Annotated in this window: 64 protein-coding genes, 1 riboswitch and 1 other annotated feature (2 of these 66 running past the window's edge); of the genes, 12 read left to right on the forward strand and 52 right to left on the reverse strand. The window is 38.0% G+C overall.

Annotated features, from left to right (window positions below; all coding sequences use genetic code 11):
• From ypeB to prsW, 3 genes are all read right to left on the reverse strand, one after another.
• Positions 1 to 122 carry the beginning of a germination protein YpeB gene (ypeB, locus tag U8D43_RS04210; RefSeq protein WP_335869742.1) on the reverse strand. Its footprint begins 1228 nt before the window's first position, so the window shows 122 of its 1350 coding nt (coding positions 1-122); its start codon is at positions 120 to 122; its stop codon lies beyond the left edge, outside the window.
• Positions 123 to 136: 14 nt separating this feature from the next.
• Entirely contained in the window at positions 137 to 940 is an 804-nt protein-coding gene (sleB, locus tag U8D43_RS04215; protein ID WP_335869853.1) for a spore cortex-lytic enzyme, read from the reverse strand.
• A 318-nt stretch (positions 941 to 1258) separates the two neighbouring features.
• The gene (gene prsW, locus U8D43_RS04220) at positions 1259 to 1945 is read right to left on the reverse strand and encodes a glutamic-type intramembrane protease PrsW (RefSeq protein ID WP_335869743.1); all 687 of its coding nucleotides are present in this window, start codon (positions 1943 to 1945) and stop codon (positions 1259 to 1261) included.
• Between the two features lie 98 nt (positions 1946 to 2043).
• On the opposite strand from prsW, the gene U8D43_RS04225 reads away from it, so the two are divergent.
• On the forward strand, positions 2044 to 3018 hold the full coding sequence (locus U8D43_RS04225; RefSeq protein WP_335869744.1) for an asparaginase: 975 nt from the start codon (positions 2044 to 2046) through the stop codon (positions 3016 to 3018).
• Between the two features lie 333 nt (positions 3019 to 3351).
• Here U8D43_RS04225 and U8D43_RS04230 read toward each other — a convergent pair whose 3' ends face one another.
• From U8D43_RS04230 to U8D43_RS04260, 7 genes are all read right to left on the reverse strand, one after another.
• Complete coding sequence (locus U8D43_RS04230; protein ID WP_335869745.1) at positions 3352 to 4317, reverse strand: YpdA family putative bacillithiol disulfide reductase; 966 nt, start codon at positions 4315 to 4317, stop codon at positions 3352 to 3354.
• 837 nt (positions 4318 to 5154) lie between these two features.
• Positions 5155 to 6429: a Glu/Leu/Phe/Val family dehydrogenase gene (locus U8D43_RS04235; RefSeq protein ID WP_335869746.1), complete on the reverse strand. Its 1275-nt coding sequence runs from the start codon at positions 6427 to 6429 to the stop codon at positions 5155 to 5157.
• Positions 6430 to 6714: 285 nt separating this feature from the next.
• Positions 6715 to 7296, reverse strand: a complete 582-nt coding sequence (locus tag U8D43_RS04240) for an adaptor protein MecA (protein WP_335869747.1) — start codon at positions 7294 to 7296, stop codon at positions 6715 to 6717.
• Between the two features lie 65 nt (positions 7297 to 7361).
• Positions 7362 to 8276: a MerR family transcriptional regulator gene (locus tag U8D43_RS04245; protein WP_335869748.1), complete on the reverse strand. Its 915-nt coding sequence runs from the start codon at positions 8274 to 8276 to the stop codon at positions 7362 to 7364.
• A gap of 99 nt (positions 8277 to 8375) precedes the next feature.
• Positions 8376 to 9086, reverse strand: a complete 711-nt coding sequence (locus U8D43_RS04250) for a metallophosphoesterase (protein ID WP_335869854.1) — start codon at positions 9084 to 9086, stop codon at positions 8376 to 8378.
• 64 nt (positions 9087 to 9150) lie between these two features.
• Positions 9151 to 9516 carry a 6TM ABC transporter family protein gene (locus U8D43_RS04255; RefSeq protein ID WP_335869749.1) on the reverse strand — a complete coding sequence of 122 codons (366 nt, stop codon included), beginning with the start codon at positions 9514 to 9516 and terminating at the stop codon, positions 9151 to 9153.
• Between the two features lie 55 nt (positions 9517 to 9571).
• Entirely contained in the window at positions 9572 to 10207 is a 636-nt protein-coding gene (locus U8D43_RS04260) for a CBS domain-containing protein (RefSeq protein ID WP_335869750.1), read from the reverse strand.
• Positions 10208 to 10342: 135 nt separating this feature from the next.
• Here U8D43_RS04260 and U8D43_RS04265 point away from each other — a divergent pair, with 135 nt between their 5' ends.
• Genes U8D43_RS04265 through U8D43_RS04275 form a run of 3 tightly spaced genes read left to right on the forward strand, consistent with a single transcriptional unit; the run spans position 10343 to position 11418 of the window.
• A complete protein-coding gene (locus U8D43_RS04265; protein WP_335869751.1) occupies positions 10343 to 10564 on the forward strand; it encodes a spore coat associated protein CotJA in 222 nt (73 codons plus the stop codon).
• On the forward strand, positions 10564 to 10827 hold the full coding sequence (locus tag U8D43_RS04270; RefSeq protein ID WP_335869752.1) for a spore coat protein CotJB: 264 nt from the start codon (positions 10564 to 10566) through the stop codon (positions 10825 to 10827). Before U8D43_RS04265 ends, U8D43_RS04270 begins: the two co-directional genes overlap by 1 nt.
• Positions 10828 to 10848: 21 nt before the next feature.
• Complete coding sequence (locus U8D43_RS04275; RefSeq protein WP_335869753.1) at positions 10849 to 11418, forward strand: manganese catalase family protein; 570 nt, start codon at positions 10849 to 10851, stop codon at positions 11416 to 11418.
• A gap of 377 nt (positions 11419 to 11795) precedes the next feature.
• Here U8D43_RS04275 and U8D43_RS04280 read toward each other — a convergent pair whose 3' ends face one another.
• The 7 genes from U8D43_RS04280 to U8D43_RS04310 all read right to left on the reverse strand — a co-directional run bounded on the left by U8D43_RS04280 (position 11796) and on the right by U8D43_RS04310 (position 18286).
• Complete coding sequence (locus U8D43_RS04280) at positions 11796 to 12251, reverse strand: DUF2663 family protein (protein ID WP_335869754.1); 456 nt, start codon at positions 12249 to 12251, stop codon at positions 11796 to 11798.
• Between the two features lie 769 nt (positions 12252 to 13020).
• The gene (locus U8D43_RS04285; protein WP_335869855.1) at positions 13021 to 13587 is read right to left on the reverse strand and encodes a glycosyltransferase; all 567 of its coding nucleotides are present in this window, start codon (positions 13585 to 13587) and stop codon (positions 13021 to 13023) included.
• Between the two features lie 15 nt (positions 13588 to 13602).
• Positions 13603 to 14169 carry a glycosyltransferase gene (locus U8D43_RS04290; RefSeq protein WP_335869755.1) on the reverse strand — a complete coding sequence of 189 codons (567 nt, stop codon included), beginning with the start codon at positions 14167 to 14169 and terminating at the stop codon, positions 13603 to 13605.
• Positions 14170 to 14493: 324 nt separating this feature from the next.
• Complete coding sequence (locus U8D43_RS04295) at positions 14494 to 15159, reverse strand: LysM peptidoglycan-binding domain-containing protein (protein ID WP_335869756.1); 666 nt, start codon at positions 15157 to 15159, stop codon at positions 14494 to 14496.
• A 14-nt stretch (positions 15160 to 15173) separates the two neighbouring features.
• Positions 15174 to 15770 carry a CPBP family intramembrane glutamic endopeptidase gene (locus tag U8D43_RS04300; RefSeq protein ID WP_335869757.1) on the reverse strand — a complete coding sequence of 199 codons (597 nt, stop codon included), beginning with the start codon at positions 15768 to 15770 and terminating at the stop codon, positions 15174 to 15176.
• Between the two features lie 4 nt (positions 15771 to 15774).
• The gene (locus U8D43_RS04305) at positions 15775 to 17247 is read right to left on the reverse strand and encodes a RecQ family ATP-dependent DNA helicase (RefSeq protein ID WP_335869758.1); all 1473 of its coding nucleotides are present in this window, start codon (positions 17245 to 17247) and stop codon (positions 15775 to 15777) included.
• The gene (locus U8D43_RS04310) at positions 17231 to 18286 is read right to left on the reverse strand and encodes a YpbB family protein (protein ID WP_335869759.1); all 1056 of its coding nucleotides are present in this window, start codon (positions 18284 to 18286) and stop codon (positions 17231 to 17233) included. The genes U8D43_RS04305 and U8D43_RS04310 overlap by 17 nt, the downstream gene beginning before the upstream one ends.
• Positions 18287 to 18564: 278 nt before the next feature.
• Between U8D43_RS04310 and U8D43_RS04315 the strand changes: the two genes are divergently transcribed.
• Entirely contained in the window at positions 18565 to 18813 is a 249-nt protein-coding gene (locus tag U8D43_RS04315) for a ferredoxin (RefSeq protein WP_335869760.1), read from the forward strand.
• Positions 18814 to 18878: 65 nt separating this feature from the next.
• Here the strand turns inward: U8D43_RS04315 and U8D43_RS04320 are convergent, their stop codons facing one another.
• On the reverse strand, positions 18879 to 19460 hold the full coding sequence (locus tag U8D43_RS04320) for an ECF transporter S component (RefSeq protein ID WP_335869761.1): 582 nt from the start codon (positions 19458 to 19460) through the stop codon (positions 18879 to 18881).
• A 152-nt stretch (positions 19461 to 19612) separates the two neighbouring features.
• Positions 19613 to 19752, reverse strand: a riboswitch (FMN riboswitch).
• A 127-nt stretch (positions 19753 to 19879) separates the two neighbouring features.
• On the opposite strand from U8D43_RS04320, the gene U8D43_RS04325 reads away from it, so the two are divergent.
• The gene (locus U8D43_RS04325; RefSeq protein ID WP_335869762.1) at positions 19880 to 20122 is read left to right on the forward strand and encodes a hypothetical protein; all 243 of its coding nucleotides are present in this window, start codon (positions 19880 to 19882) and stop codon (positions 20120 to 20122) included.
• Here the strand turns inward: U8D43_RS04325 and U8D43_RS04330 are convergent.
• The 16 genes from U8D43_RS04330 to U8D43_RS04405 form a co-directional block, all read right to left on the reverse strand.
• Positions 20116 to 20853, reverse strand: coding sequence for a peptidoglycan DD-metalloendopeptidase family protein (locus tag U8D43_RS04330; RefSeq protein WP_335869763.1), 738 nt, complete (start codon positions 20851 to 20853; stop codon positions 20116 to 20118). The two genes, U8D43_RS04325 and U8D43_RS04330, sit on opposite strands and share 7 nt — an antisense overlap.
• A 188-nt stretch (positions 20854 to 21041) precedes the next feature.
• Positions 21042 to 22268 (reverse strand): hypothetical protein, encoded by a 1227-nt coding sequence (locus tag U8D43_RS04335; protein ID WP_335869764.1) that lies wholly within the window; start codon positions 22266 to 22268, stop codon positions 21042 to 21044.
• Positions 22246 to 22797 carry an RNA polymerase sigma factor SigX gene (gene sigX / locus U8D43_RS04340; RefSeq protein WP_335869765.1) on the reverse strand — a complete coding sequence of 184 codons (552 nt, stop codon included), beginning with the start codon at positions 22795 to 22797 and terminating at the stop codon, positions 22246 to 22248. Before sigX ends, U8D43_RS04335 begins: the two co-directional genes overlap by 23 nt.
• A gap of 814 nt (positions 22798 to 23611) precedes the next feature.
• Complete coding sequence (locus U8D43_RS04345; protein WP_335869766.1) at positions 23612 to 25381, reverse strand: ATP-binding protein; 1770 nt, start codon at positions 25379 to 25381, stop codon at positions 23612 to 23614.
• Positions 25378 to 26094: a response regulator transcription factor gene (locus U8D43_RS04350; RefSeq protein WP_335869767.1), complete on the reverse strand. Its 717-nt coding sequence runs from the start codon at positions 26092 to 26094 to the stop codon at positions 25378 to 25380. Before U8D43_RS04350 ends, U8D43_RS04345 begins: the two co-directional genes overlap by 4 nt.
• A gap of 90 nt (positions 26095 to 26184) precedes the next feature.
• Positions 26185 to 27372, reverse strand: a complete 1188-nt coding sequence (ccsA, locus tag U8D43_RS04355) for a cytochrome c biogenesis protein CcsA (protein ID WP_335869768.1) — start codon at positions 27370 to 27372, stop codon at positions 26185 to 26187.
• 12 nt (positions 27373 to 27384) lie between these two features.
• The gene (resB, locus tag U8D43_RS04360; RefSeq protein WP_335869769.1) at positions 27385 to 28995 is read right to left on the reverse strand and encodes a cytochrome c biogenesis protein ResB; all 1611 of its coding nucleotides are present in this window, start codon (positions 28993 to 28995) and stop codon (positions 27385 to 27387) included.
• 16 nt (positions 28996 to 29011) lie between these two features.
• Positions 29012 to 29542, reverse strand: a complete 531-nt coding sequence (gene resA / locus U8D43_RS04365) for a thiol-disulfide oxidoreductase ResA (protein WP_335869770.1) — start codon at positions 29540 to 29542, stop codon at positions 29012 to 29014.
• 185 nt (positions 29543 to 29727) lie between these two features.
• Positions 29728 to 30453: a 23S rRNA pseudouridine(2605) synthase RluB gene (gene rluB, locus U8D43_RS04370; RefSeq protein ID WP_335869771.1), complete on the reverse strand. Its 726-nt coding sequence runs from the start codon at positions 30451 to 30453 to the stop codon at positions 29728 to 29730.
• 420 nt (positions 30454 to 30873) lie between these two features.
• Entirely contained in the window at positions 30874 to 31404 is a 531-nt protein-coding gene (locus U8D43_RS04375; RefSeq protein ID WP_335869772.1) for a spore maturation protein, read from the reverse strand.
• Positions 31404 to 31997, reverse strand: coding sequence for a nucleoside recognition domain-containing protein (locus tag U8D43_RS04380; RefSeq protein ID WP_335869773.1), 594 nt, complete (start codon positions 31995 to 31997; stop codon positions 31404 to 31406). The genes U8D43_RS04375 and U8D43_RS04380 overlap by 1 nt, the downstream gene beginning before the upstream one ends.
• The gene (locus tag U8D43_RS04385; RefSeq protein WP_442893550.1) at positions 31990 to 33126 is read right to left on the reverse strand and encodes a D-alanyl-D-alanine carboxypeptidase family protein; all 1137 of its coding nucleotides are present in this window, start codon (positions 33124 to 33126) and stop codon (positions 31990 to 31992) included. Before U8D43_RS04385 ends, U8D43_RS04380 begins: the two co-directional genes overlap by 8 nt.
• A 172-nt stretch (positions 33127 to 33298) precedes the next feature.
• Positions 33299 to 34186, reverse strand: coding sequence for a superoxide dismutase (locus tag U8D43_RS04390; RefSeq protein ID WP_335869774.1), 888 nt, complete (start codon positions 34184 to 34186; stop codon positions 33299 to 33301).
• Between the two features lie 62 nt (positions 34187 to 34248).
• Positions 34249 to 34740: a DUF3907 family protein gene (locus U8D43_RS04395; protein WP_335869775.1), complete on the reverse strand. Its 492-nt coding sequence runs from the start codon at positions 34738 to 34740 to the stop codon at positions 34249 to 34251.
• 116 nt (positions 34741 to 34856) lie between these two features.
• Positions 34857 to 35447, reverse strand: a complete 591-nt coding sequence (gene scpB / locus U8D43_RS04400; RefSeq protein WP_335869776.1) for an SMC-Scp complex subunit ScpB — start codon at positions 35445 to 35447, stop codon at positions 34857 to 34859.
• Positions 35434 to 36198, reverse strand: a complete 765-nt coding sequence (locus U8D43_RS04405) for a segregation/condensation protein A (RefSeq protein WP_335869777.1) — start codon at positions 36196 to 36198, stop codon at positions 35434 to 35436. Before U8D43_RS04405 ends, scpB begins: the two co-directional genes overlap by 14 nt.
• 232 nt (positions 36199 to 36430) lie before the next feature.
• On the opposite strand from U8D43_RS04405, the gene U8D43_RS04410 reads away from it, so the two are divergent.
• Positions 36431 to 36958, forward strand: a complete 528-nt coding sequence (locus U8D43_RS04410; protein ID WP_335869778.1) for a DUF309 domain-containing protein — start codon at positions 36431 to 36433, stop codon at positions 36956 to 36958.
• Between the two features lie 3 nt (positions 36959 to 36961).
• Here the strand turns inward: U8D43_RS04410 and U8D43_RS04415 are convergent, their stop codons facing one another.
• The 17 genes from U8D43_RS04415 to spoIIM all read right to left on the reverse strand — a co-directional run bounded on the left by U8D43_RS04415 (position 36962) and on the right by spoIIM (position 52129).
• Positions 36962 to 37312, reverse strand: a complete 351-nt coding sequence (locus U8D43_RS04415) for a GNAT family N-acetyltransferase (protein ID WP_335869779.1) — start codon at positions 37310 to 37312, stop codon at positions 36962 to 36964.
• 757 nt (positions 37313 to 38069) lie between these two features.
• On the reverse strand, positions 38070 to 39383 hold the full coding sequence (gene lysA / locus U8D43_RS04420) for a diaminopimelate decarboxylase (protein WP_335869780.1): 1314 nt from the start codon (positions 39381 to 39383) through the stop codon (positions 38070 to 38072).
• A gap of 85 nt (positions 39384 to 39468) precedes the next feature.
• A complete protein-coding gene (locus U8D43_RS04425) occupies positions 39469 to 40944 on the reverse strand; it encodes a spore germination protein (RefSeq protein WP_335869781.1) in 1476 nt (491 codons plus the stop codon).
• Positions 40931 to 41506 carry a stage V sporulation protein SpoVABEA gene (gene spoVAEA / locus U8D43_RS04430; protein WP_335869783.1) on the reverse strand — a complete coding sequence of 192 codons (576 nt, stop codon included), beginning with the start codon at positions 41504 to 41506 and terminating at the stop codon, positions 40931 to 40933. Before spoVAEA ends, U8D43_RS04425 begins: the two co-directional genes overlap by 14 nt.
• A 20-nt stretch (positions 41507 to 41526) precedes the next feature.
• Positions 41527 to 41949 carry a stage V sporulation protein AB gene (locus U8D43_RS04435; RefSeq protein ID WP_335869784.1) on the reverse strand — a complete coding sequence of 141 codons (423 nt, stop codon included), beginning with the start codon at positions 41947 to 41949 and terminating at the stop codon, positions 41527 to 41529.
• On the reverse strand, positions 41939 to 42559 hold the full coding sequence (locus U8D43_RS04440) for a stage V sporulation protein AA (RefSeq protein WP_335869785.1): 621 nt from the start codon (positions 42557 to 42559) through the stop codon (positions 41939 to 41941). Before U8D43_RS04440 ends, U8D43_RS04435 begins: the two co-directional genes overlap by 11 nt.
• A 124-nt stretch (positions 42560 to 42683) precedes the next feature.
• Complete coding sequence (sigF, locus tag U8D43_RS04445; RefSeq protein WP_335869786.1) at positions 42684 to 43442, reverse strand: RNA polymerase sporulation sigma factor SigF; 759 nt, start codon at positions 43440 to 43442, stop codon at positions 42684 to 42686.
• A 12-nt stretch (positions 43443 to 43454) separates the two neighbouring features.
• Entirely contained in the window at positions 43455 to 43895 is a 441-nt protein-coding gene (gene spoIIAB / locus U8D43_RS04450; RefSeq protein WP_335869787.1) for an anti-sigma F factor, read from the reverse strand.
• Complete coding sequence (gene spoIIAA / locus U8D43_RS04455) at positions 43896 to 44255, reverse strand: anti-sigma F factor antagonist (protein WP_335869788.1); 360 nt, start codon at positions 44253 to 44255, stop codon at positions 43896 to 43898.
• A 112-nt stretch (positions 44256 to 44367) separates the two neighbouring features.
• Positions 44368 to 45531, reverse strand: coding sequence for a D-alanyl-D-alanine carboxypeptidase family protein (locus U8D43_RS04460; RefSeq protein WP_335869789.1), 1164 nt, complete (start codon positions 45529 to 45531; stop codon positions 44368 to 44370).
• A 506-nt stretch (positions 45532 to 46037) separates the two neighbouring features.
• Positions 46038 to 47342 (reverse strand): pyrimidine-nucleoside phosphorylase, encoded by a 1305-nt coding sequence (locus U8D43_RS04465; RefSeq protein ID WP_335869790.1) that lies wholly within the window; start codon positions 47340 to 47342, stop codon positions 46038 to 46040.
• Between the two features lie 15 nt (positions 47343 to 47357).
• Positions 47358 to 48173, reverse strand: coding sequence for a purine-nucleoside phosphorylase (locus U8D43_RS04470; RefSeq protein ID WP_335869791.1), 816 nt, complete (start codon positions 48171 to 48173; stop codon positions 47358 to 47360).
• An 11-nt stretch (positions 48174 to 48184) separates the two neighbouring features.
• Entirely contained in the window at positions 48185 to 49369 is a 1185-nt protein-coding gene (deoB, locus tag U8D43_RS04475; protein WP_335869792.1) for a phosphopentomutase, read from the reverse strand.
• Between the two features lie 183 nt (positions 49370 to 49552).
• Entirely contained in the window at positions 49553 to 50446 is an 894-nt protein-coding gene (xerD, locus tag U8D43_RS04480) for a site-specific tyrosine recombinase XerD (protein ID WP_335869793.1), read from the reverse strand.
• 6 nt (positions 50447 to 50452) lie between these two features.
• The gene (locus U8D43_RS04485) at positions 50453 to 50680 is read right to left on the reverse strand and encodes a YqzK family protein (RefSeq protein WP_335869794.1); all 228 of its coding nucleotides are present in this window, start codon (positions 50678 to 50680) and stop codon (positions 50453 to 50455) included.
• A 230-nt stretch (positions 50681 to 50910) separates the two neighbouring features.
• The gene (gene fur / locus U8D43_RS04490; RefSeq protein ID WP_335869795.1) at positions 50911 to 51369 is read right to left on the reverse strand and encodes a ferric iron uptake transcriptional regulator; all 459 of its coding nucleotides are present in this window, start codon (positions 51367 to 51369) and stop codon (positions 50911 to 50913) included.
• Positions 51370 to 51478: 109 nt separating this feature from the next.
• On the reverse strand, positions 51479 to 52129 hold the full coding sequence (gene spoIIM / locus U8D43_RS04495) for a stage II sporulation protein M (protein WP_335869796.1): 651 nt from the start codon (positions 52127 to 52129) through the stop codon (positions 51479 to 51481).
• 151 nt (positions 52130 to 52280) lie between these two features.
• Here spoIIM and U8D43_RS04500 point away from each other — a divergent pair, with 151 nt between their 5' ends.
• A complete protein-coding gene (locus tag U8D43_RS04500) occupies positions 52281 to 52868 on the forward strand; it encodes a GNAT family N-acetyltransferase (protein ID WP_335869797.1) in 588 nt (195 codons plus the stop codon).
• Between the two features lie 260 nt (positions 52869 to 53128).
• Here the strand turns inward: U8D43_RS04500 and U8D43_RS04505 are convergent, their stop codons facing one another.
• Positions 53129 to 53683, reverse strand: a complete 555-nt coding sequence (locus U8D43_RS04505; protein WP_335869798.1) for an NUDIX domain-containing protein — start codon at positions 53681 to 53683, stop codon at positions 53129 to 53131.
• Between the two features lie 84 nt (positions 53684 to 53767).
• Here U8D43_RS04505 and mciZ point away from each other — a divergent pair, with 84 nt between their 5' ends.
• The 4 genes from mciZ to serA all read left to right on the forward strand — a co-directional run.
• Positions 53768 to 53887 carry a Z-ring formation inhibitor MciZ gene (gene mciZ, locus U8D43_RS04510; RefSeq protein ID WP_335869799.1) on the forward strand — a complete coding sequence of 40 codons (120 nt, stop codon included), beginning with the start codon at positions 53768 to 53770 and terminating at the stop codon, positions 53885 to 53887.
• A 74-nt stretch (positions 53888 to 53961) separates the two neighbouring features.
• Positions 53962 to 54885 carry an aldo/keto reductase gene (locus tag U8D43_RS04515; protein WP_335869800.1) on the forward strand — a complete coding sequence of 308 codons (924 nt, stop codon included), beginning with the start codon at positions 53962 to 53964 and terminating at the stop codon, positions 54883 to 54885.
• A 178-nt stretch (positions 54886 to 55063) separates the two neighbouring features.
• Positions 55064 to 55270 (forward strand) — a binding site (T-box leader).
• 232 nt (positions 55271 to 55502) lie between these two features.
• Positions 55503 to 56660: a pyridoxal-phosphate-dependent aminotransferase family protein gene (locus U8D43_RS04520; RefSeq protein WP_335869802.1), complete on the forward strand. Its 1158-nt coding sequence runs from the start codon at positions 55503 to 55505 to the stop codon at positions 56658 to 56660.
• On the forward strand, positions 56653 to 57671 hold the 5' portion of the coding sequence (gene serA / locus U8D43_RS04525) for a phosphoglycerate dehydrogenase (protein WP_335869857.1). Its footprint extends 568 nt past the window's final position; 1019 of the gene's 1587 nt are visible here — the first part of the coding sequence; it begins with the start codon at positions 56653 to 56655; its stop codon lies off the right edge, out of view. Before U8D43_RS04520 ends, serA begins: the two co-directional genes overlap by 8 nt.

Genomic DNA, 57671 nt, shown 5'->3' on the forward strand with positions numbered 1-57671 from the left:
CGTTGATAACTATTTTCTGCATTAATTAAGATAGCGTTTTTTTCTTGATGTTCTTGATAACCCCAATATGCTGTCCCAAGTACTCCAAGTGTTAATCCGGTTATCAGAATTACTCTAAGCATTTCGTCATCCCCTTCTAGTTACAAAATATATGTTTTCCGATTTGCTTAATTTGAGGTCTAGACCATATCCATTTGCTAGTTGCGGTTACTGGGTTAAAATAATAGATGGCATTTTCTGACGGATCCCACCCATTTAATGCGTCTACTACCGCTTTTTTAGCTTTATCATTAGGAGTTAACCAAATTTGTCCATCGGCGACAGCTGTGAACGCTCCTGGCTCAAAAATAACCCCTGCAACGGTATTAGGGAATGATTGACTTTCTACCCGGTTTAAAATTACAGCTGCTACCGCAACTTGTCCTTCATAGGACTCTCCGCGAGACTCACCATAGACAGCATTCGCCATTAATTCAATATCATTTTGTGAATACCCACTTGGTGTGTTCACAGCTGTACTTCCAACCGGACTTTCAGATCTCGCTTGCTCTTCCTTCGCTGGCTGTTTTTCTTTTTTTTCTGTTTGCTTTTCCTTATCTACTCCACCATAGTAGGTAAATTTATTGCCAGATTGAACCTGTTCTTGCACATATTGTTCGTCGTATTGAGACGATTTTTCCAACTTTGCTTTCGTACCTTCACCAACAAGACCATCAATTGGCAAACCAAACTCATATTGAAAATTCCTAACTGCCCAATATGTACCCCAACCAAACACACCGTCAATCTTGCCATTATAAAACCCTAAAAATTGCAATCGTGCTTGTAGTTCAATGACATCTTGACCTGTTGCACCTTGCTGAACAACTTGGTTAGAAAAAGCGCGAACCGGCAACTGTTGAGGTGTCCAAGATAAAGTTCCTATCCCTATTATCAACATGATCCAAAACGTAAATATTTTTATGCGCTTCTTTTTCATCTCTTTACCTCCAAATTCTTGTAATGGAATTGAAGATAGTTTTTGTATCATTGTTACTTTTATTCAATGTAAATAGAGAAGTTGAAATAAACGCCATTAATTTATTTCATAGAATACTTCCCCATCATCTAGGTTGATCCCAAATTCACTTTAAAAATTGAGATTGTATAGTTATATCACTGTTCTAATACAAAATTTGGTTGCTCCAACTAAATCTTTCGGGAATTAGTATAAAAAAAGATGACCTCAATAATAATTGAGGTCAAAATTCTTCTAAGTTCAAAAGGAAGAACTTTTTTTAATTAAATATGGCTCCTGTCCCTTGGCTAACAGATGAACCGTTTTGACTTTTTTGAGTCCTAACCACCATAAAAACATCATAAATGGGATCATGAAATATGGCCAATACGGAACGTTCCTTATCAAAATATAATCATAGGTTCCATGTAAAATAATTGGGATCACGAGAGAAAACAACACCCACTTAACATTTTGCGACAGAGAAAATTTACTCTTCCCAAGGTAATATCCCATAATCACACCAAAGAGTGCGTGACTTGATACTGGTAGAAGGGCCCTACCAAACGCAAAACTCACACCGTGAGCCAATAAATATAGAATATTTTCGGCGGTCGCAAACCCTAACGAAACACTCGCCCCAAAAACAATCCCGTCATATGGATCATCAAAATTTATAGACTGAATTACAATAAAAAACAAAACAAACCATTTGAAAAACTCTTCTAATAAACCCGCTGTTAAAAAGGCTTGACCCCATAACGGAAAAGTAATTCCTTCGATTTCAAACACAGATTGTATAAAGAGAATAGGAAAAGTAATTAACATACCATAAACAAATGTTTTTAACACATACCGAAACGGCTCTTGCTCATACTGATCTTTCAAGTACAAGTAGCTTAAAAAGGCTAAGCCAGGCGCAATTCCAGCTGATAAAATCACCAGCATTCGTTTGTCCCCTTTTCTTCTTGTTTCATTCATCGTATCATGTATATGATTGAATGAAAATAACTATCCGAAAAATTGAAGATTTTAGGAGGAAGAGCATGAAGAAAAAGATACTCATTTTACATACTGGTGGAACCATTTCGATGATGGAGGATGAAACTTCTGGAGCTGTAAGACCTGGAGAAAGAAATCCCTTAACATCTCAACTTCAAACATTAACAAGGATCGCAAACTTAATAGAAAGAGAACCTCTTCACGTTCCATCTCCTCATATGACCCCAAATGAGATGATACTTCTAAAGGAAATCATTGAAAAAAGCTATAAAGAAGACAAAATTGAAGGGGTTGTTATAACCCATGGTACCGATACATTAGAAGAGACTGCATATTTTCTTGACCTCACCGTGAGCCTCTCCCTCCCAATCGTAGTAACTGGAGCAATGAGGTCTAGTAATGAAATAGGATCAGACGGTCTCTACAACCTTATTTCTTCGCTGCGGGTAGCAATTAGTGATGACGCACAAGATAAAGGGGTGTTAGTCGTTCTAAATGACGAAATTCACACAGCAAAGAATGTGACGAAAACCCATACCAGCAACTTGGCAACATTTCAGAGTCCACAATATGGACCAATTGGAATAGTAACAAAGCAAAGCATTCTTTTTCACCATCATCCGGTAGTGAAAGAAAAGTACGAAAAGGTTTTGGTTCAACATAAAGTAGGATTATTGAAAGCCTATGCGGGCCTGGAATCGGACATCATTAAAGCCATGAAGGATTATGGCTATGAAGGAGTTATTGTAGAGGCACTTGGACAAGGAAATTTGCCTCCTACTTGTTTAGATGGTATTAGTTACTTAATTTCAGCTGGTATTCCAGTTGTTCTGGTTTCTCGTTGTTTTAATGGTATCGTTCAAGATGTATATGGCTATAGTGGTGGCGGAAAGCAATTGAAAGAGATGGGCGTTATTTTTTCAAATGGTTTAAACGGTCAAAAAGCTAGGATCAAATTATTAATTAGCTTATCTCAAACTAAAGACATCTCATCCATCAACGCTATTTTTCAAAAATGACCTAAGAAAATCATTTTCTAGAGTAAATCAAAGGTTATTTTTGCAGAGAATGTAGCTTTTCGAATAAAAGAAAAATCCAAACATTTTATGTCTTTGTACTCTTTTCGTATACATTGTGGTTATTTCATCTAACTTTAAATTAATCCACCATTTCACTGTTGATTTCCATCGAAAATAGACCAAAAGATGCCCGAAACAAAGCTATTTCACAGTTTATTAACTGGTCCGACTAGCAATAAACTTTGCGAAAACAGCCTTATTATTTCTAAAAAGATGTGCAGCCTAACTGACTGCACATCTTTTTCACGACAAATCAAAGAAATGTTTATTGTCTTATTTCAACTTCCCTTTCAGGTAATCAGCAATTTGTCCGCCGTGAAAGCGGCCATTCTCAATGAAAATTTCATTTGCATTATTACCCGCTGCAATAACACCTGCAATAAAAATTCCAGTTACATTGGTTTCCATTGTGTCCGCATCAAAAGTCGGCCTGCCAGTTTCAGAGTTAATCTCTACACCCATTTTTCTCAAAAAATGATGATCAGGATGATAGCCGGTCATTGCGAACACAAAGTCATTTTTTATCGTATAGTTTTCATTCTTCACAGCATATAAAACTTCATCTTGTTTTATTTCTTTAATCTCAGCATTAAATTCCATTTTCACTTCACCGCTACGAACAAGTGCTTCAAACTCAGGCAAAATCCACGGTTTTATGCTTTTGCTATATTCTTCACCTCGATAGAGCATCGTTACTCTTGCACCGGCTTTGTGAAGCTCTAGTGCTGCATCAACTGCAGAATTTTTCCCACCAACTACAACGACATCTGTGTCAAAATAAGGATGCCCTTCATGAAAATAATGAAAAACCTTATCCATCTTTTCACCAGAAATTTCCAAAAAGTTAGGCGAGTCATAATAGCCCGTTGCGATTACGACGTAGGGGGTAGTATAAGTGTCTTTAGAGGTTTTCACTTGAAAGACGTCTCTCATTTTTTGAACACTTGTCACTTCTTCAAATCGATGAATCGAGAGCTGTTTTATCTTAGCGACTTCCCGGTAGTACGCTAGTGCTTGATTGCGCTTTGGCTTTCTTTCTTCAATAATAAATGGCACTTCTCCAATCGATAACTTTTCACTGGAGCTAAAAAATGTTTGATGAGTTGGATAGTGATAAATTGCATTTACAATGTTCCCTTTTTCGATAATTAATGGGTTTAGTCCCGCTTCTTGCAATGAAATGGCCGCTGCCATTCCACAAGGACCGCCTCCGATGATGATACAGTCTTGGTTAGTCATACCTATCTTCACTCCTTGATATTTATAAACAATTGCTCACCTTGCTTAGTTCAATTACTTCCTCCAATATAATGATAGGAGATTTCTCTTCAAGTTTCAATTATGACCTCTATTCACCTAAAAAATTGCCACATCTTTTTTTCAAGCCTCATTCTATTTTTAGTTATTGGTGTTTTGGCGAAACTTATTGCTTTATAACCAGTCTTTAGATTCCGATGTCTATTGGTTTCGGTGCATCCTTTGATATTTATTTGAATATCTACAAAAGTATATGTTTACCGAAAATATTGAATCTATAGCTACAAAGTATAGGACACAACCTTTGTTAAATACGTTTGTTTAGATTAATCTAATCGAATAGTTCCTGTTTGAAACCAGTTTTTTTACAAAATAACACCTAATCATGAGTGTAATATCCAGCTAAATGACTATGTAGAATTAAATACATAAAAAAGCCAAGACCTCATTAACCTGATCTTGGCTTTCAGATTTCATTTTTATTAAAGGCTGTTACCGCAAAGTTTATTGTCTACCCTACCAGATTATCATCAATGATACAAGTTTGTTCCAGGCATCAATTCGTCTAATTTCGATGGAAATCAACTGAAGCGTGTATGCTTTAATCAAAAATCAGATGAGATAGCCACAATATATACGAAACCAGCCTTATTGAAAATAGTTGACCAGAAAAGAGGAAAATACATCTTCATTTCGAGCTGCTTCCTCTCTTGTTTGTCCAGCTTCAGTGGCTTGGGACTCGGGCATTTGCCTGCCCGCTGATTCACTTCGTGTTCTGGCAGATGCCTGCCGTCCCTGAACAGCCACTTCCGCTTTTTGTTAGATCCAGCCTCTGAATCTTGAGGCTTCAGCCATCTTTCTTACTCCGACCATGTAGGCTGCTAGTCTCATGTCTACTCGACGGTTTTTAGAAGTGGTGTAGACATTCTCAAAACCTTTACAGATGACTTTTTCTAACTTTTCTTCAACTTCTTCTTCCGTCCAATAATAGCCTTGATTATTTTGCACCCACTCAAAGTAGGAAACTGTTACTCCTCCAGCAGAAGCTAGGACGTCTGGGACGAGCAGGATTCCACGTTCTGAAAGGATTTTTGTACCTTCTAATGTTGTGGGACCATTTGCCGCTTCGACTACGATGCTTGCTCGAATATTATGAGCATTTTCATCAGTGATTTGATTTTCAATAGCAGCTGGTACCAAAATGTCACAATCTAATTCTAATAACTCCTTGTTCGAAATCGTATTATCAAAGAGTTTTGTAACCGTTCCAAAGCTATCACGACGATCTAAGAGATAATCAATATCTAATCCATTTTCATCGTAAAGTCCACCATAAGCATCTGAAATTCCAATCACTTTTGCACCGGCATCATGCATAAATTTGGCAAGAAAACTTCCTGCATTTCCAAAGCCCTGGACAACGACTCTTGCCCCTTCAATTTTAAAGCCTTTTCGCTTTGCGGCTTCGCGAATACAGATAGTAACTCCTTTTGCCGTAGCGGATTCCCGACCATGAGAGCCTCCTAAGACAAGTGGTTTGCCTGTAATAAATCCAGGTGAGTTAAATTCATCAATTCGGCTATACTCATCCATCATCCACGCCATTATTTGTGAGTTAGTGAAAACATCAGGTGCAGGAATATCTTTTGTAGGTCCTACAATCTGGCTAATAGAACGAACATATCCCCGACTTAAGCGTTCAAGTTCGCGAAATGACATATCACGGGGGTCACAAACAATCCCCCCTTTCCCACCACCATAAGGTAAATCAACAATTCCACATTTTAAACTCATCCATATTGATAATGCTTTAACTTCCGTTTCTGACACACTTGGATGAAAACGAATACCACCTTTAGTCGGACCAACAGCGTCATTATGTTGTGCACGATATCCTGTAAACACTTTTACGTTTCCATCGTCCATTCTAACTGGTATCTTGACCGTTAATAAACGTAATGGTTCTTTTAATAATTCATATACTTCGTTTGGATATCCTAATTTCTCTAGAGCGTTATGTATGACAGTTTGAGTTGACGTTAGCACATTATTTTTCTCATTTTTGTTTTGATGTGAATCTTTTTCGGATGACATTTAATGTAAACCTCCCAGTATCTTCACTCCTGGCGTTTCTTCGCCTTTCCTCACATAGTATACACCTTCTCAACTGAACTGCAAAGAGATATAAAATGAGATTATCGCTATTTTTGTAAGCGCTATCTTTTTATCTATTCATTTCCTATACCCTAATTAAAATTTAAAAACATGTCATTTTATGCAAGCCCCATTGGTAGCCTAAAAATAATTTCGATCACCATGTTAAAAATTTGTTTTCTCAACATGGTATTGAAAAAGAAGCCCACATAAGGCTCCTTTCGTTTAGAACCGTTGAAAATAGGTGCACACTGTTGCAGCAGCGTTCTCAGATATAATCTTATTTCCATACTCACTTAAATATTCTTTCGTGAGAGTTTCTAACTCACCATACTCTTTTAGAAGAGCTTCTGATCCTTCAAGCGAAATGTCCAAAAGAATGATAGCCAAGTAGAACAATCCTTCATGAGAATAAAGCTCACTTTTCATATTTTGAAAAACGTTCAGTCGATGGGCAACATTAACAACTTCTTCAAAGGAAAGCAATCTAACGATGATTTCAGGATGGTCTTTTCGCGTGGATGAGCCAATCTCTTCTATATTTTCTCTGAAATCAAAATCATCTAGTGATTCAACCGTAAAAAGGAGAATGAGTTCATCATTGGTCAGCGAAAGGATTTCAACGGTAACAACTTCTTTCCACTCACCGCCAAATTGTTCTGAAGCAGTTTCCATTAATTCCTCAAACAATTCATGCCAACCGACTGATTCACTCAAGAGCTCATCTTGCAGCAATCCTTTTTGTTCGAGTTCTTCCATTGAAATGGAAAAACGAATTTGATTTTGCTTAATACGCTCAAGTTTCATTGACCACCCTCCCAAACCATGATGCTTATGTTCATAGTATGTATCGACGGAAAGATGGTGCTTGCTTAGATTTTGGCTTGCACATTAGATGCAATCCATTTTTCCCAATCTGATATAGTTGTCCCTACGATGTTACGGTTAAATTTTTGTTTTTTCGGTGAAGGCAGTGCATCAATTGCAAAACCGCCAAGTCCTACAACCAGTTCACTTCTCTCCTCTTCCAATCGTTGAATCAATTGAAGGGCATTTACGGCATTATCGACCATTGTACAGGATAAGAATAATAGTTTGGGCTCAATTGTGTCCAAGACGACATCCAAATCTTCTTCTTTAATACTTGCCCCTAAATATATCACATCAAATCCTTTTCTTCTCATGAAAAGGGTAAAGATTAACAAACCTAATTCATGCCATTCTCCAGGTGCGCACACGGCTACAACTTTTGGCAAAATCCCATTATGAGGGAATGAATGCATCACGCTACCAATTCTAGAGCGAAGTATGGAAGTCGCAAAATGCTCGTGGGCGGTTGTAATCTTCCCATTTTCCCACAAATCTCCTATTTTCACTAAAAGAGACCCTAAAATATCTATCATGACTTTATCAATGGTATAAAGAGCAAAGGCACGATTAATGATTTCATGCGCTCGGCCTTCGTCAAACCCCATTAGTGCGTTCAATAATTCTTTTGATATTCCACTTGGATTATGGGTATTGGTTTGTTGAAATTCTTCTTCCATAACAATCTCATGCTTATCTAGTAAAGCGACTGCCTGGCTGATGGTGAATCCCTGATTAACCTTTTCAATTAACCACTTTAATATATTGAGATGTTTTTCTGTGTATAAACGGTGCCCTGAATCGTTTCGGACTGGCTCTAAAATATTATACCTACGTTCCCAGGCGCGAAGAGTCCCAGGCTGAACACCTAATATATTAGAAATGGCTTTAATATTATATTTCCCTTCTGTCTCACTCATCATAAGCCCTCCAATATCTACCTTAAACTACAAAAATTATACTGGATAGACTGAGTTGTGTAAAATTTGTACATGCTTTGAATGAACATTGTACACTATTTAATTGCCCTTAAGAGAGATAATATGTGTTTCTGATTTAGCTCCTAATCGAAGGGGGAGATGGCGAGTGCCATATCCATTGCTTACTAATAAGGTTGTTTGTTTTAACCGATGAACTCGTCCAACTTTATAAAGTCCCCACGAAAAAACCCGAATTTGTCCACCGTGTGTATGTCCGCTAAGAATTAAATCGATCCCCTGATTCTTATGAATATTTTCCACGATATCTGGATTATGACTAATCAGTACGTTACACTCATGAGGGTGAATTTTCTGGAGAGCTTTTTCTAAATCCAGTTGCCCCATCTGGAGATCATCTACTCCGATAAAGTTTATGTACCCATTCTTCAAAGGAACTCTTAAGGATTGATTCTTCAAAATAAAAACATCTTCTTGTCTCAATAATTTCTCAACTTCTTGATTATTTGCTTTATAGTCATTGTTCCCCCAAACAAAAAGCAGAGGACCTATTGTTTTCAAAGTTCGAATATTTTCAGCCACTCTTGTTAGAGGAACACCGCTTTCGGTAATGTCTCCACCTAGAACAATCCAATCAACCTTAGAATTTAAGTTTTTTATCAACTCCCTGGGAATTTTCCTGCGATGAATATCTGATATAAAAAAGAGCCGAAAGGAAGAGTTCCCTTCCGGAAATGATGGAAGCAAAAACTCTTGATGAAGAATATTATTTTTATGCGCCTGTGAAAACATATACAATAAAAGCGCGACAATGCTTGCTAAGAAGAGAAGAACAAAAAGTATGCACAAAACCCCCTTATATTATCTTTCGAGATGCTGTAATGCTAAACAACATGGAAGATAGAATTAAAAACAAGGTAAAAATAAAGGAAAGCTGACAAAGAGCCACGATAACAGTGATATAACCACCTAATGATAGATATAAACTTAGTTTTCTAAATTTCTTATCCTTCCAAAAGGAGATGATCCAGTTTTGAAGCAGGTCGGTATAAAAAAAGAAGCTTCCCATGAAAGCCAAAGAGGCGGCAAAAAACAGCACCGGATTTAAGACTAAGTTGGTGATCGTTGCTACCGGGTCCTTTTCGAATAAATCACCTACCCATTTTATGTATAAATATGCTAAGAAAGTCGCAATCGCAAGCTTAATAATCTGACTAAACAAAAACATCCCCTCCCATACACTGTATGAGAAGGAGATGTTTTACATACATAAAGCTTTATTCGTCTTCGTTAATATGAAGAATTCGAAATCCAGAGCGTTCTAGTTTTTGTGTGAATTTTTCAATATTATCCTTCTTCTCGATTTTCAATACGATTCTTCGAAGAAGTTTATCACTATCATCAAACGTTACTAACGAAATTACAGATTCATGGAATTGCTTGATTATTTCGGATAGTCTTGCGATTCGTCCTTCTGTTTCTACTGAAGTAAAGGTAATGCGAACTCCATTTTGTTGCATTCCAAAGGCACTTTGGAATTGATTCATCACATCAAAACGGGTTACCAAACCTAAGAAATGTCTCTCTTCATCCACAACGGCGATAATTGGCAACTCTTTTAATTCGACAAGTGTTCTTTCAAAAATCTCGTCGTGTTCAATGAACTTCTCTTGAAGAGTTGCGATATCTTCCACCTTCGTTTGTAAAAGGTAGTCCTCTTTGGCTTGACCAGAATCAAAATAATTTTGATACACATTATACCGCGTCAAGATGCCGAGGTAATATTCTCCATCTAGCACAGGAATACCATCTAAACTATTTGTTTCAAGGACTGCTAAGGCACTTTGGACACTTTCTCCTTTATTAATATTAAAGCATTTGTTTTTTGGAATCATTACACTTTTAACATACATATTATCCACCTCACTCGAATTTAACGCTATACCACTATATTTCTACAAAAAAGGTCAAATTCCTTCTTTTCCTCGTAGCATGAGAAATTATTTTTCCCATACAATGTATAGAATGCTATAGACAGGAGGTCTAGAATGGAATCTTTTTATAAAAGTTATCAACCTTATTGTAGCCCATTTGATCCTTGTACGCCAATTTCGGTAAAAACCTATTCTACCCCACCCAATCTATATTTAGGCTTTCAGCCCCCTAATCTCCCTCAGTATACACCTAAGGAAGCGCTGAAGACGGGAACACTTTGGAAAGTTTTTTATGATCCTTATTATAGTCCGTTCGAAAAAGGAGGGGCGACATAATGAACTCAGTCACTCCTGAATACTACGAATCCTTGCAGCAACTCCAAGAAATCGATTTCGTTATATTAGAGCTTACCCTATATTTAGATACGCATCCACAGGACGTTCATGCTATTATGCAATACAATCATTGTGTTCAACAACGAAAAAAAGCAAAGAAAACTTTTGAATCGTCATTTGGAAGCTTAACCAGTTTTGGATACAGCTATAACAAAGACAAACAATGGACATGGCAATCTGCCCCTTGGCCATGGCAAGTCTAGATAGACGTTGGAGGGAAATTAATGTGGGTTTATGAGAAAAAATTACAATATCCTGTTCGTGTTAGCTCCTGCAATCCTCGATTGGCGAAGTATTTGGTTGAACAATATGGAGGGGCAGATGGAGAACTAGCTGCTGCTCTACGGTATTTAAATCAAAGATATACCATCCCAGATAAAGTGATCGGTCTCTTAACAGATATCGGTACAGAGGAATTTGCTCACTTGGAAATGATCGCGACAATGATTTATAAATTAACAAAAGACGCTACTCCCCAGCAATTAAAAGATGCGGGATTAGCTGCCCATTATGTAAGTCATGATTCCGCTCTGTATTATGAAAGTGCTGGAGGTGTTCCGTTTACGGCCTCCTACATTCAGGCAAAGGGAGACCCTATCGCCGACCTATATGAAGATATTGCTGCAGAAGAAAAAGCACGAGCAACATACCAGTGGATCATAAATATGAGTGATGATCCTGATCTAAATGATGGACTCCGTTTTTTGCGTGAAAGGGAAATTATTCATTCGCAGCGATTTAGAGAAGCAGTCGAAATTTTGAAAGAAGAGAAAGACCGTAAAAAAATATTTTAATATATACATTTCCGAATTAATTTTGAAGACGTATTTAAAGCGCGATTGATATAGAATTTAGGGTATATTTTCGCCTTTTCTTGAACTACACCAAATAAATATGAAGCCTTCTACGGGATAATACATGACTAGCAAAGATCTATTGGAAGGGCTGTTTTCGTAAAGATTGTAGCTTTTCGAATAAGAATATATTCCCTGATTTGTATGACTTCGTGCTCATTCGCTAATGAAAAATATTCCATTTCTAGATAAATAGTAAGTAATCAGTCAAAAAATCTTACTGCCTGTTTTTTTGTGCCAATAGCAACAAAGTATACGAAATGGCCATTGGAAAAGAATCTCAAATAAAGTAAGAGAGCGGAAATTGAACCGCTCTCTTACTTACTTTGATGATACAGATTAATGTCAAATTCTTTTTTCATGAATTCGAAGATAATATGCCTCTGCTTCCAAGCTTGATCCTTCCATAAATCCTTGCTTCGGTCAATGATTTCACAACGTAAGGTTTGATACTCCTTCTCTGTTTTTTCTTTTTTGTCAAAATGAATTTTACTTGCACCAAATAAAAAGACAGCTACTAAAAAAGAGAGAAGCATTGGTCCACTCGTAAAAAATGCAGAAAACATAGCATAAAACGAATAATCATGCGGGGAGAGAATAAATGTATAACTGATATAACTAAATGCAAAGCCATAAAAAATACTAACCCAGAGATAAAAAAGGTGCTTTATTTTCGCTTTTTCATATTTCTCTTTCCGTTCAATAACATTTTCGAGCATTTTCTTCGTCGCCTCATCGGTGTTCGTATTTAAGGTTAGAATCGAGGTTCCCACCCTACCACCTCCCTATCGTCACTATATGTACAACCCCTAGTGGCTATGTCAGAAATGCAAACAATAAAAATGAAAAAGCGACTATGACAAGTTGCATCGATTAGGTTCGTGACATTTCGAAAAAGTAAACCGATTTCTCCTTGCTTGAGTTAGACACAAAATCCATTTTACAGCCTACAATTATTTCAAAAAAATGATTTTCTTAAGGTTCATTTCGAATAAATTATGGCTATTTCACCTGATTTTTGGTTACTCCCTCCATTTCACTGTTAATTCCATTAAAAACAGACGAAATGATGCAAGAGACAAAGCTGTATCATAGGTGATTAAGCAATATGAATGCCACACTTTTTTTGAAAACAGCCTTTTTTAAAGTTAATTGCAATTGCTAAGAAAAATTGATTTTTGCATTTTTTTGATCCAACTCTAATATTTCGTTTAAAGAAGAGCTTTGAATAGTTTAACTAAAATAGTGTGAAAAAAGATAATATAGGTGCTGATCCCTCTATTCAAAAGGCTGTTTTCGCAAAGTTGGTGGCTTTTCGAATAAGAAGGAATCCCTTGACTCGTATGACTTCGTGCTCATTTCCTAATGATAAATTTGTCATTTCTAGATAAAAAAGAAAAAATCAACCGAAAAAACCCTACTGCCTGATTTTCTTTGTGTCAAGAGCAACAAAATATACGAAAAGAGCCATTCAGAAACAACATAATTTGCAAAAACGACATTCAAAAAAAAAAAAAAAAAGATACAAACATAATCTAATGGCTATGCCTCGCGTAAAATGACTTCTCCAAGAGAGATTGCTTGCTTATATTCATCAAATAACTTATCAAAAATGTCTTCCCAAGATTGCTTTAAAGCAATATCTCTTGCTCTTTTGGACATGTTCGCTCGTAGTTTAGGTTCTCTCACTAACTGTTCAACCCTTTTTATAAACTGCTCATTATTTCCAGGTTCACATAAAAAACCTGTACGTTCATGCTGTACGATACTTTTCACTCCACCTGAATCTGCTACAATTGAAGGTAGCCCAGAGGCCATCGCTTCTAAGACGACATTTCCAAAGGTTTCTGTAGTCGAAGGAAAAATGAATTGATGAGCTGATGCATAGGCGTTGGAAAGTTCAGAACCACTTAAATAACCAGTAAAGGTCACACTCTCGCATTTTAACGCTTCTTTCATTTCTCCAAAAGAAGGACCGTCTCCAACAATAACCCAATGGAGATCCTTTTTGATTAAGGGGGATACTCCTTTAATTGTTTTTTCTAACGTCATTAAGTCTTTTTCAGGGGCGATCCGCCCTACATACAGAGCAATATATTTTTTAGAAATATTGTAACGTTTTTTTTAAAACTCATTCTTAGATAGTTCTGGTGAGAAATGTAGACAATCTACCCCTCTACTCCAGATTGATACCCGATTAAACCCACGTTCTTCTAAATGTATTTTAGTTTGTAGAGAGGGGACAAAGATTTTTTGACAGGAGGAATGAAACCATTTCATATATTTCCATAGAACGGGAGAGAGGAATGAAAGTTTATAATAGTCTAAATACGAATCGAAGTTAGTATGATAAGAAGCTACGGTCGGAATTTTTAATTTCCTAGCAGCTTTCCTTCCATATAATCCCATTGTTAATGGCGTGACAACGTGAATGAGGTCGGGATGAAAAGTTAATAATCTTTTTTCAATCACTCGAGGATTCGCAATGGCGGTTCTACATTCAGGATAAAAAATAAAAGGAAAACTAGTAAATTGATGAACATTTTGATAAAGGGGGCTGTTCTCTATTTCAGGTGAAAATACCTCATACTGAATATTCTTTTTTTCCAAATTAGACGTTAAGCGTTTTATCGTTTTTGCCACTCCGTTTATCTGGGGACAGTAGGTGTCTGTGAAAATCGCAATTTTCATTCTGTTTTCCTCCATTTTTAGAATATTGTATTAAGTGTAATAGCAGTCGCTGGTTTTCCTTCTCCTAAATCACTGGTCAGTTGAAAAAAGTGTATGCGATTTTCTCCTAAACGATTACACGCATAAAACATATGTTAATCTTGTTCCCGTAACCAATCTCTCACTCGCAACAAATGACACTCTTTTCTGTATTCTCTTTACTTCTTATAATAAAGTTCAATTGTAAGTATTATTGTTGGGTTTTGTTAAAAATTTGTAATGACCTATTTGAAAAGCTAAATAAAAAAATAAAAAAAAACCAAACAACTCATTTGTTTGGTTCTCTTATTGGTTCATTGGGATTTTAAGTGTTTCACCCTCTTTAATTTCGTTCCCCTGTAGATGATTGTGTTGACGTATTGAATCTACCTTTTCCCCATTCCCATAATAGGTCACAGAAATTCGATATAGCGTTTCATTAGGTTGAACAACATGATAAAGATAGCTCACTTGAACTTGTTTTGGTTGATCTGATTTGTCAGAAGAAGACGCTGAGATAGTCCCTTTGTCCGGTAAATTTTTATCACCACCGGCATTTCCTGTGGTACCTTCATTAGTTGTGGTTTTTTCATTATCTGTTTCTTGATTATTTTCTTCAACTGGAATTGAAGGTTTAGTTTTTTTGGGGATAGTGGTTCGCGATTTCCCTACTTCTTCAATACTAGGAAACTCTTTTTCTGTTTTTCCGCTAATAATCTGAACCTCAGCATTTCGAGTAGAGGGAATGCTTAAAGACTGAGCTCCAGAAAACCATTTCGAGTAGGCCACAAAGAAACCAATAGGTAATACGATAAACAGTATTAATAGCATGCGAAGCAGTGGATATTTTATTTTCACTTTTGTTTTTTGTTTCTTATCTTTATGAACCTCACTCCTAGGAGGAAGCTTTTCTGAACCGTCACCTTCCATCTTACCTCGCAATTTTTGTGCTTGGCTCTTATGTTCAGGCATTTCTTATCCCTTCTTTACCGATTAATTTTCTGTCGTATTGCATTTCTGCGAATATGTATTCCTAATAGAAAATCGATTAAAAAATGCATAACAATTGTCACGAGCAAACTACCAGTCACATGAAATATCCAACCAATTAAAAAGCTCAGTAACGTCACGTTCAATATTAGAAATCCACTACGCCAGTAACGAATATGAATGACTGCAAAAATTAAGCTGGCCCAAAACCAACCAATATTAAACTGAAGAACGCCTCGAAATAGCCATTCTTCACAAAAAGCAATCAAGAGTGCTAGAAATGCGATATATGGGTAGCTTCTGGTTGAAAAGATACGCTCATTAATACCGCCATCATCATAATAATGACTAGGCAATAGATTCATTAAGAACAAATCCAGCAACACAACAAGAAATCCTCCTGCTACTCCAATGGCTACATACTCTACATTCCATGATACAAGTTCTACATACTCGTGCCATTTTTTCCTGAACAAAAGAAAAAGTAAAAATGAAAGACCCAGCATAATTGCTTGAGTAATGAGAAGATGAATTGTTAGTTCTTTATCTGAAAGTTGTTTAACAAGCTCAGCTTGCCGATTTGAATTTTTCATTCTGTCATCTCGACTTCAGTAAATTTTGTAATAATTCGCTCCACCCTGGTAAAGGTTGGTGAGGTGGATTCATCCCACTACGAAAATAAAGAGAAAGATCTACCCCGCAAACATCACAGCAAGGATTGACATTTGACCGTAGATTCTCACCAAAATAAGTAAGGATGCTTTCTCTGCGACAGCTTTGTCCATGTGCCCATTGAATGACATATGACAAATCATCCTGTTTTTGTTTGAACCGATCTCTCATCACGTCTTCTACATTCTGAGAAAAGGATTTCAAGTCAAAATCATCTGTATTTCCTATCTTAAGTTCCGATTCGTAGTATTTAAGTAGGCGTTGATGAATCTCACTTAACCCAAGGAGCTGGGCTTTTTGATTTAGCGAATAAGAACTTTCCTCCATGTAAGCATAGATCTGTTCTTTGGACAGATACTCAAGCTCAATCAGGCGCTGAGGTAATTGTTCATCTCCTGCGAGATATAATAACAATGCAATACTGTTTTGTCCATCCCTACCCGCTCGACCGATTTCTTGTAGATAGGATTCAATGGAGGAAGGAAAATGAAAATGGATGACAAAGCGAACATCCTCTTTATTAATGCCCATACCAAAAGCGCTTGTTGCACAAATCACATTTAACTGATTTATTAAAAACTGCTGTTGAATTAATATTCTTTGTTCTTGATCAAGTCCTGCATGATACGAAGAGGCTTGAATCCCGTCTCTTTCATTTAACAACCTTGCCATCTCATCAGCGACTTTCTTACTTGAAAAGTAGACGATGCCAGGTTTTTCTAGTTCAGAAATCAATGATTTTAACCTATCCACCTTGGCGTCATATGTTTCAACCTTCTCAACAATTATTCCAATATTTGGTCGATCGACTGATGATATCCGTTCAGCTGCTTTTTCAATATCTAACGTCATCACGATGTCTTGTCTAACCTTCTCAGTGGCTGTAGCCGAAAGAGCCAGCGTCACAGGAGAATTCAACGTCTTGCGAACACGACCCAATTTTAAATAATCCGGTCGAAAATCTGGTCCCCACTGGGAAATACAATGCGCTTCGTCTATAACGAATAATGCAATGGACATTTCTTTTAATTTCGACAGTATTTCTTCATTTGTTAACATTTCTGGTGAAATATATATAAACTTATAAGAATGTAAATAACTAATCGCTCTCCTCTTTTCTTCAAATGATAAAAATGAGTTAATTGCGACTACATGTTTTTCACCACTTGCTTTCATTTGTTCTACTTGATCTTGCATAAGAGACAAAAGAGGAGAAATTACTAGAACAGAACCAGTCATTAAATATCCAGATAATTGATAGCAAATTGATTTTCCCGTACCAGTTGGCAAAACAGCCAGTGTGTCCTGCCCGTCAAGTACAGATTGTATTATCTCCTCTTGTCCCTTTCGAAAAGATGAATAGCCAAAATGCTTCTTTAGCTCATGATTTAAGTCCATACCCATTTACTCCTTTTGCTAAAGCTAGTCGAATTTGAAAATAAGATAGTTGTGGAAACAGCTCCTTTAATGGCTTTAATTTCTTATGGGGCAAAGTCTTAGATGCTTGTACTACTTTTTGGGCATCCTTCTCATGAATGAACATCTGCATATTAAAGGACTTATCATTTAAAGCAATTTCAATGATATGATCTTCAATTGTCGCGATTTTCAATCGTCTCTTTTCAGCAATCCGTTCTTTCGACCAACCTCTTTGGAGTTCTTGATATGTTTTCATAGTCGATTCCGTCAGAGAAATCGGCAGAAACAGATCAGAAATTATCTGATTAAGTACTGAAAAAGATTTCTTCTCGTTCATTACCCGATTTATTAAGTAATGAAGACCCTCTAAAGATAAAAAATAAAATTCCGTTTCCTCCACGCGAAAGGCATCTGCACATTGGGTAAGCGTATGTCCAATGTAGCCTGCACCACTTAAACGAGTTACTATAAATAGAGGATCTATTGGAAAGTTATCTTCTGAGAAAAGTGCATGTAGCTCGTGAAGAAGACATTCCGTCAAAATTTCACGGTTGCCTGATGAACGAAGAAACTGTTTGATCCATCGTTGAACTTCAACATCTCGCTGAATGGGAAAATAATGTGTCTCTTTTTTCAAAGAATGGGATAAAACTTGTATCAGTAATGTTAATCTTTTCCAAAACTGATCACTAATCTTTTGTAACTCCCATCCGTTAATATGGACAGGAAAAGCATGTTTTAGAAAATAGCGCTCTAGTGTAGTCTCTCCCCGATTTGATATCAAAAAGGTTTCTTCTTTTATTTCCATAATCCACCCTTTATGGTGAAAAAATTGAATTCTTGTTTGAAAATCTGCTCTCGATAGAAAAGAAGCCGTCTGAAAAAAAGAGGTGAGTCCATATAAATGGGCATCTTGAATTGTTTGTGAAGAACGCTTCCCATTTAACAAATGAAAAATTCCATAAACCGTGCGCTCCCCGTTCAATTGCTTGACACAGTGTAGTATAACAGCATCCAAAAACGTCAGTCTCCTCACTCCTCACTTCTTTGGCAATGTCAATATTTTACCACGACTTATCCAATAATCGCTTGTTTTCTTTTCGTTTATTGTGGGAAATCTTAATAAGAAGCACCTGAATCAAGAACAATTAAAGCTAATTTACAACATCTTTTTATTGAAATGTTCAGCAATCACGATTAATATTATTATTGAGACAAAAAACATATACATTTCTTCACATACACCAAAAATGTATATTTATTGACACATCACAAATAGTATTAGGAGGTTTATACATGGCGAAGTACACAATTGTAGATAAAGATACTTGTATTGCATGTGGAGCTTGCGGAGCAGCTGCACCAGATATTTATGATTACGATGATGAAGGCATTGCATTCGTAACATTAGACGACAATACTGGAACTGTTGAAGTCCCTGAAGTACTCGAAGAAGATATGATCGATGCATTTGAAGGATGCCCAACAGACTCCATTAAAATTGCCGATGAAACATTCGATGGAGACTCATTGAAATTTGAATAGTTTTCCCTCTATAGAGGAATGCTAAAAACGAGTGCTGAATATTCAGCACTCGTTTTATATTGGGATTAGACCCCTTTATATTGAGTTTGTTTTTCAATCCAAGATTGCAAACGAACAAACATTAGCATAAACACCACGCCGATTACGATACCTTTTACTGCGTTGAACGGTAATATTGCCGTAACAATCATTTGACGAGTTGCTTCATTGCTCATCGCTGGCATATTCAAGAATAATGTATAGGCTGGTAAAATCACATAATAATTGAGCACACTCATGACAACAGCCATAATGACCGAACCTGATGCTAAAGCAACAATCATTCCGTTTTTGGTTTTCACTTTATTGTAAATAAAATATACCGGTAAAACAAACATGATCCCTGCCATAAAGTTTGCAAAGTGACCCACTGGAACACCTGTTTCACTTCCGGTTAAGAAGTAATCGAGGATGTTCTTAATTAACTCAACTAAAATGCCGGCGATTGGTCCAAATATAATGGCTGCAATTAAAGCAGGCACATCACTAAAATCCACCATTAAATACTTTGGAAATGGTGGTAGTGGAAAGTTTAGCATCATCAACACAAACGCTAACCCACTTAACATCCCCACACTGACATACGTTCTAACATTCATTTTCTTCATGTTGTCCTCTCTCCTTTTGACGATTCATCTAACGTCAGAAGAAAGGTTTGCCATTTGGATTTCATTAAAAAACCCTCAAGTTGAATACTTGAGGGAGAGTTAAGGCATATCCAAATAGACGTTCTAAACAAAGTTTTTGAACGCTGGCACACCCTCATCTTCTCCCATCCAGACTATACTGTCGGCTTTGGATTCTCACCAAATCAGCCAATCCGAAGAAAGGCTCACGGGCTTAGAGAAATAAACTCTCCTTACCGCCGGTCGGGAATTACACCCTGCCCCGAAGACGAATCTTTAATTTTCTTACATTATTTATTATACCCTACAAACAAAAAAGAGAAAAGAAAAAAGTTCGAAATCAAGAGAAAAGCGAAAGTGGCTTGACCTGAGGCGACAGGCAAATGAAGAGCTCGTAGGTGATGCCTGCATCACTGGAGAGTTATTCATTTGACCCGAGCCTCAGGTCAAGCCACTGTAGCTGGATCACGAAAAGCGGAAGTGGCTGCCAGGGACGGCAGGCATCTGGCAGTACACGTAGTGAATCCCGATTCACGCAGTGGGCTGACAAATGCCCGAGTCCCCTGATCGCTTTGCCCTCAATGCTCCGTGAAATAAATAAAAATACCAAAAATCTCACTGCAGTAGTCATTCAAACTCAATAATTTGAAGAAATGGTTTTCGATATTGGAATACTCAACTTTTCGGATACAACAATGGTCGTTCCATCTAGTCTATTCGCCAATTGAATCGCCTCGACTGATGTCTCATATTTTTGAGATAATGCCCAGAGGGTGTCACCGTGTTTAACAATGTGGATCATTTCATAAGGAGAAACCGCTTTATTAACCTGTACTAATCTTTCTTCGTGATAAGGATTGTGTTGATGGGCAGTGACAGCCTGTCCTATTTCTCCTTTTCCAAATATGTGAAAAGGATCCACCGCTCCTTCCTTTTCGTATGTCCATCCCTTACTATGAACTTCAAAATGAAGATGTGAACCAGTTGATCTTCCCGTACTCCCCATCAATCCTATTTGTTCTCCTTGTTGAACAACCTCACCTTCACCTACAGAACGAGATTGTAGATGTGCGTACACCGTCTCGTAACCGCTGTTATGAAGAATAAATACCACATTCCCATATGAAGATGAGAAATAGGATTTAGATACTACCCCCTGCTCTACTGCAACCACAGCAGTCCCTTCCTCACCTGCAATATCTAACCCTTTATGATTTCCACCTCTTGAGCCAAAAAAATCAGAAATCATTCCATCCACTGGAAAAATCCATGTTTGCTCGATTGAATAATTTGCTCGAGTACTACTTACGTTAATGACGCTACATCCGAAAATAACCAAGATTGTTATCACAATCCTATGTAACAACTTATACATTTTCATTACCTCCCTTTCCCCTGGTAGAAAACACGGTTTCTTCCAAACAATTAATGGAGACCATACCTAGAATCATCATTTCCATAAATCAATGATTCTATGAGTTCAAAACAAAAAACAGTCAGCTATGCTGACTGTTTTTTGTTTTGAGCTGTAGCAATGAGAAAGGCATATTGGGTGTTTCCTGTTTATTTAAGGACCATTTTATTAGGACCTACAGGCACTGAAATAGGTTGTGAAAAATCCCATCCATTCAATTTAATTGTGCCCATATCTGAAAATTGCACTTTTTGAAACCCAAAGCTTTTCGATGTAAGGAGGAGCGCCTCCAACATTTTTCTAACCTCACTTTGATCCAATTCATTCAAAGCTAAAGTTGGTTGGAAAGCAATACTAATGACATCTCCCTTATTTTCTATTCTAAGCATCTGCTCTTCTGGAATGAGCGGCTCATAAAAGCCATTCGGTTTTTCTTTCATAGCCGAAAACGCCTCCTCAATACTGCTGTATCTCACATCAGAAGGTACCAACAATTGCGTTCCGTTATGATTCAATTCATATAAAAAGTACCCTTTTTGTTTGTTTTTGGTTAAGTCAAAAGAGCTCAACTCACCTGTATTTGAAAATTCAGGGACAGATCCATCTGATAATGAAAATTCAATAATATCAACATATTCTTGGAAAGTCGATTGTAACATCGAAAAGAAATTTAACTCCGATGTGCTACCAGAACTAATACGGTCCACCTCATCCTTAGACAAAAAGGTATACTGTAGCTTTCTATCGTGTTCGTCAAACTGAAGAGTTGCGTTAAGTGGAAAGGTCGCATCAAATCCCCAATCTTCTTCTGGAAGTTGGGATGAGAGCATATGAAATCTATTTAACCAGCTTTTCTCTTCTACTTTTGGAGCGAGCATAGTTATTGGAACTACAAATCCATCCGGAGATAGAACACCAAAAGTTTGAGCTGTATAAAACTCCAAATCACTAGCAGAAGCATATTGCCTAGTAGTAGTTAAGTCACTATTTTGAATTAGACTCTCGCGTTCAGGCTCTCCATCGTTTGCAATTTTAGAAGAATCCGAAAAATCCCCTTCTTCTGTTGAATCAAAAAATTCATTTTTTTCTTTTAGTGAAGAAGGACTAGATTCTATTACCGTATTTGCATCTGATGAAAATTCTTTAGAATCGCCTGATCGATTATTAATCATATTAATGGTCACAATCGAAAACAAAAAAACAGCGGTCACAAGTGCAACAACAGGAAAAAGAGCAGTTAAACGGAGGGGAGGCTTTTGCTCTACTCTAGTTTGAAATTTTTCATACACTTCCTCTTTTGAACGAGAATCTTCAATCTTAGGAAGACTCCGTAATACATCTTCCACTCTACGTTCATCGAAAGGCTGTCTTGTCATGATTTCTTCCCTCCATTTCTTGCATTCTGTCCTTCATAGCATTATTCAACGTCCTCAAAGCACGATGTTGCGTGGTCTTCACTTTACTTTCAGTCCACTCTAAAGCCTCAGCAGTCTCTTTGATGGATAGCTCTTGCAAATAACGCAAGACTACAACCATTTTCTGGTCTACGGTACACAAATCTAAACATTGGTACATTGCTTGAATTTCTTCATTTTGTTCTACTACTTCTTCAGGAAGCAATTGCTTGCTTTCGAGCTTCGATTTGCTCCAATCAAACTTTTCAGCAATTTTATTTTTCCAACCTTTTTGTTTACGAAAGTAATCAACCGCTACGTTTTTACTAATTGAAAAAAGCCACGTTTTCTCAGAAGACTTCCCTTCAAACAAGTGATGAGATTTTAACACACGTATATATACTTCTTGAACTAAATCTTCTGCTGTCTCTCTATTTTTCGTTAAATATATCAGAAACTGAAACACATCCTGATGATAGTTGTCATACAGGCTATGGAAATCGGATCTCATCCCTTTCCCTCCTATCAAATTAGTCGTATCTTTCTCGATTAAGTTACATATGTTTTTATGATAGTACGACAGCATCAAAAAAGGAAGGAGATTATTCCTAACGAGTTCCAAACCCTATCTCAAACATATAAAATTCAAAATAAATCACCTACCAAATTCCATTGACATTTATTAGGTGGTTTTTTGTTGATTTAAGCTCTTTCCATATACGTTGTTGCTCTAGTATATTAAAACTTATGGAAACACTGCTTTTTTCAATTCTTTCGGATAAAAAATGAGGCGAAAAAATGCCCGGAGTCTTATTCATCATGAATTAATCATTATTATGAATAGCCACAATGTATACGAAAAGAGCTTAAAATAAATATTGTAATTGTGAAGAAATCCACTTAATGGACAGTTTTACAAAACACAATATTAATTCAAAATTAAAATAGAGGGGATGGTTTCCGATTTATTACTTACTAATTTTCGAACTCCCTCGATTGTCGACAACAGGTTTCTCTATTAACGGGGGAAGTCAAAGAACCTCTGAGGATGAAATCGTTGAGAAGAAAGATAATTGGACATTAAGCGAGTAGAGTACCAAAAATAATCACTATAAATAGCTCAGTTTATTGACTGAGCCATCATCATATGCACCCCCATTGATGGTATATTTTGGGGTGCATTTGCTTGAGAAAACCTAGGTTTTACATTAGGTACCGAAACCTGTTCGTTCATTCAGACTTCCTTGTTAATGTTCCTGGTGAAACAAGATTTCACTACAAATCTTGTGAATGTTTTTGTTAAATCGACGTTAGGCTGGCGGTGCTTAATTAGGAATAAAGAAGGAAAACGTCGTACCTTGTCCAAATTTACTTTTTACAGAAATCCGCCCCTGATGCGCTTCCACGATATTTCTTGCAATCGCAAGACCGAGCCCCGTTCCAGAACGTCCTCTTGTCCGAGCTTTATCTGCTTTATAAAAACGCTCAAAAATAAACGGCAAATCTTCCTCTGGAATACCTGATCCAGAATCTCTAATTGAAAACTGAATTCCACGGTTCGATGCTTCTCCAATCACTATCACAAATCCATTTTCCGGAGTGTGGCGAATGGCATTATCGATAAGATTAGTAAAGACTTGTTCAATTTTATCAGGATCCAGGAATAGAGTTTCATCATGAGCTACACTGTTCATTTCAAATGTGATGTTAATTCCTTTTTCTTTGGCAATCCCTTGAAACTTATTAGTAACTCTTTCACCGAAAGGTAAAATTTTTATGAGTTCTTTATGAAGAGTGATATGCCCCGCTTCCATTCTAGCTAAATCTAGTAAATCATTCACTAATCGACCCATACGAAGCGACTCCTCATAAATAATCTTGGCAATTTCTTTCTTCTCTTCCGCTGATTCAGCAATATCATCTACAATCGCTTCTGAATAGCCTTGAAGCATGGAAATAGGTGTTCGCAACTCATGAGAAACATTCGCAATAAAGTCTTTTCGCATTTTATCTAACTTCCGCTCTTCACTCATGTCGCGCACTACCGCTACGGCTCCACGTACGGCTTGATGATTGTACAATGGACTGATAATGATGACGTAAGAAGATCCTTCAATCATGAGCTCTTCTGTTTGTTCGCTTTCTGTTTGCACAACCTTATCTAATAACGAGCTCACTTTTGGCGGAACGGCAGTAAGAGTGTTTTCATGTTTTTCTTGATACCATTTTTGTAAAAATCGGTCAGCGGGAGGGTTAGTTATTAACATTGTCCCATCTATGTTAAACGTAATGACACCATCAGCCATCGAGCTTAATATGGATGTTAACTGTTCCTTTTCTTGATTTAATGCATTGATATGATATTTTAATTGTCGCCCCATCTGGTTAAAAGCCGTTGCTAACTCTCCAATCTCATCATGGGTAAGAATCGGTACTTTCGTATCAAATCGACCTTTTGTGACTTCGGTTGCTGCTTCTTTCATCTTTCGTAGCGGGGCCGTGATACGCGTCGAAAGAAAAAATGCAAAGATAGTCGTTAAAATTAACGCAATTCCCGCAGCTAAAAACAAAATTTGTTTCGTTTGATTAGTTGTCTTTTGAATAACCCCTAATGATTGATAAATATAGACCGCACCATCATTCCCATCAACCTCGAGTGGAACACCCACCACAATGATGTTCTCGTACCGATTAGAAGCTCTTTCATTGCTATCACTCATTTCCTTCACGATGGATTGTCGTTGCTCAAAAACGGTGAGCAATTCTTCATTTTTTAGAATCTGATCTTTTAAATAGAGCATTTTTTGATTCGATCCAGAATAATAGTGGATGTTGTTTTTGCTAAAAGCAATAAGAGTTGAGGCTGGGTTCTCAACAATTTCCTTAGTAATTTCGAGCCCTAGGCCCCTATCTTCATGATTTTCTATAACCCTAGCTACCTTCTTAGCCGTCTTCATTAGTTCTTCTTCAACTTCATTCACATGATAATTCTGAAAAAATTGAAGCAGTAAAATGGTGAGAATAATCAATACCGAGGATACCAAGAGAAGAATAGTCATCCACAGTTTCCCTACAACACTTTTCCAAAGTCTCATTCATTTGTTACCTCAAATTTATAGCCCACACCCCAAACAGTCACAATCATCTTCGCTGCGTTTTCTGATACTTTATTTAATTTTTCACGAAGACGTTTCACATGCGTATCTACGGTTCTTAAATCCCCAAAAAATTCATAATGCCAAACTTCTTTCAACAATTGTTCGCGATCAAAAACTTTATCCGGTGCTTTCGCTAAAAAGAATAGTAATTCATATTCTTTTGGTGTTAAATTAACGTCCTTTTGGTCTGCTGTCACTCGATGAGCGTCATTGTCAATTGTTAAATGTGGGTATACAATTAAGTCTTTAGTTGAAGTATCTGTTTGGACATAGGCTGTTGTAGAAGATCGTCTCAGCAAAGCTTTCACTCGGAGAACCACCTCACGTGGACTAAATGGCTTCACAATATAATCATCTGCCCCCACTTCAAACCCCTGAACCCGATTGGCTTCCTCTCCTTTTGCCGTTAACATAATAACAGGCGTCGCCTTGTGCTCTCTTAACTCTTGACATACTTCAATCCCATCTTTCCCAGGCATCATAACGTCTAATAAGATGCAATCATAGTTGTTGTCTAAAGCCAATTGCAAAGCGGTTTCACCATCTTCAGCTTCGTCTATTATGTAATTCTCTCTTTCTAAATACATTTTAAGTAACCTTCTAATTCTTTCTTCATCATCTACAATTAATATTTTCAACTGATTTTCCATGTTAAGTCCCCCTGTAATAAACTTAAATCCTTTAATCACTATTGTAATAGAAAAAATCCCCCACATAAAGTGGAGGGATAAACTTTTGCTTTAGGCGTAAGAATGGAGCCCAGCAATAATTAGATTTACCGCGATTAAATTAAACATAATAATCACAAACCCAATAACAGCTAACCATGCAGATTTCTCACCTTGCCAGCCCTTAGACATCCGTAAATGTAAGAAGGCTGCATAAAATAGAAAGGTGATAAGAGCCCATACTTCTTTCGGGTCCCAACCCCAAAATCGGTGCCAAGCTACTTGAGCCCAAATCATTGCAAAAATTAATGCGCCCAAAGTAAAGACTGGGAACCCAATGAGCACTGACCGGTACCCTATTTCATCCATTAGTTCTGAATTAACTTTTCTCACTAGTGGTTGAAGTAAAGCACCTATTCTTTTTCTTGCTAGGAGGCGGATTAAACCATATAAAACAAAGCCAGCTCCTAGCGACCAAATAACCGTATTTAATTTCCTTGCCGAAATATTTTCAGGAGTCGCCACAAATGGTTCCATTACGTCATCTGTCACAGCAACCCATTCATATGGACCAACAACTGCAGGAAGATTATACATCTCAATGTCTTGTTCTCCTGCTTTCGTTACATATTCAAATTCAGCTTCATAATTCATGAAAGAAAAAGTCGTAGTGACAACGACAAAGCCAATGACGGCCACTAAGCCAAACAGAACAATCTCTAACCATGTCGTTTTTTTACTTCTCATACTCTGATCAATATTTTTCAATAAATAAATTAATCCTGTGACAAAGCTGATGGCTAAAATCGCTTCCCCTGCTGCTGCAGTCGTTACGTGAATATGCAGCCAATCACTTTTTAACGCCGGAATTAATGGACTAATTTCTTTCGGGAACATGCTAGCATAGGCTATTATTAGTAAGGCAATCGGAAGTGCAAACAATCCAATTATAGGTGTTCGATACATTGCAAAGATGATAATAAATGCTCCTACAAGCATCATACCAAAGAAGGTGGTAAATTCAAATAAATTACTAACAGGTGCATGACCTGAAGCGATCCATCGGGTAATAAAATAGGCTACTTGGGCAATAAATCCTACCGCCGTTATCGTAATAGCTATTTTCCCAGAGCGATTGTTTTTATGAGCATTGCTTCCATTGTCTTTGGAACGGATGGCTCCTCCAAAGAAAACAGTTGCTACTAAATATAGCACAAACGACACATAGAGTAGATTGCTACTTACTACTACTAAATCCATTCCGTCCCCTCCTTATTTCTCGTCCTCAGACTGATCAATCGGCATGTTTATATCCGATCCATTAAGAATATATTGTAAATCTTTTTTTACGGTCTGCCAATTTTTATTTGTATGTCCGGCAATCGTAAGCTTTCCATCTTGGTATTTAAGCCAAATCCGACGATGATTCCAATAAGCTCCTTGAATCACACCGACCATGAAGATAAATCCACCTAGACCCAAAATCCATAGAGTATTATCTTTATTGACGTTTAGCACAGAGATATTACGAGTTTCAATGCCAGCAAAAGACATTTTATAATCATTTCCAGAATCGACGTTTTGCATTATGCCGACAAAACTGACTTCTCCCTCGGGATGCTCAGGAGTGAACATCTTAAAAAGGAAGGCAGGGTTATTAGGAAGTGACGAAGCTGTCTCCGGTTCTCCTTCATCATTCAAACCTGAAAAATCAGGAAAATAGCCCATTAACTCAATTTTGTTCCCATTTTCCAGTAAATACTCATCTTCAGGACTGAATAAGTCAATGGTGATGGTCCCCATATTTTCTTCTGTGTCTTTTTTGGATAAAGAAAAACTCATTGTTTTAAACTCATTTAATTTATATGACGTTTGATATAAGGCAAATCCGTTAAATTTCAACGGCTCGTTCACACGAATTTCTCCCGATTTCACTTCCTTCAATTCTGCCTGTTGACCAGGAAGCAGACTCTCTGGTTGCTCGAATAAGACGACATCTGTCTGGAAATTTTTCGGGATCGTACCCACTCGGTCGATGGCTTCATCAAACACATCTTTATCCTCTTCTTTACTATACGTCTCGAGAATGAATTTTTTATTTTCTAAATAATATTGTTTTTCCGTACCGGGAATGGGAAGAGTTTCACCTTCTCGAATCCAAAGCGTCTCATCAATATACATACCTGGAACAAGCCTTAGCATACCACCGAATAAGAACACAATAAGTCCTAAGTGATTAACATATGGACCCCATCTGGAAAACCGACCCCGTTCTCCTAAGAAACTCCCTTTCTCTTCAAACAAGCGGTAGCGTTTTTCTTTCATTTTTTGCTTGATAACTTCTACTTCAGCAACGGAAACATCCTCTGAAACCGAATACATTCTTTGACGTTTCAAGAAACTATCATGTCTAATCACACGTTGATTTTTTAATGACTTATATAACGGAAATAAGCGATCAACACTGGCGACGACAAGTGAAATGGCTAAAGAGGCTACGAGTAGAATATACCACCATGAGCTATATAGATTGTGAAGCCCTAACCGATAATACGCTAGTCCTAACCAGCCGTATTCTTCTTGATAAAATTGTTCAGGCGTACGGGAAGGAATATACAACTCCTGAGGGAAGATGGTTCCAACGGCTGAAGCAATCAATGTTAAAATAATAATCCATACGCCAACCTTCACAGACGAGAAGAAATTCCAAATTTTATCAACAAATGTTTTATTGTACGTTTGAGAGCGACGAGAGCTCCCTTCATATCTCATATCATGTATTTTTTCATTCTTAGCAGCATCAGTTAAAGCCCGACCACATGACTGACAAAGCACGGTGCCAGGGGGATTAACATGTGCGCATTCACAAATAGTATCCTTCATAGTGAATCTCCCTTACTTATGGCTTTAATTTCTCAAATGAGTTTGCAATTATTTCATCAGTTAACTCACCTTTAAGTATCGATTCAATATTCCCATCAGGATTGACAAGGAACGTAACCGGAAGATTGTACACACCGTAGGCATCTTGAACATCACCTTCAACGTCCGTCACCACTGGAAAACTCAAGTCATACTTTTTAGCAAATTTTTCTACAAGATATTTAGACTCTCCTACATTAACTGCTAAAATTTCTATCCCTTGATCTTGAAAAACTTGGTACTGACGATCCATTGCCGGCATTTCTTTTTCACACGGCTTACAGTAGGTACCCCAGAAATTGACCATCACACCTTGCCCTTTATAGTCTGAGAGTGTATGAGAATTCCCTTCTAAATCCGTTAACATAAAATTAGGAGCGGGCTTTCCAATTTTAATCATATCCCGACTATCTTTTGTAATAGATGCATATAAGGTATACCCAACAGCCGCTAATAAAATAGCTAATATGATTGAACGCATTAGGAGTCTCTTCTGTTTTTTTTGCATATTGATGCCTCCCTTTGTAAAATAACTTCTTTCCGACATTCCCCAATATTAGGGAACAATTCCGTGCAAGACAAAAGGGACAGTAGGATGTCCCTTTTGATTTTTTCACGTAGACAAAATTCATTATACCATCTTTCATTTTTAATAAAGAAGTATGAATTTGAATAGTCTGTGACAACTTTCATTTATTTACCGGTTTGTGCCATCGCTCGTAACTGCTTGACTTCATGTGGTGTCAACTCTCGCGCCTCTCCAGCGTTGAGACCATGAAGGGTAAGGGAAGCGAATTGCTCTCGTTTTAGTTTTTCAACAGGAAAGCCAATTGCTTCAAACATTCTTCTTACTTGACGATTTCTTCCCTCATGAATGGTAATTTGGACAATACTCTTACCTTTTTTTTGATCTCCACTAATAAATTTCACTTTTGCAGGAGCTGTTTTACCATCTTCAAGCATGATTCCTTTTTCTAGTTTTCTAAGTTGTTCTTTTACCGGGATGCCTCTTAACTTGGCAACATACGTTTTGTCTAACTCGTATTTTGGGTGAGTTAATAAATTCGAGAACTCTCCATCATTTGTTAGAAGGATAACTCCAGACGTGTCATAATCTAAACGACCCACTGGATAAATACGTTCTCTAACACCTAATATGAAATCCGTTACTACTTTTCTGCCCTTATCATCACTTACAGCAGAGATCACTCCACGTGGCTTGTACAATAAATAATACACTTTATGCTCTCTTTCTATCTTCACTTCATTAACTTCTACCATATCTGAATCTGTTACCTTTACTCCTAATTCACGAACCACCTTGCCGTTCACTTTTACTTTTCCTTCTATAATAAGCTCCTCAGCTTTACGTCTAGACGAAATTCCTGCATGCGCAATTACCTTTTGAAGTCGTTCCATAATGTCACTTCCATTTCAAAAAATCTAAGTCTGACTTGAATTATTACATAAGTACAAGAAAAAGCAAAGGAAATTAAGAATAGAATTAAAATACCAGTCTTATTCAGGCCGTTTGACATCAACTCGAATGGGTATGGTTTCAGAACTTTATGTAAGATTTTTCCCGTATACATTGTTTCTATCCCGTCTAAATTTCCATCGGAACCTTCCAATTCATTTTTGATATCGCTCAAGAATAGACAAATAATGCCTCGAAACTAATCTTGTTGCCGGTATATATAAACAACATTCTTTTGAGGACTGTCATTAGGTTCCAATAGACTTTTTTTATTGGTAATCAACAGTAACAAAGTTCTATCAAAGACCTAGAAAAAGACTCTAGTTATTTCTAGAGCCTTTTCAGGTAGGAAAGATATAATTTTATGAAAACAACAATGTCACCACGATTAAGGCCGCGATAAAACCCGCTAGATCCGCCAGAAGACCCACTTTAAGTGCATCGCCCATTTTCTTCACTCCGACCGCACCAAAATAGACAGTCAGGACATAAAAGGTCGTGTCTGTACTCCCTTGAACGGTTGAAGCTAATCTCCCTAAGAATGAATCTGGTCCATGAACAGCGATGATATCACTTGTCATTCCTAGCGCAGCGGTCCCTGATATAGGACGAATAATTGCCAGTGGTACAATATCTGGAGGAATGCCTAAACTTAAAAGAGCTGGTTTTAGCGCCTCAATGATAAATTCAAGTGCACCTGATGCCCGGAACACGGTGATTGCAACAAGCATACCTACTAGATAAGGAATAATTGAAAGAGCAATCTTAATCCCATCTTTCCCACCCTCTACAAAACTTTCGTATGTCGGCACTCTTTTCAGTGTTCCATAGAGCATAATAAACCCAATTAACATCGGGATTATCCAAATAGAAAGGAGCGTAATCCATTTCATCATGATCTACCTTTCTTTTTTCTTCTATAATAAAAATATCGATCTATCAATATAGCACTTATTGTGGAGATAGCCGTCGCAATAATGGTAGGCCCAACAATTTCGGTTGGTGATGCCGATTCATATTTCAACCTTATAGCGATTACTGTGGTTGGAATAAGCGTTAAGCTTGACGTATTAATGGCTAGAAATGTAATCATTGAACGACTCGCATAGTCTTGATCTTGATTTAATTTCTTTAATTGTTCCATCGCTTTAATACCTAACGGTGTAGCAGCATTTCCAAGCCCAAAAAGGTTAGCCATCATATTCGATAAAATATATCCCATTGCAGGGTGGTCAGCAGGAACATCTGGAAAAAGTTTTACAACAAGAGGGCGAAAAAATCTCGAAAGTACGATCAATAAACCAGCGTCCTGTGCAATCCTCATTATTCCTAACCAAAATACAAGAATACTGATTAATCCGATTGAAAGAGTGACCGCTTCGTTGGCTGATTGAAAAATAGCTTTATTAACTTCTTCTAACCGTCCATTTACAATCGCAAATACAATTCCAATAAGTGTCATTCCCACCCATATAATGTTAACCATTATTCTCTACGCCAATGCTGATGAAAAAAAGATGTTTCCATACCTTCCACCAAGGTTCTCTTGAAAGATGAGACGATTTAAAATAGATCGGCACTGAGTGAATTAACTTCTGATCGACATACACATTGGCCTTTCCAATAACTTTAGGCGCATTTTCTGAATCCCATTCGTCCTTTGGTTGGATTATTTTATAATCAACCTGAACGTTCTCTTCTTCTTCTTTCGTTAAGGAGAGGGAAAGGCTCTCTTTCAGGTAAACATTCCCTTTATACATTTTGTCCTTAATTGCGGCAACCTTTCCCTCTTTTAAAACCTGCATATAATCAAAGTTTTTAAAACCAAACTCATACATTCCGATATGATCATTCCAATCATCCGGTCCATCCAATGTAACAGCAATTAAGTGCTCTCCTTCTTTGGAAGCAGTTGTCACAAGAGTTCGCTTTGCTCGTTTTGTGTATCCCGTTTTCCCCCCCGTACAATATTCATAAAGCTGTGTAAGTAAGCGATTTTTATTATGCCAAGAGCGGTTCCACTGACTATCAGGTTTCGGCGCCTTGTGCACCTCGGTTCCTGATATCTTTTGAAAAGTTTCATTGTTCATCGCGTATTTCATCAATACCGCCATATCATACGCTGATGAAAGATGGTTTTCATGATCATCGAGACCATGAGGATTGGCAAAATGTGTATTAATCATACCAATTTCTACTGCTTTTTCATTCATTAAATATACGAAGCCATCTAAACTTCCCCCCACATGCTCGGCAATTGCCACGGCTGCATCATTGCCCGATCGAAGCATTAACCCATAAACAAGATGTTCAAGACTGATTTCTTCTCCAAGTTGTAAATAAACCGAGGATCCTTCCGTACGAACTGCATTGTTACTGACCTTAACCGTTTCCTGTAGTTTATCGGATTCTATCGCTAGGATTGCAGTCATGATTTTTGTAATGCTCGCAATTCTCATTTGGGTATGAGCGTTTTTCTCGAACAGCACTCGTCCACTTTCTTGGTCCATTAACACTGCCCCTTGAGCTGAAACCCCTGGTTGTGCACTCACTGGCGAAGTAACCATAGCTAGCAGGAAGATGGAAATAAGAATCGACCAAAATATCCGTTTCATTCTCGCCCTCGTCTCCTTTGCACCTTTTACATCTGGCTTTGTACAAGTGTATGCAGGACAAGTGTAGTTATGAATATTAAAGTAATCAGTCTTGTTTACTTCAATGATCACAATATTGTCCTTCGACCAGTTAACATCAAAAAAGAAGCTGTCTACTTTCCCTCAGCTTCTTTTAGTAAGACTGCCATGTTAAGTTTTTTGCTTTCTCATATCGGTGCTCTACTTCATCCCAATTCACAACATTCCACCAGTTACGAATATAGTCTTTTCTCATGTTTTTATATTGTAAATAATAAGCATGTTCCCATACATCAAGAACAAGAAGAGGGATGGTATCCCATTGAGTAAGGAGCATATGACGTTCAGATTGCAATATCTCTAGTCTCCTCGTTCTTGGAGACCATACTAAAATCGCCCAGCCAACTCCTTCAACAGCATCAGCTGCTTCCGAAAATTGTTTGTAAAAAGAATTGTAACTGCCAAAAGATTTCTCAATCGCTTTTAAAAGAGGGCCACTAGGTTTCCCACTACCTTTTGGACTCATTACTTCCCAAAAGATCGTGTGCAAGTAATGACCCGAACCGTGGAATGCTAATTCTCGCTCCCAGTGTTTAACTAACTGAAAATCCTTATCTTTTCTTGCTTGTTGCAATTGTATTTCAGCTTTGTTCAATCCCTGTACGTAAGAAAGATGGTGTTTATCATGGTGAAGTCGCATGATCTCTTTAGCGATATAAGGTTCTAGCGCATCATAGGCATATGGAAGGGGAGGAAGCTGATGTTTGCCAATAGGGATGTATGTGTTGTCCATCAGGTAGACAGAACCGGTGTGATTCCGCTTCTTGGACCATGTTTCTATAGTGAAATTTATTTTCCTCATTATACTCTGTAGTTCTGCGAATGAACGAGAACTGATATGCTGAGACTCACATTTTTGTATTTCGGATTCCAAGCTTCGTAAATCTTCTTCTAACCTTGATGAATGAAATGATTCTGTTGATGTCCATCTTTTTACATCATCACGCCATTTTTTCACATCATTTAAATAATCTTTAGCCATTTGTATCCTCCCATGAATGTATTTCATGTTAGCATATGGATGGCAGTTTAAAATGGTGAGAATCAGGATTTAGATTGAGTCATTTTCGTTCGATAATCCGTTTCATAGTATTCTAATTCTTCTCGGATATGTTGAAATTCTTCTTCGAGCTGAGCCATTAATTTTTGAATGCTTACTGGAATATCTTGTCGAAATGCAATCGCATTTTTCCCTGTATAGGCAGCACGACTATCTTCAAACCATAAATCAAATTTAGGCGCGAAAAATTCATCAATGCATTGGTGATAGATTTTATAGAGTGTTTTTTCAGCAGCAGGCTTAATAAACGGATCATTATACATTACGATGGAGCATGCGTCTAGACCCTCTTCACAGTAAACAAGTAAGCGACGAAGATTGGATAGTACACCTTCATAGTACGACTGTTCGCCTGATTTTTCGATTAACATAGAAGAAATGGTTACTTCATTCAAATGATTTTCTAATGTGAATACACTGTTTTCTAGAAATTTTTTTACTTCCTCTACTTGTGTTTTAATAATTAAATTCCCCACAATAGATCCCTCCATAGTTTAGGTTTACCACTTATATTCCATTAACGAAAAATTCTGAATAACAATTCCAAAAGAAAAAGCTTCTATTGAAGCTTCTTTTTCATCTTAGCACATCTTTACGCTTCAGTATCCAAAGTTTCTTGAAATTTTTCAAAGAATAGATCGACATCTTCTCCTGAATCCTCTTTGTTTGAGTCTGGCAGAGGAGGTAATTCTTCTAAATCCTTTAATCCAAAGTAGTCTAAGAACTCTTTGGTTGTCCCATAAAGAATAGCTCGACCTGTTCCTTCTGCCCGACCAACTTCTTTCACCAGTCCTTTTGATGAAAGGGTTGCGATTGGTCTTTCTGTTTTCACTCCACGTATTTCCTCTACCTCGACTCGTGTTATCGGCTGTTTGTAGGCGATTATGGCAAGTGTTTCAAGACCTGCCTGTGAAAGTGAGGTCATACTTGGAGATTCGACTAATTTTTTGATATATGTGGCATGGTCCTTTTTCGTCGCCAATTGATACGTTTTGGCAATTTCAACAATTGCAATACCACGACTTTCATTTCCTTCGTATTCTTGTTGCAAGGCGGAAATTATCTCTTGTCCATGAACCTCATCTACTTCTAAAACCGAGCATATTTGCTTCAATGACAGCCCTTCATCACCTGCTGCAAAAAGGAGACTCTCTAGGATACCTGTCCAATTAATGAGATTCATTCAGATTTCCTCCTTTACTAGCTTGTACGTATATTTCGTCAAAATTATCTAATTGCTCAACCAAAATTTCATTTCGCTTCATCAACTCTAAAATTGCTAAAAAAGTAACAACAATATACTCTTTCGATTCATACTCAAATAAATCGAAAAAACGTGTCCTTTGTTGATTGTTCCTTATTTTCTCAAGAACTTCATCCATTCTTTTTTCAATCGGAATTTCCTGTCTTGTGATTCGGCTTGTGATTGGTTTTTGCAGTTTTTTCCTGCGCAACAATTTATTAAACGCGCCAAGCATATCATAAATGGATACGTTTTGTTCTAATACTTCTTGCACAGGATCATCGGCATATAAAGAAAGATCAATCGGGGGCTTCGTATACATTTTCCCACGTTCTTCTTCTTTTTGTTTAAGGTCTCGTGCAGCATCCTTGTATTTTCGGTACTCTATTAATCGTTCTACTAGCTCGTCTCGCGGATCTTCTCCAAAAAAATCAACATCTTCATCAAAAATTTCTTCCTCATGTTTCGGAAGAAGCATTTTACTTTTGATCGCCAATAACGTAGCCGCCATGACTAAATATTCACTTACAATATCGAGTTGCAGATCTTGCATTGTATGAACATATTGTAAATATTGTTCTGTCATTTCTGACATTGGAATATCATATATATCGATTTCTAATGTATTAATTAAATGGAGGAGAAGATCAAGAGGTCCTTCAAAGGCTTCTATCTTCACATTGTATTCCATACTATCACCATTCTAAGCTTTGTCTCATTAAGATTAACTACTAGTATAGTAGATTCAACGAAATTCTCCAATATAAATTTTGAAAAATGAGGTCTTTTTCAAAATTATTGTTATTTCAGAAAAATAACATTTGAGATATTCTAATTAAATATGGAGGTTATCTTTACAAATAATTCGTAAACCAATCCAATCTATTATACACTATAAAAAATAACTAGAGGGGGGAGTTCCATTGATCTATCCTGAAGAATACATACAATATCTAGTTTATTTTCATGGAAATCGGGATTATTTTGAGTGTCATGAAGTTCTTGAAGAGTATTGGAAGCAGGTGGATTCAGGAAATCGATCATCCATTTGGGTAGGATTGATTCAAGTTGCAGTGTCAATGTATCATTTCCGAAGAGAAAATGACATAGGTGCTATCAGGACGCTAAGAAAAGCGATAGAAATTTTCCAACACAAGAGAGATGAATTAACAACACTCGGAATTCATTCGGAGTTATTCCTAGAACAATTAAATGAACAGCTTGAGACCTTGTATACACCGACCAAATATCAAAGCATGAGCTTTCCCATTCAGGATCCCGTCCTTTTGAAAGAATGCATTAAACGATGTAAAGATAATGGATATAATTGGGGGAATAAAAGTGATTTGACTCAAAATGCACTTATTCATCGTCATCAATTACGTGACCGCTCGGACGTCATTCAAGCTCGGCAAAAAGCACTTCAACAAAAAAAAAGAAGTTTAGAGTAATCTCTAAGCTTCTTCAACATTTCGATTATCAACAAAACTAGCGGTCTCTTCAGTCGGTTGAATTGTATAGTCAGTATATAAATCATGTAAAGCCTTAAGCATTCTGGTCCCGATTCCTTCGTGTCGATGGGAAGGATTGACAGAAATATGCTGAACTACAATCAAATCACTAATAATTTGCACTCCGACGAGCCCTATCACATCTTCATCTTTCCAAAGGTACAATCTCCACGATTTTTCATTTTCGTAAAATTTCATGGTCTCTTGAAGTTTTTTCAAATCTTTTTCGTTTGGCATAAAAGAAAGCAATCCCATTGCAATCTTTTCAAATGCTTTTTTATAACGTATAAGCATAATGACTCCTTTGCGATTTTCAACTTCTATCTACATTTCTTGTAGCCTGTTCTACTTTGCTACTATTAAGCCATCAGTCGAATACAATCTTACTAAAAAAGATTGAATTATTCAACCTACCTTCATTTAATTGACAAAAAACATCCAATAAACCGTGCCCCACCCTGCAGCTAAAACGAGCAATACGAGAAAAACAAGTCTGTTTTGATTTTTCATTTCATGCACCTCTGATTACTTAGATACTAGCTATTATTAATTCGCCACTGTGGCAAGTTTTCCTTTATTGTAGAATATTTTCTTTCTTAAGGCAAACAGGAAAAAGCTGTTGCGACCGCAACAGCTTTTTCTGATCGAGAAAAAATTAATATTTTGCAATCGTTTTGGTGATTTGCATCATGCGCCATCGGCTCGAGGTCATAAGCCAATCCCTGCCTTGAGGCAAAGTGCGCCTCAGGTCAAGGCTTGGCTTATGCTTGTCGCCGATTTGCGGGCGCCTTTCGCTTTTCTTATTGTCTAGCTACTGGCGCCATCGGCTCGAGGTCATAAGCCAATCCCTGCCTTGAGGCAAAGTGCGCCTCAGGTCAAGGTTTGGCTTATGCTTGTCGCCGATTTGCGGGCGCCTTCGCTTTTCTTATTGTCTAGCTACTGGCGCCATCGGCTCGAGGTCATAAGCCAATCCCTGCCTTGAGGCAAAGTGCGCCTCAGGTCAAGGTTTGGCTTATGCTTGTCGCCGATTTGCGGGCGCCTTTCGCTTTTCTTAAAGCACATCAAGGGTTAGTAGATCTTCATATGTCTCTCTTCTTACAACCAATTTGGCCTCGCCATTCTCAACAAATACGACTGGTGGTCTTGGAATTCGGTTATAATTATTGGCCATTGAATACCCGTATGCACCGGTACAAAATACTGCTAGGATATCTCCGGCTACAGCCTCTGCTATTTCCAAATCCCAAATCAACATATCTCCTGACTCACAGCATTTTCCAGCTATAGATACGGTATCTTGAAGCGGCTCATTCATCAAATTGGCAATGACCGCTTCATATTTTGCATCATATAAAGCAGGACGTAAATTGTCACTCATTCCACCATCCACGCTCAAATATTTCCGGACGTTAGGAACTTCTTTAGATGAGCCAACTGAATAAAGAGTTGTCCCTGCATCTCCAACTAGGGAACGACCGGGTTCAATCCAAATTTCAGGCATTTCTAACCCCAAGGTGACTGCTTGTCTTTTTACTTCACTAACGATTTCATGAACATATTTCTCTGGAGTGATAGGGTCATCTTCCTCTGTATAACGAATCCCAAACCCGCCCCCCAGATTGAGAACAGTTGGTTCGTACTCAAATTCTTCTTTCCAATGTGCTAGCTTCTCCATTATTTTCTGAGCAGCTAAAATAAAGCCCGTTGTTTCAAAGATTTGCGAGCCAATATGACAGTGCAGACCGATTGGCTGGAGATACGTCGAGCGAATAGCACGATTCATAGCAGATTCAGCTTGTCCATTTTGAAGATCGAATCCAAATTTAGAATCTTCTTGACCTGTCAATATATAGTCATGCGTATGTGCTTCAATTCCAGGGGTAACACGGATTAACACTTCAATGTTAGTGTTTGTTTCTTTACAAATCCGCTCGAGCAAATCGAGTTCATGAAAATTATCGACCACAATACACCCAATCTTATGATGAATCGCCATTCTCAATTCTTGTTCACTCTTATTGTTTCCATGAAAATGAATTTTATCGACGGGAAAATCAACAGCTAATGCTGTATGCAGTTCACCACCTGACACAACATCAAGTGACAGTCCCTCTTCCTTTATCAACTTAAACATTCCCACACTTGAAAATGCTTTACTGGCATAGGCCACTTGGGATTTTACTTGTAGTGCTTCAAAAGTCGCTCTAAATCCTCTTGCCCGTTCTCGAATAAGAGCCACATCATATACAAATAATGGGGTCCCATAGTTCTTCACAAGGTCTATGGAATCTACCCCACCAATCTCAAGATTTCCTTTTTTATTCACCGTCATTGTTCCATGCAGTTCTTTTCTCCTTTGCCCCATTCTCTCTCCTCCAACACCTGTAATCCTTTAGTAATTAGAAGTAATGTATCATAAGAGTGAGGGAAGCGCAACCAAACATTAAGTACTACGGTTGCTTATAACGATTACGTGGTTGAACAATACTTGGACGGATTTTTGATCCTGGAACAGACTGACGAATTATTATTTGCATAAATGCTTTTGGACTGAATGGAATAAATGGCCATAAATATGGGGTATCCAGTGATCGGATACTCACTAAAAACAGGATAAATACGGTAGATCCTATCACGAGTCCAGGCACTCCAAATAAAGCCACAATTCCTAGTAAACATAATCGAGCCATTTTATTGGCAACACTCAATTCATAACTTGGTGTCGAGAATGTTCCAATAGCAGCTACTGCAACGTATAAAATGACCTCCGGGACAAACAAGCCCACATCAATAGCAATTTGTCCAATTAAAACGGCAGCAATTAACCCCATCGCAGTAGATAATGGTGTCGGGGTATGTATCGCGGCAATTCTTAAAAACTCTATCCCAATATCCGCCAAAAAGATCTGGAGGATGACTGGAATATTCGATTTCTCATTTGGACCTACAAAGGAAATAGCGTCTGGTAATAAAGATGGATCAAGTACCATCATGAACCATAGCGGTAATACAAACAGCGAAGCCAAGATACCAACAAATCGTACCCACCTTACAAAAGTACCAACTGCAGGTGATTGACGATATTCCTCTGCATGTTGAACATGATGAAAGAACGTCGTTGGCGTTATAATTACACTAGGTGATGTATCCACAAATATAAGTACATGACCTTCGAGCAGATGCGTTGCCCCTACGTCGGCTCTCTCTGTGTATCTTACGAGTGGATAAGGATTATATCCTTGCTTTACAATAAACTCTTCCACTGTCTTATCCGCCATCGTTAATCCATCAATCTTAATCGCTTGAACCTCTTTCTTGATGACTTCGACAAGATCTGGATTGGCCACATCTTCAATATAGGCAATCGATATATCCGTTTTCGACCTTTCCCCCACTTTAATAATTTCAAAGCGAAGTCGTTCGTCGCGAATTCTTCTGCGAGTTAAAGCGGTGTTGACGATAATATTTTCTACATACCCATCCCTAGATCCGCGGACCACTTTCTCCGTATCCGGCTCTTCCGGTGATCGACCCGGGTAGCTACGCACATCGACGATTAACGCTTTCTCTTCTCCTTCAACAAGTACACCAATTAATCCTGATAGTACCTGATCAACCACTTCATCCACAGTTTCGACAGGTGTGACTGACTGGTGAACCAATCGATTTTCGACTATTTCAAATAGTTTACTTGAAAGAACCTCATTATCGTTAATTTCGACTAATTCTTCTACTATTTGAATGATGAAACTAGTGTCACATAAACCATTTACAAAATAAAAATGCACATTTTTTTTAAAAATTTTAAGTTTTCGGACACCTAAGTCAAAGCTCTTACCTAATCCAATTCTCTCTTTCATCAAATCTTCAAATTCATTTAAGCTACTAGGAATTTTCATTTTTTCTGAAAGATTATTTTTTTGCATGAAACCCACTCCTTTCTAAGATGATTTGTACAGCTTTTTTGGTGATAGGAGCCCCTATTTCAAAATGATCTTTTCTTGCCATTTTTCCGATGTCTCCTATTCCAACAACAATCGGAATGTTTAACTCATCTATACAATAAACTGTATCACCATTAATCCTTCTGATATCCCACTCTGGGACGCCAAATTTATCAATTCCATAATGAGTTAAATTCCCATCGCGGTCGATACAGACAGACACTTTGGTCCATTCCGCTTGCTTTGTCTTCGCAGCAACGGCGATTACTCCTAGAACACGAATATCTTGATGTTGAGCTACATACTTTAATGCTCTTTCACCGCTTCCTTCTCCAAGAAACCCACTATCATCAAACATAACAAAAACAGGGTCGTTTCGGGCTTCTTTGATGAATGAAACGAGTTGTTCCCCGGTAAACACAGACGGGTTGCCTTGAGATTTTGAAATACAACGGCCGCCGAATTCCTTCGCCACCAACTCGACAGCTTTACAAGCATATTCATCTCCATCGGTAATTAATATGACACTCCGTTTCTCTTTCATCAAGGTCCCTTCTTTTCATTTTATAGGTCAACAAAGTATATCCAGTGAAAAAGTGAACCAACGATTTTTCCAAACACAATCGCCATGAGTAGCAATACAATTCGATCATCGATACCAATTCGTTTCGCTAAAATGGGAAGTACATTTAACACCTCTGTTAGAGCTGATGCTAACAAGCCAATAAACGTACCAGAAAATAAGCCAATAAAAATTAAAATGTAAGGTGAAAGGGATAATATAGGCGGCCTTAAACTAAACCACCCTCCAACAATTGCACCTAAAATAACCGCTAATTCATAGAAATGAATCATTTTCATGGTTTTCGTGAGCTGGGTTAATCTTGGGATAATTCCTAATACCGTTAAAAATGCTACAAATCCGGAACCAACAGCCAAACCACCTGCAAAACCTACCAATATTACTATCAAAACACTAATGGTCATCGATATGCTTCATACATTCTTTATTTTCATGCATAATGACATATTGATCTAAGTCTTGCTGATAATTAAACATTTCTACTTCTAGTGGACTAGGCTCCTCGTTAATTCTTTTACGAAATACATGATTAAAAAATAAAATCATCCCTAACCCTAAACCAATGGAGTATGGAATTTGAAATAATAGCGGCTTTTCTTCTTCAATTCCGGTCAGCGTTTTATACAAACTTTTATGAACCGATCTCATGCTGACATCTTCATGAAAGTTCATGATAGCTAAAGCCGCTCCAATGAACAACAAAAGCCATACAAGAACAAAAAATGGTTTAGACATTTTTTTCTTTTCATACACTACCTCTACAATCACTTGGGATGGGCCTATCGTCTGAATATCAACATCAGAAATGGACTGAGTGACCGCTGAAAGGACTTTCATAATGTCAAGAATGATAATGTTTTTGTCCTCCATCGTTACCTCATGAATTTGTAATTGTTGTATCTTTTTTCTTAATGGTTCCGGAGCGACAACTTGAGAGATTTGCCCGATTGTCACTTTACTGTGTGCTCGGACTTGAATTTTGTGACGCAAACGGATGTAGATTACTTCTTCCATCTGTTTCACTTCCTGTACATGATTTACCTTTCGTTCTTTTAGTATGGAACAGAGGCAATATTTTCATAAAGCCAATTAATGTTAATTCAAAATTCTACTTTTTTCCGCATAAAAAAGCATAAACCTATGTTAGGTCCATGCTCTCTTTCATTGTTTGCAATATTTTTTTTTCTAGTCTAGAGACCTGAACTTGCGATATTCCTAAACGATCAGCTACTTCTGATTGCGTTTGATCTTTATAATATCTTAAAAACACAATGAGTCTCTCTCGTTCGTCAAGCTCTCTAATAGCCTCTTTCAATGCGATCTTATCAAACCATTTGGTTTCATTTTGGTCGGCAATTTGATCAAGCAGGGTAATTGGATCACCATCATTTTCATATACCGTCTCATGAATCGAAGAAGGAGCCCGACTCGCTTCTTGGGCCATTACAACTTCTTCCGGTGAAAGATCTAAATGTTGAGCTATTTCATTAATCGTTGGAACACGATTAAAAGTTTTGGACAGCTCTTCTTTCGCACGGCGAATTTTATTACCAGTCTCTTTTAATGATCGACTAACCTTGACTGTTCCATCATCTCGGATAAATCTTTGAATTTCTCCGATGATCATTGGTACTGCATAGGTAGAAAATTTCACGTCATAGGTTAAATCAAATTTATCCACGGATTTTAATAAACCTATGGACCCAATTTGAAACAAATCATCCGGTTCATATCCACGATTTAAGAAGCGCTGAACGACGGACCAGACTAGACGCATATTCTTTTGGACAATCAAATCACGTGCATCTTGATCACCATCTTGGCTCTGCTTAATCAATTTCTTTACTTCCTCGTCCTTTAAGTACGGCTGCTTAGTAGATTTAACCTCCACATCCATAGGCACGACTCCTTAATTGCATATCGCTTTACTTTTCGCAAGTAGCTTCTTCAGACGGACTACGGTACCTTTTCCGGGGTGTGACTCGATTTCCACTTCGTCCATAAAGTTCTCCATAATCGTAAAGCCCATCCCTGAACGCTCTAAATCAGGTTTTGTAGTAAAGAGTGGCTGACGAGCTTCTTCTACATCTTGAATGCCCATTCCTTCATCACGAATGATGACATCCACCATAGACTCCTCCAAAACTACAGAAATAAAAACCGTACCACTAGGGTTATTTTCATACCCGTGAATGATGGAATTAGTCACGGCTTCCGAAATTACGGTCTTTATTTCTGTTAATTCATCCATAGTCGGATCAAGTTGAGCAATAAATGCTGCGACGGTGACACGAGCAAAAGATTCATTTTGACTAAGTGCACTAAATTGTAAACTCATTGCATTCTTCATTCACGCTACCCCCAATCTTTGTAGAGCATTTTCTTCTGAAGGCTCCATTCGAATAATTTTGAATAAGCCGGACAGATCAAATAATCTCTTGACTGAAGGTGAGATGGCACAAACAACCATTTCTCCATTTTTTTGTTTAATTTGTTTATATCTCCCTAAAATCACACCAAGACCAGAACTGTCCATAAATGACAGTTTTTCAAGATTAAGAATAATGTGATGAATATCATACTTTTCGATAATATCAGTCGCTTGTTCTCTTAATGTATCGGCCGTGTGGTGATCAAGTTCACCTCGTAACCGCACTAATAAGACACTCTCCATTTTGCCCTTTATTTCAAAATCAATTGTCAGACTCACTACGCGATAGCCTCCTTCTTTGTCGTATAGTGAGTGAATTCTATCTTTCAATAACGAAATCCTTCCTTAAGACAAAACTAGAAGAATTTCGTCAAAATTAGTAAAATTTCTACTATTTACTTGATTTCGAAAACATACCGAAAGATCGTTTATATAGTTGCCACCATTTTGCTTCCGCTACATTCTCTTTTGCGACCAACGAACTTTCGCTTAATACTTTCCCATCCTTTTTTATCGTTAACTTTCCTACTACTTCTCCCTTTACAATTGGAGCTTTTAGTTGCGATAGCGATATTTTTTCTTCAATTTCCTCTAGCTTTTCTCCCTTTTTCGTTAGAAGAGAGATGGATTCACTAGTGATTACTGATACCTTCTTTTTGGCCCCCTTGGAGATAGTTAGGTGGGCTAATTCTTTGTCTTTTTCATAGAGGGGATGAGTTGTATATTGATTAAATGCATAATCTAACATTTTTGTCACTTCCGCATTTCTATCCTTTGGGGTTGGTGCTCCGAATACCACTGCAATTACGCGCATATCGCCTTTTTTAGCTGTGGCTGTCAAACAGTACTTCGCTTCATTTGTAAACCCTGTTTTCAACCCATCTACTCCTGGATAAAACCTCACAAGTTTATTCGTATTCACGAGCCAAAACTTTTTATCTGTATTTTCACGTAAATAGGCTTCATACGTTCCTGTAAAGGTGGTGATGTCAGGGTATTTCAATAATTCCTTCGCCATCATAGCCATATCATGCGAGGAACTATAATGTTCCTTAGCAGGTAAACCCGTTGGATTTTGAAATTGAGTATCCTTTAACCCAAGCTCTGCTACTTTTTCATTCATCTTTTGAACAAAATTTTCCTCACTACCAGCGATAAACTCTGCCATAGCGACTGAGGCATCATTTGCCGATCCAATGGCTATCCCTTCTAGCATCTTCTTCACCGTCATCTCTTCTCCTGGTTCCAAAAAGATTTGCGATCCTCCCATACTAGCTGCATACTCACTTGTTCTAACTGTATCTTCCCATTTGATTTGCTCTCGATCCAGTGCATCCATTATGAGAATCATGGTCATAATTTTCGTCATGGAAGCGGGGGCAAGTTGCTCATGACTATTTTTTTCATATAACACCGCTCCTGTGTCTCGCTCAATTAAAACAGCGGACTTCGCAACATTTGCAATTTCTGCATTATTTTCTTGGGCTTCGGTTAGAGGAACCACAACACCCAAACTAAATAATGCAACCATAAACATTATAAATAAACGCTTCATACTAATGCCTCCATTCACTTCTTTACACGTACTAGCCCCATTCTTTCCAAATAGCACTTTTTTATACAGAAAAGTGCATGATAATATAGAGTTTTAGGAACCAATTTCACTACAATTGAGTTTATTTTTTTGAATTATTGAGGATTGTACAAAAGCGAATAAGGGGTTTGCAGATTGAAATAAAAAAACCTGAGACGAAAAGTTCGTCTCAGGTTTTTTTAGAGTTCAGTAAGAATGCATTTTCTTGAATTTTTGTTTTATAGCTATTGGCGCCACCGACTCGAGGTCGTAAGGCAATCCCTGACTTGAGGCAAAGTGCGCCTCAAGCCAGTGCTTGCCTTATGCTTGTCGCCGGTAGAACGGCGCCTTTCGCTTTTCATTGTCCAGCTTCAGGCGCCACCGACTCGAGGTCATAAGGCAATCCCTGACTTGAGGCAAAGTGCGCCTCAAGCCAGTGCTTGCCTTATGCTTGTCGCCGGTAGAACGGCGCCTTTCGCTTTTCATTTCTATAGTGTGATTTCTTCATGAACAAGTGTTGGAGCTGGGACTTGATCTTTTGAAATGGTAATACTTTCATACAATTTTGTTTTCACTTCTTCTAGGTCTTCTTGGTTACTGTAAATCGTCACCAGAGCGTCACCTTCGTTTACTTTATCCCCAATTTTCTTCTTCAATTCTAGGCCTACTGCTAAATCAATGATTGAATCCTTGGTTGCACGTCCTGCACCTAGTAGCATTGCAGCTGTTCCCACTTCATCTGCGACAATTTCGGAAACATAGCCTGTTTCTTTCGCAGGAAGATCAACTTTGTACTTTGCTTGTGGAAGATTTTCAGGGTGGTCTATTAGAGACCCATCTCCACCTTGTGATTCTAAGAACACTTTAAAGGCTTGAAGAGCTGTGCCATCCTTCATTGCGGTTTCTAGTTTTTCCCTTGCTTCTTCCAAAGTTGAAGCTTTTTCTGCTAAGAATACCATGTGACTACCAAGTGTCAAACATAATTCAGTTAAGTCTTCTGGTCCTTCTCCTTTAAGCGTATCAATCGCTTCTTTGACCTCAAGGGCATTCCCAATCATAAACCCAAGTGGTTGGCTCATATCAGAAATAACAGCCATGGTTTTACGACCAACATTATTCCCAATATTCACCATTGCGGTTGCTAGATCACGGGAATCATCTAAGCTTTTCATAAACGCACCTGCGCCTGTTTTCACATCCAACACAATTGCATCTGCTCCCGCCGCAATTTTCTTACTCATAATGGAGGAAGCGATTAACGGAATGCTATTAACTGTGGCAGTGACATCACGCAACGAATATAACTTTTTATCAGCTGGCGTTAAATTTCCACTTTGCCCGATGACCGCAATTTTATTTTCATTCACAAGTCGAATAAATTCATCATTTTCAATTTCCACATGAAATCCTTTGACTGCTTCTAACTTATCAATAGTCCCACCAGTATGGCCTAATCCACGTCCGCTCATTTTAGCAACGGGTACTCCCACGGCAGCTACAAGTGGCCCAAGAACAAGAGTTGTTGTATCGCCAACCCCACCTGTTGAGTGTTTGTCGACTTTAATTCCTTCAATTGCAGCTAGATCTATTTGATCGCCTGATTCAACCATGGCCATGGTTAAATCTGCTCGCTCTCTTTCACTCATCCCTTTAAAGAAAATAGCCATGGTTAGGGCGCTTACCTGGTAATCCGGGATCGACCCATCTGTATAACCAGTAATAATTTGCTGTATTTCTTCCGTAGAAAGTTCTCCACCATCACGTTTTTTTTCAATTAAGTCTACCATTCTCATTTGAAATCACCTGTCTTATATAGATTTTACAATTTCTTTCACATAGGATAGAAAATTGCTTCTTACCTTTTCGGTTGTTTCAATTACTTCATCATGTGTTAAGGGCTGATCTAATATCCCTGCCGCCATATTCGATATACAAGAAATACCCAAGACATTCATTCCACCGTGACGCGCCACAATGACTTCGGGAACAGTCGACATTCCTACTGCATCTCCCCCTAGCACGCGAGCGAGTCGAACTTCAGCAGGTGTTTCGTAAATTGGACCTGTATTACCTAGATAGATTCCTTCTCTCACTTTGATAGACAGTTTTTCAGCAACTTCTCTCGCTAATTTTTGAAGCGATTTCGTATAAGCTTCGGACATATCTGGGAAGCGCACTCCAAGTCTCGAGTCATTTCGTCCAATCAATGGATTTCCGCCCATATTGTTAATATGGTCGGTAATAATCATTAGATCTCCTGGTTCAAAGCTTTCATTCACACCACCAGCGGCATTGGTCACTATTAATGAATTTACTCCTAATTGTTTCATCACTCGCACAGGAAAAGTTACTTGATCAAAGGAATATCCTTCATAAAAATGAAAACGTCCTTGCATCGCCACAACAGGTTGACCCGATAATTCTCCGAATACTAATTGACCTGCATGACCTTCAACCGTTGAGACAGGAAAGTCTGGAATCTCATCATAGGGAATTTTAACTGGATTTTCAATCTCTTCTGCCAATACTCCAAGTCCTGATCCAAGTATTAAACCGATTTTGGGTGCTACCGTTGTTTTTTCATTTAGGTAATTTGCTGCACTTTCAATTTTTTCAAAATTCATCATTTATCCCCTCACTTTATATCCTTTAAAAAGCTTGTACCAAATTCAGGCATTTTCACATTAAAGTTTTCCGCAACTGTTGCTCCAATATCCGCAAAGGTTTTTCTTACAGGAAGTTCTTTCCCTGCATTCATTCGTGGTGAGTAGACCAGTAATGGAACGTATTCACGTGTGTGATCCGTTCCAGGCGCGGTTGGGTCATTTCCGTGATCGGCTGTAATAATGAGAAGATCGTCTTCGGTCATTTTTTCGAACACTTCAGGAAGTCTGGCATCAAATTCTTCTAGCGCCTCTCCGTATCCTTGCGGATTGCGACGATGACCAAACAAAGCATCAAAATCAACTAGATTGACAAAACTTAAGCCCATAAAATCCTTATCAAAGACGGATATTGTTTTGTCCATTCCATCCATGTTTGACTTCGTGCGAATGGACTCTGTCACTCCTTCATCATTATATATATCTGATATTTTTCCGATTGCTATTACATCTAAACCTTTATCCTTTAATTCATTCATGACCGTACGTTCGAAAGGTTTTAAGGCATAATCATGTCGATTCGTAGTTCGTTGGAAATTTCCTGGTTCACCAATAAATGGACGAGCGATAATTCGACCAACTAGGAATTCTTCGCGATTCGTAATTTCGCGTGCAATTTTACAAATATCGTATAGTTCTTCTAGAGGAACAATTTCTTCGTGTGCAGCAATTTGTAAAACAGGATCTGCCGATGTGTACACGATAATTGCGCCTGTTTTCATATGCTCTTCCCCAAGCTCGTCTAAAATTTCGGTCCCACTTGCCGGTTTATTACCGATAATCTTTCGACCCGTTCTCTCTTCTAGCTCATCAAGCAACTCTTTTGGAAATCCTTCTGGGTACACTTTAAATGGCTTTTGAATATTGAGGCCCATGATTTCCCAGTGTCCAGTCATCGTGTCTTTTCCAACTGAAGCTTCTTCCATTTTCGTAAAATATGCTAGTGGTGATTCTGCTTTTTGAATTCCGGCAATTTCACGGATATTAGAAAGACCTAGCTTTTCCATATTAGGCATCGTAAGCCCTTTCATATGATCAGCAATATGACCTAATGTATCTGAGCCCACATCATTAAATGCGGCAGCGTCTGGCGCTTCTCCAATACCAACCGAATCCATCACAATTAAATGAACTCGTTTATATGTAGATTCACTCATTTTTGTTCCTCCTTTAATTTAAAAAGCTTTTCTATTGATTAATTTACCCTGAAATAAAACAGTTAATCGACATGTTAATTTGTCAGAAGTCTGACCTCCTCTTTATTTTAAATCTTCTTTAGTCATTACACAAGAAAAAAACCGTTTACAATTATGTGAACGATTTCTTTTAATCTATTAATTTCACGCTCTTGGATGAAATTTAGAATAAACTTCTTTTAATCTGGTTTTCGTTACATGAGTATAGATTTGCGTCGTTGATATATCTGCGTGCCCTAACATTTCTTGTACCGCTCTTAAATCAGCACCGTTCTCGAGCAAATGTGTTGCAAAGGAATGACGTAATGTATGAGGAGTTAGTTCTTTCTCGATTCTTGCTTTTTTGGCTAAACCCTTCAGTATTTTCCAAAAACCCTGTCGAGTCAATTTATTTCCATGATGATTTAAAAATAATGCATCCGTTTTATACTTTAGTCTCCTTAATTTAGGGCGCCCCTCTTCCAAATAGGTCGTCACTACTTCAATTGCTTTGCTTCCAAGGGGAATGATTCTTTCTTTATTTCCTTTTCCAAAACAACGAACAAACCCCATCGTTAAATGAACGTCTTCCATATTAAGTGAGATTAACTCACTTACCCTCATACCCGTTGCATACAAAATCTCCAACATGGCTTGATCACGTAAACCGATCGGAGTCCCGATGTCTGGCGCGTCTAATAATGTTTCCACTTCTTCAAGATTCAATATTTTAGGTAATTTTCGTTCTAAATGCGGACTGTCGATATGTACAGAAGGATCTTGTTCTGTTACCTTTTCTCTTAATAAAAATTGATGAAAAGACCGAATCGAAGCGATGTGACGCGCAGCTGTCTTCGCTGATTTACCTTGATCGTTTAAAAAACTTAAGAATTGGACAATATTCATTCTCGAGATATCATTTAACGATGTAATTTTCTCCACATTTTGGATAAAGATTAGATAGTTATTTAAATCACGCTCATAGGAAATCACGGTATTATGCGATAATCCTCTTTCCACAATTAAAAAATGCATAAAATCCTTCAATCTATTTTCCACGTTTTTTTACTCCCCATCTCTATAAAAAAGGATCAGTCGATCAAGAAACGACAATTCCTTTTGACCGACCGGCTGAAACACCTTTACAGCTGCACCTTCTGGTTGATCGTATCGATGATAATTTTCATATTCTTCATTTATCCACATCATACCATAGTAAAACAGGACCGTGGACCCTGTGAACAGAATAAACACCTTCGCCATTTGCCAGACGATACTCGTTAATGATTTCATTTTGCCCCTCCCCTTCTACTTCCTATTAATACAAGCTATGACGATTCCAAAGGATTTTATACCTAGAATGCTGAAAAAGAGGGAAGCTCCGGAAGAAGGACAAAATCTGAAGTTAAATAATGGACAAATGAAAAAGGCAAGAGAGTAACCCTCTAGCCTTAAAGGTAAATTTATTCCAAATGAAGGAATTCTAATACCATCTCGATTTTGGAATATCCACTTAATTCATTTTACTCATTTTCTTCTTCGTCTCGTTTATGACATCGATGGCAAATGCCATGGAAGGTTAAACGATGATCTTTAATTTTAAAGTTCCAATCTCTTTCCACGATTGTTTCGACATCTTCTAACAGGTCCTCTTGAATTTCATCTACAGAACCACATTCGATACAAACTAAATGATGATGAAAATGAGCGGCACCTTCTTGTCTTAAATCATATCGAGATACGCCGTCTCCAAAGTTAATCTTATCTACAACTTTCAATTCGGTTAATAATTCCAGGGTGCGATACACCGTTGCTAATCCGATTTCAGGAGATTTCTCTTTAACGAGGAGGTATACATCTTCTGCACTTAGATGATCTTCTTCATTTTCAAGAAGGACTCTCACCGTTGCTTCTCGCTGTGGAGTAAGCTTATAGCTGGCAGAATGTAGCTGTTTTTTGATTCGATCTATGCGGCTTTCCATATACTTCTCCTCCCTCGTCACTGTCTTCATTATTATATCAAAAAGGGAGAAAGAAGCAAAATAAAATAATTATAATTAATATTTTATCTTCAATATCTTTTAATAATAATTATAATTTGATAGATGATATTACACTCTTCATTAAGGATGGTGATAAATATGCTTCGATACTAGCAGCGACAGAAATAACCGCGATGGCAAGGACAAATGCGACTATATACTTTGAAAACATTGGAATGATATGGATATTTGCAGCCTGACGCGTAAATAATTTCCGAATGAGCTGGAGAGATACCCCAACAGACATAGCCGCGATAAAGATGAACACAGGGATGATGAGTAAGTTTTGAGGAAAGACCGATACGAATGAGAGCATAAATCCTTGCCATTCCATTTGATTTACTAGAAATCCAATTGAGAAGCCAATCACCATCCCTTTCATGAATAAGAATACAAAGATGAGGGGAAGACCAATGATAGAAATACCCAACACCCACAATAACCCGATATATTTAAAGTTATGGAAAAAACTTTGTCGAAATAAATCTTCTGACGCAGCTACTTTTCCATCTTCAACTTGTCCGAAAAATTGGGTAAGGTAAAAATAGAGCTCTTCTTTTTGTGTAAATGAAAGAGAATTGACAACGATTGCACCAAAAATCACACCCATCATAAAAAGAGTGATGATAAAAAAATAGATTGAGGAGTAAGCTTGGAAATGAATCATTATTGGATTGTTGGCTGAGATTCGCTTGTACATAAGAGTTCCTCCTTTTGATCAATTACTAGATTATATGAAAAAGAAGACATATTATCACACTCGAACAAAATTTAGCATAGAAAATGGTTGATATTTCCTACCAATACTCGATATAATTCTATAAAAATAGAGTGAATAGGGGCTACTCCAATTGAATCCAATCTTACTTGATTTTCCTAAAAAAATAGAAACAAACCGATTATATATTCGCCCCTGTTTACCAGGGGACGGTCCAATAGTTCATAACGCTATCTCTCACTCCATTTCCGAACTAAAAGCTTGGATGCCGTGGGCACAACATGAACAAACGCTTGATCAAGTTGAGGGAAATGTAAGAGACTCTTATAGCATGTTTATCAAGCGAGAAGACATGCGACTTCATATTTTCCGCAAAGAAGATGATGTATTCATTGGTTCAACAGGTTTTCACCGCTGTAATTGGGATGTGCCAAGACTCGAAATTGGCTATTGGATCGACACGAGATATAGTGGGAATGGATATATGAGTGAAGCTGTCCAGGAACTCACGCTTTTTGCATTTGATTTCTTTGCTGCCAAACGCGTTGAAATTCGTTGTGATGAAAAAAATATCGCTTCTCGAAAAATCCCCGAACGATTAGGATTTGAATTAGAAGGTATTCTACGCTGCGATTCTGTTAGCATTGAGGACAAAAATGAACCTAGAAATACATGCGTGTTTTCATTGCTTTCTTCTGAAAAAAAGAAACTATTATTGTAATCCTAATTACGAAAGAAACGAAAAGCTAGTGAATTCCTTCCCTCACTCCCCTTCTGGAGTTAAAAAGTTATTTCACTAGCTTTTTTATTTTTCACCGAAAAGGTAAATCTACAAGCTTGTTGAATGGACCAATAACATCTTTACTTTTGTCACCGGGGAATTCGAACCATTTTTGTCGTTCAGTGGGTTAAGATAGGCATAATTCCCACTGATTTATTCAACTCTATTCATTGGGACAAAACCTACATCGAGATAACTTTTCATCCCTCCTTTAAAGCCTGTTGCAACTGCAGATATTGAACCGCATACACCGTTTTAGCGTCGAAAATCCGCTGACTTTTTATCCATTCTTGCCCTTCCTCTATCGACACTTCCACAAGTTCAACGAATTCATCCTCGTCTGTTCCTTTGCTATTTTCAATCACAAACAAATCTTCTGCTATGTACAAATGTACGAGCTCGTCTGCAAAGCCCGGTGACGTATAAAAACTTATTAAATGTCTCATGTTCCGGCAACCGTATCCTGTCTCTTCCTCTAACTCTCTTTCTGCCGTTACCTTTGGTTCTTCTCCAGGCTCCAACTTCCCAGCTGGAATTTCAAGAAGAGTGCGTTCTAGCGCTTTTCTGTATTGTTCAACCATAATAATATTTCCGTTTTCTTTCACCGCTATGACGGCCACTGCTCCAGGGTGATTAATAATTTCACGCTTCGATGTTTTCCCGTTTGGTAATTGAACATCCTCTACCTTTAATGAAATAATTTTACCTTCGAATAAGGTTTCCGATGTAATCGTTTTTTCTTCAAATTTCTTCATCCTAATTTCCTCCTAGTTCTATGAAGCCTATTTTTTCATACATTTTACCATACTCTCTTGGAGGTGAAGCAACTGAAGGTTTATGTGCATAGAAACGGAATTCTATTTTCAGGAAAAGCTTGGGAGATTCGTGCAGCTCTCGAAAAATACCGCAACACATACCACTATGTAAAAGAATGGGTTGACGACATCCATCCGAAATAGAACCAACTATTTGTTTGTTCACTCTATTTTTCGTTAAGATAGTAAAGAGATGGCAAACGGAAGGATGGGATACGATGGAAAAACGTCAGCTTGGCCGATCTAGTTTATCTGTCAGCAAAATGGGACTTGGTTGCATGTCTCTTGGGACCAACGAAGAAAAAGCTAAAACGATTATTGAAGCCGCTCTAGAACAAGGAATTACTTATTTTGATACTGCCGACTTATATGACTTTGGTGTAAATGAAAAAATCGTTGGTCGGGCACTTCATTCTGTTCGCGAGGAAGTGATTATTGCCACAAAAGTAGGAAATCGCTGGAAAGATGACCATTCTTCCTGGCAATGGGATCCTTCTAAAGCCTATATAAAAGAAGGCGTGAAAAATAGTTTAACTCGCTTAAATACGGACTATATTGATTTGTATCAATTACACGGGGGAACCATGGATGACCCACTTGAAGAAACCATTGAAGCGTTTGAAGAATTAAAACAAGAAGGATTTATCCGTTCGTACGGGATCTCCTCAATTCGATCCAATGTAATTGAAGAATTTGTAAAAAAATCCTCCATTGATACGGTGATGATGCAATATAATTTATTAGATCGCCGACCGGAGGAAATTTTTCCGTTTCTTCAAGAGCAAGGCATTAGTGTCGTAACTCGTGGACCATTAGCTAAAGGAATACTAAGTGAAGCGATGCTACAAAAAGCCTCTCAAAAAATAAAAAAAGAAGGCTATTTGGACTATTCTTACCTGGAATTACAAGAGCTTTTAGCTTCCATAAACGAGAGATTTACCTCTCATCATTCAATGACAGAACTGAGTCTTCAATTCAATTTAGCTCAAGGAGCAGTCAGTGCGGTTATACCAGGGGCTAGTTCAGTAGATCAATTGAAGAGCAATATAGCCGCCGCAAATGGTTCAAACCTATCTACAGAGGAAGGACAGCTTTTAAGAGAAATGACCAAAATCTCTTTCTACGACCAACATCGAGACTAGAAGTATCTCCTCCTAATTATAATTCTCATCCTGATTATTAGAGACTTCACAATAGTCTCAAGAAGTAGTGGGGCGGGTAATTAAACGCCATGTGCCGGAAGATGATTCACGAATCTCACAATAATTACTTTACTTCACTAAACAATCATTGTAGAATAGTCTGTATATTCAAAATAAACAAAAAGTGATGATGAAGACGACATGAAAAAAGAAGCTAAAGAGAGTCGGTGGTTGCTGCGAACCGATGCCCATTCTTCATGCTCGAGCACTTCTGAACTGACAGATTGAACATGAGTAGATCTGTCCGGTGAAAGCCGTTATGACATTTGAGGCTATGTATATCGTAGCGAACTAGGGTGGCACCACGTCTATTCACGTCCCTTATAACAAGACAACTATGTCTGTTATGAGGGGCGTTTTTGTTTTCATAGAGGCTATTCTCATGTACATTGTTGCTACTTATATTTTTATAATCGATGGCATCCTCATTTTTAGCATTGATTTCGTTCATAAACAGAAGGAAAGATAACCCTACGCTTTCGTTTTAACAGGAAATCTACTGGTTCAGAAACAGCCTATAAAAATCACATTTCCTATCTGAAAGGATGATAGCTTTTATGTTGATCAAGCAAAAATACCTGTTCACACCTGGCCCTACGCCCGTTCCAGAACGAGTCAAACAAGCGATGAATCAACCAATGATTGGCCATCGAACCCAGGAATTCCCGCTTTTATTAGATGACGTTTCCCATAAACTGATGCCGATATTCGGATCAGCTAATCCCATTATGGTCCTATCTGGAAGCGGAACAGCAGCTTTAGAAACAGCGGTCGCTAATGTGGTCGAAGAAGGAGATCCTGTCGTCGTGATTGTCGCAGGTGCCTTTGGTGACCGCTTTGCGAAAATCTGTGAAGCCTACGGAGCAGATATTTATGTTCTAGAAATCGCTTGGGGAACTGCATGTACCTCTGAGCAGCTTCACTCGTTTTTGAAAAAAATAAATATTCGACCTAAAGCCGTGATCGTGACTTATTGCGAAACTTCAACCGGAGTCCTCCATCCCGTTCATGAACTAGGAATAGTAGTGAAACAGGAAACCGATGCCCTTTTTATCGTTGATGGTGTCAGTTGTATCGGTGCCGTTCCTGTCGATATGAAAAGCTGGAATATCGATATTCTTGTGTCAGGATCACAAAAAGCGTTGATGTTGCCGCCGGGCTTAGCTTTTATCGCTAGCAACGATAAAGCGAAAGAGGTATTTAAGAAATGCCGTTCAAAACGTTTTTACCTGGATCTAAACCGTTATTCCTCTTCCTTTGACAACGAAAGCTCTACTCCTTTTACTCCTGCCATATCTTTGATCTACGGCCTTCAAGAAGTATGCCATATAATAGAAGAAGAGGGGGTCGAACAAGTCATTAGTCGTCATCAATTATTGAAGACAATGATACGTACCGGATTGGAGGCTCTTGAAATACATCTATTAACCTCTAATTCTGATGCTTCCCCAACTGTCACGGCGATTAAAACTAGTGATTACACCAGTAAAAAAATTAAAAATTGGTTGCAAGAAAATTACGGTATTTCTATCGCTGGAGGACAAGGTAAATTTAAAGGGGACATTATCCGAATCGGTCATATGGGGTATTGTACTCCCTTTGATGTATTAAGGTTGTTAAACGCTATGGAAATGACAGTTCATCAGCTTGAAGGAAAACCGGTTCTTGGTGTTGCGACGACTAAAGCACAGGAGGCATGGATCACTCATGTATAAAGTTTTAGTTACCGATAGTATCAGCGACACTGGACTGGCTTACTTGATTCAGCATCCAAATTTCACGGTCGATAAACAGCCCACTCTGCCCTTCGAAGAATTGTGTGAAATTATCGGAGAGTATGACGCCTTAATTGTTCGCAGTCAAACAAAGGTCACCGAACAGCTGTTGCATTATGCAACTAATCTACAGGTCATTGCCCGTGCAGGTGTTGGCGTGGACAATATTGATGTCAAAACTGCTACTAGAAAAGGAATGGTCGTGATCAACGCACCAGGAGCAAACACGATTGCCGCCACGGAGCACACACTGGCCATGCTGTTAGCACTCGCGAGAAACATCCCCCAGGCGCATCAACAAACCACCACCGGTGAATGGAACCGCGGCGCTTTTCAAGGGGTGGAATTGTATCGGAAAACGCTTGGTGTAATTGGAATGGGCAAAATCGGTACAGAAGTTGCTAAGCGGGCGAAAAGTTTTGGCATGAACCTACTCGGGTATGATCCTTATTTTACCGAAGAAAGAGGGCAAAAGCTTGGCATTCAAAAGGCCTCACTCGATGAAATCGCCGCTGAATCTGATTTCATCACCATCCATACTCCCTTAACCAATGCTACCAAATTTCTGATCAATGATGATTATTTGAGAAAATCAAAACCCGGGGTTCGCATTGTTAATTGCGCTAGAGGTGGCATTATAGATGAAGGAGCATTAGTGAGAGCCATTTCTGCTGGTAAAGTGGCTGGTGCAGCTTTGGATGTCTATCAAACCGAGCCTCCGACAAATGTTAGTCTCTTTCACCACCCACACATCATCATGACTCCTCACCTCGGAGCTTCAACGATTGAAGCGCAAGAAAAAGTTGCCCAAGAGGTTAGCACAGAAATCATTGATATTTTACAGTCAAAGATCATTCGCAACGCTATTAATATGCCGCAAATATCAGGTGAGACACAACGAAAAATGGCGCCCTACTTGAAACTTGGGGAGCAAGTTGGTCAACTGGCTGT

Origin of the sequence: Bacillus sp. 2205SS5-2, assembly GCF_037024155.1 — a bacterium.
Classification (GTDB): Bacteria; Bacillota; Bacilli; order Bacillales; family Bacillaceae_K; genus Bacillus_CI.

Coding starts and splice junctions, on each gene's coding strand:
- sleB (WP_335869853.1), bottom strand. CDS start 940: ATGTTGATAATAGGGATAGGAACTTTATCTTGGACACCTCAACAGTTG.
- prsW (WP_335869743.1), bottom strand. CDS start 1,945: ATGCTGGTGATTTTATCAGCTGGAATTGCGCCTGGCTTAGCCTTTTTA.
- U8D43_RS04225 (WP_335869744.1), top strand. CDS start 2,044: ATGAAGAAAAAGATACTCATTTTACATACTGGTGGAACCATTTCGATG.
- U8D43_RS04230 (WP_335869745.1), bottom strand. CDS start 4,317: ATGACTAACCAAGACTGTATCATCATCGGAGGCGGTCCTTGTGGAATG.
- U8D43_RS04235 (WP_335869746.1), bottom strand. CDS start 6,429: ATGTCATCCGAAAAAGATTCACATCAAAACAAAAATGAGAAAAATAAT.
- U8D43_RS04240 (WP_335869747.1), bottom strand. CDS start 7,296: ATGAAACTTGAGCGTATTAAGCAAAATCAAATTCGTTTTTCCATTTCA.
- U8D43_RS04245 (WP_335869748.1), bottom strand. CDS start 8,276: ATGAGTGAGACAGAAGGGAAATATAATATTAAAGCCATTTCTAATATA.
- U8D43_RS04250 (WP_335869854.1), bottom strand. CDS start 9,086: ATGTTTTCACAGGCGCATAAAAATAATATTCTTCATCAAGAGTTTTTG.
- U8D43_RS04260 (WP_335869750.1), bottom strand. CDS start 10,207: ATGTATGTTAAAAGTGTAATGATTCCAAAAAACAAATGCTTTAATATT.
- U8D43_RS04265 (WP_335869751.1), top strand. CDS start 10,343: ATGGAATCTTTTTATAAAAGTTATCAACCTTATTGTAGCCCATTTGAT.
- U8D43_RS04270 (WP_335869752.1), top strand. CDS start 10,564: ATGAACTCAGTCACTCCTGAATACTACGAATCCTTGCAGCAACTCCAA.
- U8D43_RS04275 (WP_335869753.1), top strand. CDS start 10,849: ATGTGGGTTTATGAGAAAAAATTACAATATCCTGTTCGTGTTAGCTCC.
- U8D43_RS04290 (WP_335869755.1), bottom strand. CDS start 14,169: ATGAAAATTGCGATTTTCACAGACACCTACTGTCCCCAGATAAACGGA.
- U8D43_RS04295 (WP_335869756.1), bottom strand. CDS start 15,159: ATGCCTGAACATAAGAGCCAAGCACAAAAATTGCGAGGTAAGATGGAA.
- U8D43_RS04300 (WP_335869757.1), bottom strand. CDS start 15,770: ATGAAAAATTCAAATCGGCAAGCTGAGCTTGTTAAACAACTTTCAGAT.
- U8D43_RS04305 (WP_335869758.1), bottom strand. CDS start 17,247: ATGGACTTAAATCATGAGCTAAAGAAGCATTTTGGCTATTCATCTTTT.
- U8D43_RS04315 (WP_335869760.1), top strand. CDS start 18,565: ATGGCGAAGTACACAATTGTAGATAAAGATACTTGTATTGCATGTGGA.
- U8D43_RS04320 (WP_335869761.1), bottom strand. CDS start 19,460: ATGAAGAAAATGAATGTTAGAACGTATGTCAGTGTGGGGATGTTAAGT.
- U8D43_RS04325 (WP_335869762.1), top strand. CDS start 19,880: ATGCCTGCATCACTGGAGAGTTATTCATTTGACCCGAGCCTCAGGTCA.
- U8D43_RS04330 (WP_335869763.1), bottom strand. CDS start 20,853: ATGTATAAGTTGTTACATAGGATTGTGATAACAATCTTGGTTATTTTC.
- U8D43_RS04335 (WP_335869764.1), bottom strand. CDS start 22,268: ATGACAAGACAGCCTTTCGATGAACGTAGAGTGGAAGATGTATTACGG.
- sigX (WP_335869765.1), bottom strand. CDS start 22,797: ATGAGATCCGATTTCCATAGCCTGTATGACAACTATCATCAGGATGTG.
- U8D43_RS04345 (WP_335869766.1), bottom strand. CDS start 25,381: ATGAGACTTTGGAAAAGTGTTGTAGGGAAACTGTGGATGACTATTCTT.
- U8D43_RS04350 (WP_335869767.1), bottom strand. CDS start 26,094: ATGGAAAATCAGTTGAAAATATTAATTGTAGATGATGAAGAAAGAATT.
- ccsA (WP_335869768.1), bottom strand. CDS start 27,372: ATGGATTTAGTAGTAGTAAGTAGCAATCTACTCTATGTGTCGTTTGTG.
- resB (WP_335869769.1), bottom strand. CDS start 28,995: ATGAAGGATACTATTTGTGAATGCGCACATGTTAATCCCCCTGGCACC.
- resA (WP_335869770.1), bottom strand. CDS start 29,542: ATGCAAAAAAAACAGAAGAGACTCCTAATGCGTTCAATCATATTAGCT.
- rluB (WP_335869771.1), bottom strand. CDS start 30,453: ATGGAACGACTTCAAAAGGTAATTGCGCATGCAGGAATTTCGTCTAGA.
- U8D43_RS04375 (WP_335869772.1), bottom strand. CDS start 31,404: ATGAAATGGATTACGCTCCTTTCTATTTGGATAATCCCGATGTTAATT.
- U8D43_RS04380 (WP_335869773.1), bottom strand. CDS start 31,997: ATGGTTAACATTATATGGGTGGGAATGACACTTATTGGAATTGTATTT.
- U8D43_RS04385 (WP_442893550.1), bottom strand. CDS start 33,126: ATGAAACGGATATTTTGGTCGATTCTTATTTCCATCTTCCTGCTAGCT.
- U8D43_RS04390 (WP_335869774.1), bottom strand. CDS start 34,186: ATGGCTAAAGATTATTTAAATGATGTGAAAAAATGGCGTGATGATGTA.
- scpB (WP_335869776.1), bottom strand. CDS start 35,447: ATGAATCTCATTAATTGGACAGGTATCCTAGAGAGTCTCCTTTTTGCA.
- U8D43_RS04405 (WP_335869777.1), bottom strand. CDS start 36,198: ATGGAATACAATGTGAAGATAGAAGCCTTTGAAGGACCTCTTGATCTT.
- U8D43_RS04415 (WP_335869779.1), bottom strand. CDS start 37,312: ATGCTTATACGTTATAAAAAAGCATTTGAAAAGATTGCAATGGGATTG.
- lysA (WP_335869780.1), bottom strand. CDS start 39,383: ATGGGGCAAAGGAGAAAAGAACTGCATGGAACAATGACGGTGAATAAA.
- U8D43_RS04425 (WP_335869781.1), bottom strand. CDS start 40,944: ATGCAAAAAAATAATCTTTCAGAAAAAATGAAAATTCCTAGTAGCTTA.
- spoVAEA (WP_335869783.1), bottom strand. CDS start 41,506: ATGAAAGAGAAACGGAGTGTCATATTAATTACCGATGGAGATGAATAT.
- U8D43_RS04435 (WP_335869784.1), bottom strand. CDS start 41,949: ATGACCATTAGTGTTTTGATAGTAATATTGGTAGGTTTTGCAGGTGGT.
- U8D43_RS04440 (WP_335869785.1), bottom strand. CDS start 42,559: ATGGAAGAAGTAATCTACATCCGTTTGCGTCACAAAATTCAAGTCCGA.
- sigF (WP_335869786.1), bottom strand. CDS start 43,442: ATGGATGTGGAGGTTAAATCTACTAAGCAGCCGTACTTAAAGGACGAG.
- spoIIAB (WP_335869787.1), bottom strand. CDS start 43,895: ATGAAGAATGCAATGAGTTTACAATTTAGTGCACTTAGTCAAAATGAA.
- U8D43_RS04460 (WP_335869789.1), bottom strand. CDS start 45,531: ATGAAGCGTTTATTTATAATGTTTATGGTTGCATTATTTAGTTTGGGT.
- U8D43_RS04465 (WP_335869790.1), bottom strand. CDS start 47,342: ATGAGAATGGTAGACTTAATTGAAAAAAAACGTGATGGTGGAGAACTT.
- U8D43_RS04470 (WP_335869791.1), bottom strand. CDS start 48,173: ATGAATTTTGAAAAAATTGAAAGTGCAGCAAATTACCTAAATGAAAAA.
- deoB (WP_335869792.1), bottom strand. CDS start 49,369: ATGAGTGAATCTACATATAAACGAGTTCATTTAATTGTGATGGATTCG.
- U8D43_RS04485 (WP_335869794.1), bottom strand. CDS start 50,680: ATGAAATCATTAACGAGTATCGTCTGGCAAATGGCGAAGGTGTTTATT.
- fur (WP_335869795.1), bottom strand. CDS start 51,369: ATGGAAAGCCGCATAGATCGAATCAAAAAACAGCTACATTCTGCCAGC.
- spoIIM (WP_335869796.1), bottom strand. CDS start 52,129: ATGTACAAGCGAATCTCAGCCAACAATCCAATAATGATTCATTTCCAA.
- U8D43_RS04505 (WP_335869798.1), bottom strand. CDS start 53,683: ATGAAGAAATTTGAAGAAAAAACGATTACATCGGAAACCTTATTCGAA.
- U8D43_RS04515 (WP_335869800.1), top strand. CDS start 53,962: ATGGAAAAACGTCAGCTTGGCCGATCTAGTTTATCTGTCAGCAAAATG.
- U8D43_RS04520 (WP_335869802.1), top strand. CDS start 55,503: ATGTTGATCAAGCAAAAATACCTGTTCACACCTGGCCCTACGCCCGTT.